The sequence below is a fragment of the Wenyingzhuangia aestuarii genome, assembly GCF_011927765.1.
Classification (GTDB): Bacteria; Bacteroidota; Bacteroidia; order Flavobacteriales; family Flavobacteriaceae; genus Wenyingzhuangia; species Wenyingzhuangia aestuarii.
Genome location: NZ_JAATJG010000002.1, coordinates 1 through 57,671, shown reverse-complemented (window position 1 = coordinate 57,671; position 57,671 = coordinate 1). Strand labels below are relative to the sequence as shown.

Sequence of the window (57,671 nt, the reverse complement as noted above, 5' to 3'; positions counted from 1 at the left end):
AAAACATTGATTAGAATTTGCGAACTTGTTACGTTTTCAGAAAAATAAATACTGTCAAAAAACAACACAAATACAAATAGCACAAAACGTCCTATTTCTCTATTAAAAACAGCAATAATCCTGTTTAAATCATTTTTTTCTACAGATAAAATACGGAGCATTTACTAATTATTTAAACGTTTTTAGAAGTTCTAAATGTAAGAAAAGATGTGCTTTTAATTAGGAATTAAATCACAATACCAAAAACCGGTATCCCAATTTACTTTTTTATCTTTTTGAAAACAGTTGTCATCATCATTTTTTGAAGGTTGATAGGTTTTATGGACTTTTTCTCCGATAGAGAATTCTATAGAGTTTTTAAAAATAGGTCCATCAAACACAAACGTATGAAACTCTCCATTTTCTCCACAAACATCTACATTCTCTGGTAAATCTTTTATAAACTGTTCATCTATCACTCTACCTACAAAGCTCTTATCTAAATACTGTGCGTTTACACAAACAGTAATCGCTTTAAACCCCAAGTCTAAAAATTCTTGCAACAAAGCTTTGGTGTCTTGTTTCCACAAAGGATACAATCCTTGAATACCAACCTCAGACAGTTTACTATCACGATACGTTTTTAAATCTTCTAAAAAAATATCACCAAAAAAACAATGTTGATACTTGTCTTTAAGAATAGATTCCATGGAAACTTTCATGGTTTCATCATATTCTTTCATGGTCACATTACCAGAAAACTCTATTTTACGTAAAGGAATTCCAATAGATGCTGCTTGAGCTTCTAACAATTCTTCACGCAATCCGTGCATAGAAACACGTTGTACATCTTTGTTTATATTGGTCAACAAAAAATCAACCTGGTAGTCAGATTGATTCAATGTTTTATACAAAGCTAAAGAAGAGTCTTTTCCAGAACTCCAATTAAAATAGGCTTTGATCATTTGTTTTATTTGTAGATTATTTGTTCTCGACTTCGCTCGAACACCTAATTATTTTACTTGTCTATAGATCCTAAAACACGTTTCATAAAACCGTTTAGAGCTTCTTTTTGAGGAACTCCTTTCTTAATTTCTTTATCAACTTCAATAGCTCCATAAAGATTAGAAATAATTTCTCCTATAACATCTAACTCTTCATCTTTTAAAGAACTTACTTCTGTAAGCGCTTCTAAAGTTTCTAAGGTTTCATGAATATAATCTACATCGTTCTCAGCAATAAACTGAGTCATGTGCTTAATTACTGGTAACTTCATCTATAAATGATTTTAAAACGTCTGTTTTGTTTGTTTGCACTTGTTTTACCAATTCTCCGTTTCTAAAAGCGGCAAAAGTTGGTAAGTTACTTACATCTGCTAATTTTCTAGATTCTGGATTTTTTTCTGCATCCACTACTAAAAATTCAGCTCCTTCTACTTCTGTAGAAAACTTTTTGAATTTAGGTTTCATAATTCTACAGTTTCCACACCATCCGGCAGAAAATTGTACAAAAACCAAATCATTATTACTTACTTCATCTTGAAGTGTATCTGTAGTTAATTCTCTCATAATTAATTAAAATTTTAAAAGTGATACGTTTAAATATTGGGTACTAAAAAACCGGATGATTGATAACATCAACTTTAAACACCCGGTTATTTTATGTAAACTACTTAGTAGTCTTAGTTTTTAGCTAAATAAGCTGCAGTTCCTTTTGCGTTAGCTTGCATAGCTTCTTTACCTTCTTCCCAGTTTGCAGGACAAACTTCTCCATGAGATTGTACGTGAGCATAAGCATCAATCAATCTTAAGAATTCGTTTACATTACGTCCAACTGGCATGTGGTTTACACCTTCGTGAAATACAGTTCCTTCTTCATCAATTAAGTAAGTAGCTCTGTAAGTTACATCATCTCCTTCTTTAGAAAAAGATTGAGACTCTTCGTCAAATACTTCTGTAGCATCTAAAATCCCTAAAGCTTCAGATAAGTTACGGTTAGTATCTGCTAATAATGGGTAAGTAATACCTTCAATACCTCCATTATCTTTAGCTGTACTTAACCATGCAAAGTGAACCTCAGCAGAATCTACAGATGCTCCAATAACTACTGTATTTCTTTTTTCAAATTCTGGTAAAGCTGCTTGAAAAGCGTGTAATTCTGTAGGACATACAAAAGTAAAATCTTTTGGGTACCAAAATAAAAGTACTTTTTTCTTATTGTTTACTGCTTCTTCTAAAACATTAATTTGGAAAGTATCTCCCATTTCATTCATTGCGTTTACTGCGATGTTTGGAAATTTTTTCCCTACTGCTGTTGCCATATTTATAATTTTATATTGATTAATTTCTACCACAAATTTAAGAGCAATGTTCAATAAAACAAGTGGAATTCTATCTAATGTATTTATTACTGTATTGATTTTATTGATAGCTTAAAAATAAACATCAAGTTTTCTTATTCTTATGCTATATACCTAGGTTTTACGATTGTTTTTGTAAATTTAAAAAAACGTTACGACCTATATACAAACCCTATTTATATGAGAATTTTACTTGCTTTGTTATTTACCACAAGCCTTTTTGCACAAACAACCAAAGCACCTACAGATGCTAATTTAAAAGTAGCCTATTTTGCTAGCGGATGTTTTTGGTGTGTAGAGGCTGTTTACGAAAGTGTACCCGGTGTGGTAGAGGCTATTTCTGGTTATGCTGGTAGTCCGGTTAAAAACCCAACTTACAGATCTATTCACAAAACGGGACATGCAGAAACCGTAGCTGTATATTACAATCCTGCAAAAATTTCTTATGCTAATTTGGTAGATGTATATTACGCATCACAAGACCCAACTACTTATGGTCAAAAACCTGATTTTGGAAAAAACTATCGTTCTATTATTTTTTACAGCAATGCTGAAGAAGAAAAAATAGCTACTGAAAAGTTTAAACAAATAGATAAAGAATATAAAGGAAAAGCGGTAACTGCTATTCAAGAATTAGATCACTTTTATTTTGCAGAAGATTATCATCAAGATTACGAAAAAAATCATCCTAATAATTCCTACATACAAGCTGTTTCTAAACACCGCTTGGCTAAGTTTAAAGCCAAGTATTTTAAAAATTAACTTGATAACAATCAACTTTTATGGCCTCTTATTTTTCAGTACATTCTATGTAACTATTAATTACAAAATTTTACATTATGAAAACAAGAGATTACGAAACATTATCACAAGCTTCAAACGATTTATCTGAAAAAGGATATACAGATAATTTTGTTGCTAATAGCAAAAACATTAAGGCACTTTACAGTAAAAAAGAATTTGATCCTAGCGATTTAAAAATTGACCATGTATTTAGATTTGATGGAATGACCAATCCATCGGATGAAACAGAGCTATTTGCTATTTCTGCAAACGATGGAACCAAAGGAACTCTAATTATGTCTTATAGTTCTGAAAGCAATCACAACAGAGAATTGATAAAACAAATTAAATAAATCTTTGTTTTATTCCTGAACCATACTACTTTTATACTCTATTAAAAACAGGGTTTGAAAAACAAGTTTCTAAATAACATCAACCATCAACTTATTTATAGAATTACGTTTCTACTAAGTTTGATGGGAATTTTTATACTAATTGCTGATTTTGGTTTTAATCAATCTAAAAGAATTCAGTTATTTGCCAACGAGGTTTATTTTATTATTCTAATCTCGGGAATATTTACCACCATTATTAGATATTTAAAACTCAGTAAAACTCTTACTAAAAGAGTTCTGTTATTTGATAGTGCTAGTATATTTGTGATACTTACTATTATTTATTTTCATTTTTTTTCAGAACAATCGCACAAACATCTTTCTATTTTTTATGATGATGTGTGGATTAAATTAGCAATTATTCTAACCTTTATTAGAGAGTTTGCCGAAAAAAAAATAGTCTATAAACGAACCTTTTTAAACCCTGCTCAGCTATTTATTGTTAGTTTTTTAATTCTAATATTTTTGGGAGCACTTTTGTTAATGTTACCCAATGCAACGCAAACTAACATTTCTTTTTTAGATGCCTTATTTACAGCTACCAGCGCTGTTTGTGTAACAGGTCTTGTGGTCGTAGATACGGGTACTTTTTTTACAGAATTTGGGCAGATTATTATTCTAATTCTTATTCAAATTGGAGGTTTGGGAATTTTAACTTTTGCCAGCTATTTTAGTTACTTTTTTAAAGGAGGAACTACTTATGAAAATCAACTCGTATTAGGAGATATGACCAATGCTCAGAAAATGAGCGAAGTATTTACCACCTTAAAAAGAATTTTATACATCACTTTTATTATAGAGTTTTTAGGAGCTATTTTAATTTATACTAGTTTAGATAGTTTGTTATTTGACTCTTTTATTCAAGAATTGTTTTTCTCTGTATTCCACTCCATATCGGCTTTTTGTAATGCTGGTTTTTCTACTTTACCTAATAGCTTGTATCAATCAGGATTTAAATACAATTACTTACTACAATTCATTATTATCACTATTTTTATGTTAGGAGGGTTAGGTTTTCCTATAGTAGCCAACCTTATTAAATATTCTAAATACTTTTTAATTAGTAGACTTTTAAGAAAAAAACATATTAGTTATAGACCTTGGGTATTAAACCTAAATAGTAGAATAGCCTTAATCACCACAATATCTTTAACCATTGTAGGAACTGTTCTGTTTTTTATAAATGAATACAACCATATTTTAACAGACCAAAAGGGTTTTGTAGGTAAATTTATTGCATCGCTTTTTGCAGCTACTACTCCCAGAACTTCAGGATTTAATACTATAGACATGGGAGCTCTGCAAAACTCATCGGTATTATTAATTATGTTATTAATGTGGATTGGTGCCTCCCCTGCATCTACAGGAGGGGGAATTAAAACCAATACTTTTGCCATTGCTACTTTAAACTTTTTTAGTCTGGCTAGGGGAAAATCTAGAATAGAAGTTTACCGTAGAGAAATTGCTGAAGTATCTATCCGTAGAGCCTTTGCAGTTATCTCTCTATCTTTAATTGTCATAGGATTTGGAATTTTTTCCATAGCTGCCTTTGACCCCCAAATAAATATTCTTAGTATAGCTTTTGAATGTTTTTCGGCCTACAGTACCGTAGGGTTAAGTTTAGGAATTACCGCTAGTCTAAGTGCTTACAGTAAATTTGTTCTTATTATTATAATGTTTATTGGTAGAGTAAGTATGCTGTCTATTTTAATCGCTTTTTTCAAAAAAGTAAAACACGTAAATTACCGTTATCCTACGGAAGAAATTACCATAAATTAACACCTCATGAAATACATAATTATAGGTCTTGGAAACTTTGGATCTTCTTTAGCCGAAAAGCTAACAGAGCAAGGAAATGAAGTCATTGGTATTGACACCGACATGAGCAAAGTAGATGCTTTTAAAGAAAAAATTAGTCATACTATTTGTATGGATGCTACGGATGAATTTACCGTTTCTGGTTTGCCTTTAAAGGACACAGACATTGTTGTAATTGCCATTGGAGAAAACCAGGGAGCCAACGTAATGGCTACGGCTTTGTTTAAAAGCTTAAAAGTAAAACGATTGATTAGTAAAGCAACCAATCACATTCATAAAAGAGTTTTACAAGCTATTGGGGTTGATGAAATTGTATTGCCAGAAGAAGAATCTGCAGAGCGTTGGGCTAAAAAATTGTGTTTAAAAGGAATTGTAAATTCTTTTGAATTGAACAACGATTACAGTATTGTACAAGTTAAAATGCCCAAAAAATACAATGGAAAAAGTATTTTGGAAATGCAAATTAAAGAAAAATACAATCTATTAGTTTTAACCACCATTTCTAATAGCGAGGTAGATACGGCTATTGGTAAAAAGAGAAGCGTAAGCAATGTAAAAGGTGTGGCTGATCCTCATGACATTTTATACAAAGAAGATGTTTTGGTGGTCTATGGAGCCAACAAAGACATTCAGCGTTTTTTAAAATAATTAGCTCTAAATTTATAAAAACACCATACTTAAAAAAGAATTGGAATAGACTTTGGAACAACTTCTAATAGTCGGGCTATTAGAAGTATTAAACCTATACAAACAAAGTGTCATCTAGAGTAGTCAAAAGCTATAAATACACAAGTCTTAAAAACGATCATCGAGCGGAGTCGAGATGCCCAAAACTTACTTACATAAAGTAAAACACATCAATAAGTCTACATCAATTTACAACTATTTTACTTCATTTCTATTTGCAACAACTTCGTTTTTTTTCGCTTCCCTATCAACACCTACTTCACTGATTAACAAGACACAAACATAGATTTTAAAAAACTAACAAACAAGCTCATGACACATAGTGACACATACAGACATATATAAACACTAAATGAATTGTTATGATGTTTGAGGAGCACTTCTGACTCTTTTGGACAACTAATGCACTACAACGACTTATGGTGACACAAAAACAGGATTTTTAGGGGGTTTTGTTCGGGTCTTGTTCGGGAATCCTTCGGGTCAGCTTTGGCTGTATTTTTAAAAAATAGACGTTTTTGGGAGCATATAGGAAGAATTATCCTATATGCTGTTTTACAGTCTTTAAAAAGCCTCTAACTACTAAGTTTACAGAGTGTTACTAAGCAGATTCTATAAATAGACCAACGGTCATCTAACGGAGGCAAAACTAAAGTCTATGAACATATAGTAAAGTTGAAATGTAAAATACTTAATTGCATAGGATAAAAAGTACAGTAGTACAATAACACCTTTTATAAGGGTTATCTAGCAATCTGTACGGAACCTATAGAAACAGAATAATGATGTAGTCTACTATTCTAAAACAAAAAAATTACACCATCGCTAAAAAATCATCTTCAGAAATAATAGTAACTCCTAAATCTGTTGCTTTTTGCAATTTAGCAGGTCCCATATTGTCACCCGCAACTATGTAGGTAGTTTTCTTAGAAATAGAACTACTGGCTTTTCCTCCGTTATCTTCTATCAGTTTTTTTAATTCGTTTCTAGATACTTTGTGGAATACTCCAGACACCACAAATGTTTTTCCGGCAAAAGTATCGGTCTGGTTTTTTAATACGTCTTCTGATAAAGACATTTGAACTCCCGCCTCTTTTAACTTGGCAACCAATACCTGATTTAAAGCTTGATTTCTAAAATCAATAATGCTTTCTGCAATTCGATCTCCAATTTCATCAACAGCAATTAGCGTATCAAAATCGGCAGCAAATAAAGCTTCTATATTTTTAAAGTGTTTGGCTAACTTTTTAGCTACAGTTTCTCCTACATAACGAATTCCCAAAGCATACAATACTTTTTCAAAAGGAATTTGTTTGGATGCTGCTATTCCTGCTATTATATTTTTAGCACCTACATCTCGTATTCCAACAGTTCTTCTATCAGATATTTTGTTGATGATTTCTTTAAATCCATCATATTGATTGATAAACTGTTCATAGTTGGTTAATTCATCAATATAATTTACTTGCGTTGCCGTTTGTAATAGTTCTCCAAAAACATCAGAAAACAAATCGCTACTAGTTTCTTTTCCGTAAAACTTTAAGTATAAAAATGTGCGTAAAGAAGTATAGCCTTCTAAACTATCATCACTTTTAATTAAGTTTTTTAAGCCTTTGTATCGGTGTTCTAAAATCAACAAAAACTTTTCAAAAACCTTAAGTTCTTTTTCTTCTACATCTAGTTTTAGCAAAAAAACATCTTCTAAACTAGTAATTTGTTCTGCTATTTTTTTAGATAAAGAGCGTGATATGTTTGCATAATTCAATCCAAAAATGGCACTTTCTAAGGTTACTTGTAATTCGTTTTTATAGGTAAGTCCAGACTCTTCATTGTCGTACGCTTTTTCTATGTCTATAATTTTATCGTAGGTTAAAGAGTATAAATCTGAATAATTGGAAATTAAATTTACATCGCAAAGTAAATCCACTGTTTCCGATCCTAACCCATCAATATCCATGGCTTTTCTACTAATAAAATGTTGAATTCTACCTGCTACTTGAGGTTTACAACCGTATTCATTAGGGCAATAATGTTTGGCATCTCCTTCTTTTCTTACCAATGGAGTATTACACTCTGGACAATGAGTTGCATACATGGTGGGTAAAGAATCTGCGGGTCTTTGGGTTAAATCTACCCCCACAATTTTAGGTATAATTTCTCCACCTTTTTCTACATAGACCTCATCTCCTACTCTAATATCGTGCAAGGCAATTTGATCGGCATTGTGCAACGAGGCTCTTTTAACCGTAGTTCCTGCCAATTGTACAGGTTCTAAATTTGCAACAGGTGTAATAGCCCCAGTTCTTCCTACTTGATAGGTAATTTGATGCAATTTGGTAGATACCTGAGCTGCTTTAAATTTATAGGCAATGGCCCAACGTGGGGCTTTTGCTGTGTAGCCTAATTCCTCTTGCTGACGAATATTATTCACCTTAATTACAATTCCATCGGTTTCATAAGGCAACTCAAAACGAGCTTTGTCCCAATGTTCTACAAAAGCCACCACCTCATCTATAGATTTGGCAATGGTAATGGTATTAGGAACTTTAAAACCAACTTCTCTAGCTTTATCTAAAGCTTGGGCATGACTTTTAAATTCGTTATTATACGTTAACACCTGATACAACAAACAATCCAACGGACGTTTGGCAACCTCTGCACTATCTTGTAGTTTTAAACTTCCACTAGCTGTATTTCTTGGATTTTTATAAATTTCTTCTCCTGCAGCTTCTCTTGCCAAATTCATTTGATTGAATCCGTCTAAAGGCAAAATAATTTCTCCTCTAATTTCAAAATTAGGAACAAAATCTCCTTGCAGTTTTAAAGGCAAAGATTTAATGGTTTTTACATTTGCAGTTACATCATCTCCTTGAACACCATCGCCACGGGTAACCGCTTTTACCAAAGCTCCGTTTTCGTAGGTTAAATTAATAGAAGCTCCATCGTATTTTAATTCACAAGTATAGCTAATTTCTCCTTCTATAATTTTAGAAATACGCTTTTCCCAGTCCAACAAATCTTCTTTGCTGTAAGAATTGTCTAAAGAGTACATTCTGTTTTTATGAACCACCGTTTGAAAGTTTTTGGTAACAGTTCCTCCTACTTTTTGCGTGGGAGAATTTTCATCAGCAAACTCAGGATGTGCTTCTTCTAATGCTTGAAGCTCTTTCAACAACATATCAAAATCATAATCAGAAATAGTAGCATTGTCTAACACATAATATTCATAATTGTGTTTGTGTAATACTTCTCTTAAATTTTCTATTTTTTGTTGAATAGAGTGATTCATTTTGTAAAAATTTTAAGCGTAAATTTATGACGATTATTTTAGATACCACAATAATAAAATTAGGAAGTGTTGGGAAATAATTATAAAACATTACACTTCTCGACTCCGCTCGAAGACCTAAAAAGAAACTAACTTGAATAATTACATAATCGTAAACTAAAAAAACTGGTGTTCGAGCGGAGTCGAGAACAAAAGCTTAAAACATTCAAACTAATGTGTAACAGAAGATTCTCTCACGTTTAAACGACCGTTTAACACAATGGTTTGAGGTACAAACATTCCTTTATTTTCTAACTGTTCTATCAACAAATTGGCTGCTGTTATTCCAATATCTTTGGTAGGTTGTTCTACTGTGGTAAGTGTCGGGTGTATATGTTCTGCCAATCTAGATTCTGTAAAACCAACAATGGCAACATCGTTAGGAATATTATATCCATATTCTTTAAACACACGCATAGCTCCTATAGCACAATGATCGTTAGCTGCAAAAATTGCGCGTGGTACATTATTGGTTTCTATCATTAATTTAGCGGCTGCTGCTCCATCTTCCATATAAAAGCCACATGGAATTATTTTACCAACCTCTCTTTTGTGTTTTCTATGCGCTTTTTCAAAGCCCATAATTCGGTTTAAAGACAGTTTCATGTGTTTAGGACCACTTAAATAAACAATATCCTCATACCCTTGTAATATTAAATGTTCGGTAGCAAAAAATGCCCATTTAAAATCGTCAAAAACTACTTTGCAAGCATCCAATTTATCAGCAACCCTGTTAAAAAATACAATTGGCATTTTAGCATCTACCAGTTCTTTGTATTTTTCAATGTTATCATCTTCCCTAATTAAAGACACAATTAAACCATCCACCATGTTATCTAAAAGAGTTTCTAAATTTTTTAACTCCGTTTCCGATGAATCGTGCGACTGCATAATTAATACCTGATATCCTTTATCTATCAGTACTTTTTGGGCTTCCATAATCACATCAGGAAAGTAACTATTTACAAACTCTGGAACAATAATTCCAATATTGTAAGACCGCTGCTGTATTAACTTTCTAGCAATAGGATTAGGTCTATAACCTAATGATTTTGCAGTGGCCAAAATCAAGTCCTTTGTTTCCTCTTTAATGTCATATTTGTCATTAAAAGCTCTAGAAACTGTAGATACAGAAACGTTTAGTTTTTTAGCTACGTCTTTTATGGTGATTCTCTTCATACATCAATATTAAACATTCGGAAATATAAAGTCAAGTTTCGGAAACGTTATCGGCAAAAAAACTACTTTCGGAAACGTTACCGATGCTGTTTTTTTTCAATTCCAACACATCAAACTAAAAAATATAGGAATTTAGGAGTACGTAAATACAAAACAAGCTTAGATAGCAAAGAAAAATCATTATATGTTAATTGAAAATTATACTGCTGAAACAAGGCCTAACAGAGAAAAAGTAATCACTACCGATTTTACCATTATTGGTGGAGGAATTGCAGGGGTTTGTGCAGCCATAACAGCAGCAAGAAAAGGAACTAAAACCGTTTTAATTCAGGACAGACCTGTTTTAGGAGGAAACGCTTCATCGGAAGTAAGATTATGGATTCTTGGAGCAACATCTCACATGGGAAACAACAACCGTTGGTCTAGAGAAGGTGGTGTGATGGATGAAATTTTGGTAGAAAACATGTACCGAAATAAAGAAGGAAATGCGGTTATTTTTGATACCATTCTTTTAGAAAAAATCTTAGAAGAAAAAAACATTACCCTTTTATTAAACACAGCCGTTTACGACATTACTAAAAAAAATGATACCTCTATAGAATCTGTAAAAGCATTTAATAGCCAAAACTCTATTAGCTACACCATTCAATCTCCATTATTTTGTGATGCTTCTGGTGATGGTATTGTTGCTTTTAAAGCAGGGGCTTCTTTTAGAATGGGAGCAGAAAAAAGAGAAGAATTTGGAGAATTATTTGCTCCTGATGATTCTTATGGAGAATTGTTAGGACACTCTATGTATTTCTATAGCAAAAGAGAAGATTTTCCGGTAAAATACACAGCTCCTTCTTTTGCCTTAAAAGATATTACCGAAATTCCTAGATACAAAGCTATTGGAAAAGATGACAAAGGTTGTCGTTTTTGGTGGTTTGAATACGGAGGTAGAAAAGATACCATTCACGATACCGAAGAAATTAAACAAGAACTTTGGAAAGTTATTTATGGAGTGTGGGATTATATTAAAAACTCAGGGGAATTTGAAGATGTAGACAATCATACCTTAGAATGGGTAGGAACCATTCCTGGAAAAAGAGAAAGTAGACGTTTTGAAGGTTTATACATGATTAAGCAACAAGATGTAATAGAACAACAAACTTTTGACGATGCCATTGCACATGGTGGTTGGGCCATAGATTTACATCCTGCTGATGGAGTGTATAGCAAATTATCTGGTTGTACACAATGGCATTCTAAAGGGGTTTACCAAATTCCTTACAGAACTTTGGTTAGTAAAGATATTGACAATTTATTTTTAGCAGGTAGAATTATTAGTGCTACTCACGTTGCTTTTGGATCTACAAGAGTTATGGCTACTAACGGATTAACGGCTCAAGCTGTGGGAATGGCTGCTGCCATTTGTCACGAAAAAACAGCTTTACCAAAAGATCTTTTAGAACCAAAAAACCTTAGGTATTTACAAAACGAGTTAAATATTACAGGGCAAAGTATTCCTAATTTTCCAATTTTAACAGAGAGTAACTTGGTAAATTCTGCCACAATATCTGCTTCTAGTAGCTTAGCTTTATCAGAAATTCCGTTTAACGGAGAATGGATGAGTTTAAAATTAGCAGCCGCTCAGCTATTACCTTTAAAAGCAAACACCAACTATAGTTTTAAAGTACTTGCCAATGTGACAGAAGACACAGAATTAACGGTAGAATTACGTAGCTCTAAAAAAACTAAGAATTACACTCCTGATGTTATTCTAGAAAGCCAAAAAATCAATCTTAAAAAAGGAGAACAAACTGTAGACATTTCTTTTACTACATCTGTATCAGAAGATCAATACGGTTTTGTGACTTTCTTGTCTAATGATAAAATCAGTCTTAAAAATAGTGAGTTTAGAAGTACCGGAGTTCTTTCTGTATTTAACGGAGTAAACAAAGCAGTATCTAACAACGGAAAACAAACTCCACCAGAAAACTTAGGAGTAGATACTTTTGAGTTTTGGACTCCACACCGTAGACCTGATGGAAGAAATATTGCCATGGAAATTTCTCCTGCAATTACTTCTTTTGATGCTACAAATATTGGAAACGGTTATGTAAGACCTTGGGGACAAGCCAATGCATGGACAGCTAGCTTAGCTGATACAAAACCTGAATTAAAAATAGAATGGGATTCTGAAAAAACAATCTCAGAAATTAAACTATTTTTAGATACAGATTACGATCATCCAATGGAATCTACATTATATGGACATCCAGAAGATATTGTTCCTTTTTGTGTACGCAACTATGTAATTAAAAACAACAATGGTGATGTGCTTTTTACACAAAAAGACAATCATCAAACTATTAATACCATTACCTTGGAAACTCCAATAAAAACGACAGGAATTCGTATAGAGCTAGAAAAACCTCTTGAAAATGTACCTGCCTCAATTTTTGAAGTTTTCTGTAAATAATCATTTAAAAAAATACCATGAGTAATATAGACATTGGAGTTATTATCCTTTTTTCAATACTAGTTTTTGTATGTGGATTGAGTTTTTCTAAATCGGGAAAAAACATGAAATCTTACTTTGCTGCTGGAGGTGGTTTGCCTTGGTGGATGAGTGGATTGTCTTTGTTTATGAGTTTCTTTTCGGCAGGTACTTTTGTTGTTTGGGGAGCTATTGCTTACAGTAGTGGTTGGGTAGCTGTTACCATACAATGGACTATGTGTATTGCTGGTATTATTATTGCTTTTTTTATTGCTCCAAAATGGCAAAAAACAAAAGCTTTAACCGCAGCAGAATACATTACAAGTCGTTTGGGATTTAAAACTCAAAAAGTATACACTTATTTGTTTTTAGTTATCTCTATTTTTACCACAGGAACTTACTTATATCCTGTTGCTAAAATTGTAGAAGTGTCTACCAACATTCCTATTTCTACAAGTATTATATTTTTAGGAGTTATTATTTTAATCTATACCGCTGTAGGTGGTTTATGGGCAGTTATTGTTACCGATATTTTACAATTTGTAGTCTTAACAGCTGCTGTATTAATTGTAGTGCCTTTAGCTTTAGACAAAGTAGGTGGTATTGATGGATTTATAAGTAAAGCCCCCGAAAATTATTTTAATTTGGTAAATGCCGAATATTCCTGGGAATTTATGGTTGCTTTTGGACTTTACAATCTATTCTTTATAGCAGGTCACTGGGGATATATACAAAGATACACCTCTGTTTCTTCTCCAAAAGAAGCTAAAAAAGTAGGACTTGTTTTTGCAAGTTTGTACACCATTAGCCCTATTATTTGGATGTTACCTCCTATGATTTACAAAGTCTTAAATCCTGAATTAGGTGCCTTGGCAGATGAAGGAGCTTACTTGTTAATTTGTAAAGAAGTATTACCTATTGGTATGTTAGGATTAATGTTAGGAGGAATGGTTTTTGCCACTTCTAGTTCTGTAAATACAACCTTAAATATTTCTGCAGGTGTATTTACCAACGATATATACAGACACTTAAAACCCAACACTAGCGATGCTAATTTGGTTAAAATAGGAAAATCAACAACTATTGTTTTAGGTATTATTACCATTATTATAGCCTTATTAGTTCCTATGATGGGAGGAATTGTATCTGTAGTATTAACATTAGCAGCCCTAACAGGAGGTGCTATGTTTTTACCACCATTATGGTCTCTGTTCTCTAAACAACAAACAGGAAACAGTGTTATTATGGTAACAATAACCTCTTTAATTATTAACTTATTTTTCAAATTTGCAGCACCCGAATTGTTTGAGATTTATTTAAGCAGAGCTAACGAAATGATTTTAGGTGTTGGAGGTCCAATTGTATTATTGGCCATCTACGAAGTTTATGCAAAAGTTAAAAAGTTAGAACCTACACAATACAATCAATACGTTGCAAAAATGAATGCAAAACCCGTATCTAATACTACAGATGATTCTAACTCTCAAAATTTAAAAGGAGTAAAAGTAATTGGAATTGGTATCTTTTGTACAGGACTTATTATTGTGGGCTTAACGTTTTTAAGCGAAACAAGTTCTGCCATTATCACAAGCATTGGTTCTTTAGTCTTATTAGGCGGAGGATACATTGTATTTAAATCTATAAAAAACAATAAATAAAATTATGAAATTAATTTATTCCGTTAAAAAAATCGCTTTAGCCCTTGTTGTTATGGGCTTAAGTGTTTCTTGTCAACAAAACACAACAGAAACTGCATCAAAGACTAAAGAGCATCAAGTATTTCCATATACCATGCCTACAGAAAAACCAGATTTTCCTTTGAGTGCTTCTGCAAATCGTATGTTTGATTATCCTGCTCCTAGAGCGCAAGACAACGAATTGTTTTCACAATTTAAATACACTCGCTTAAAAGGGTTTGATTACAACGGAGGTGATGGAACCATTACTAGAAGAGACCCTACCCGACCTATTAAAGTTGGTGACACCTACTATTTATGGTATACCAAACGTCATACAAAAGTTCGTCCTATTGGATGGAACAATGCTGCCAAAGCTACAGATGAAATTCCTTCTACAGATTGGGATTTAGCAGAAGTTTGGTACGCAAGTAGTAAAGATGGATTTACTTGGGAAGAAAAAGGAGTCGCTATTAAAAGACCCGAAAAACCAAAATCTGGATGGAGATCTGTTTGTACTCCTGAAATTTTAATTTGGAAAGGAAAGTATTATTTATACTACCAAGCTTTTGATGAACCTAGTGGATTAAAAGGAGACTTATGTCCTGTATCTATTTCTTACGCAGATTCTCCTGACGGACCTTGGACTCATGGTGGTGATGCCGTAATTCCTTTTGGAAAAGAAGGAGAATGGGATCACAAAGCAACACACGATCCTTTTCCTATAGTACACGATGGTAAAATTTATGTGTACTATAAATCAGCCTACAACAAATGGCCCGATAACAGAAAAAACTATGCTGTAGGTCACGGATTAGCTATTGCTGATGATCCTTTAGGACCCTATACAAAACACCCTTTAAACCCAGTAATGACTTCGGGACATGAAACAACTTACTTCCCATACAAAAAAGGAATTGCTGCAATTATTTATAAAGATGGAAACGAAAGAGAAACCGTGCAATATGCAGAAGACGGAGTAAACTTTAAAGTAATGTCTAAAATATCATTAGTACCTGTTGCAGCCGGACCTTATACTCCTGATGCTTTTACAGACACTAAAGATGGTAGAGGAATTACTTGGGGAATTTCACACTTTATTAATGCAGGTGAAAACGGAAACAGACATTCTATTATTGCAAGATTTGATTGTGATTTAAGTTTAGATTATGATGAACGTGGTTTTAAAGATACAGGAGTTTGGCACAAACCAGAAGTATACTTTAAACAAGGTTTAGGAAAGTTAAGACAGCACCCAGAAGGTAGATAAAACTGCTACTGTTAAACTAATTTCTATTTTTATGGAAAATTAAAAATTATGATGGAAAAAGTTAAAGTGAAAAAGACTTTCCTGTCACAGTATTACTATGCTTCTTTTTAGGAGGATTAGAAGTACATAGATTCTATGTAGTCAAATAAGAACAGGTATTTTACAACTCATCACTTTTGGTGGATTGGGTATTTGGACTTTGATAGATTTCATCATCATTTTAACAGGTAATTTTAAAGACAAAGAGGGAAATTATATTAAAAACTAAATTCCTTTTTTAACATAACTTAAAACGCTCTCATTTAAAGTACTTTTCTTTATCGAGAGCGTTTTTTTATGACCTTATAAAATGTATCTTTGCGTTCCGAATTTAATTCAACAAAATGGCATTTATAGACGAAATTAAACGTAGAAGAACCTTTGGTATTATCTCTCACCCCGATGCAGGTAAAACTACTTTAACAGAAAAATTATTACTTTTTGGTGGAGCTATTAGCGAAGCTGGAGCCGTAAAAAACAATAAAGTTAAAAAAGGAGCTACTTCCGATTTTATGGAAATAGAACGTCAGCGTGGTATTTCTGTCGCAACTTCTGTATTAGCGTTTAATTACAAAAATCGTAAAATAAACATTTTAGATACTCCAGGACACAAAGATTTTGCAGAAGACACCTTTAGAACCTTAACGGCTGTAGATAGTGTAATTGTGGTAATTGATGTTGCCAAAGGTGTGGAGCCTCAAACAGAGAAGTTGGTAGAGGTTTGTAGAATGCGTAAGATTCCTATTATTGTATTTATTAACAAATTAGACCGTGAAGGTAAAGATGCTTTTGATTTGTTAGATGAAGTAGAACAAAAACTAGGATTAACCACGACTCCACTTTCTTTCCCTATTGGAATGGGATACGATTTTCAGGGAATTTATAACATTTGGGAAAAGAAAATCAACCTATTTGCAGGAGACAAAAAACAACAAGTTACTACAGGAGTAGAATTCACAGATATTAATGTTCCTGAATTGGATGAATTAGTCGGTGAAAAAGCGGCTAATACTTTACGTGATGATATAGAAATGGTAGAAGGAGTTTACCCTCCTTTTGATCAAGAAGCGTATTTAAATGGAGACTTACAGCCTGTATTTTTTGGTTCTGCTTTAAATAATTTTGGAGTGAAAGAATTGCTAGATTGTTTTATAGAAATTGCTCCAACCCCTCAGCCCAAAAAAGCAGAAGAGCGTTTGGTAGATTCTAAAGAAAGTAACTTAACAGGTTTTGTGTTTAAAATTCATGCTAACATGGATCCTAAACACAGAGACCGTTTGGCTTTTATAAAAATTGTATCCGGTACTTTTAAGCGTAATGTTCCTTACTTGCACGTACGTAATGGTAAAAAGATGAAGTTTTCTAGTCCCAATGCTTTTTTTGCTGAGAAAAAAGAAATTGTAGACGAATCTTTTCCTGGTGATATTGTAGGATTACACGATACTGGAAACTTTAAAATTGGAGATACTTTAACCGAAGGTGAAATTATCAACTTTAAAGGAATTCCTAGTTTTTCTCCAGAACATTTCCGTTATGTAAACAATGCCGATCCTTTAAAATCTAAACAATTATACAAAGGATTAGATCAGTTAATGGATGAAGGGGTTGCCCAGTTATTTACTTTAGAACTTAACGGACGTAAAGTGATTGGAACTGTAGGAGCTTTACAGTACGAAGTAATTCAGTACCGTTTAGAGCACGAATACGGAGCCAAATGTACCTATGAAAATTTAAACATGCATAAAGTTTGTTGGGTAGAGCCTACAAATAACAAAGCTGAATTTGAAGATTTTAAACGTGTAAAACAACGTTATTTAGCCAAAGACAAACAAGGTCAGTTAGTATTTTTAGCAGATTCTGCTTTTACCATTCAAATGACTCAAGATAAATACCCATCGGTAAAGCTACACTTTACTAGTGAGTTTAAATAAAATATAACGATGTACAAACTGTTTTTCTGGCTCTTATGCTTTAATCACTTTCTGACATTTGCACAGGAAAACAGTTCGTCAACTTTATTAAACACCTCTTCTCTTAGCAACAAAGTTCGTTTTAATTACATGGTCCTTAATATGCCTGTGAATAAAAACACAGACAAAACCATGGCCTTAGGAGGTTTGCATTATCAAGTACCTATTACTAAAAACATTTATGGAGGAACCAATGTACATGCTGCTCTGTTTGGAGATCAAGGTGGATTGTTTGCTTTAGGACTAGAATTAGGAACCTTTCAAAAAATACATTCTAATCTTTATTTAGATGCCAACATCAATTTTGGTGGTGGTGGTGGTTATAGAAATTTAATCAATAAAGGAGCTTTTGTCAATCCCAACATTGGTATAGCTTATCATTTTCCTAAACTACACTTAGGAGTTCAATTTAGTCACTTTAACTTTTACACAGGAAGTATTAAAAGTAATGCTTTGTCTTTTTATGTAGAAGTTCCTACAAATTTAGTTGTTAGTACTTATAGTAGTAGAAATAAAATAGTTTCTGTTGCTAAAAACACAGCTCCTAAATCTAAAGTTAAAAGGAGTGCTTTTGTCATAAAACTAGATCAATATTTTCCTTTTGGAAAAACAAGAAAAGATGCAGAGCAACATAATGAGCTATTAAGAAACACCTTAAACTTGGTTGGTTTTGAATATCAGAAATATATTAACTACAATAGTTTTTTGTTTCTTCATACAGATGCTATGTATAAAGGGTTGGTGGCTGGTTTTATGGATGTGTTTGGTGGAATTGGATATGAACCTGTACAAAATAAGCACATCAGTATTTTTACCAAATTAGGAATTGGAGCGGCTGGTGGGAGAATTAGAGCCGAAGGTGGAGCAACCATATATCCTTCTTTTGGAATAGATTATCATTTAACTAAAAAAACATCTTTATTTGCTCATGCAGGTTACACTAGAGCATTGGATGGTTTTTTTGAAGCATATACCTTAGGTGGAGGAATAAAATTTAATAGTTTTTCTTCAGGTAGAATTAACAACTATACTGCTCAAAAGCCAACCAAAATAAAAACTACAGGAGTTAGAATAAGCCTACAACATCAAACTTATTTTAAGCTAAGTAGAATGATTCGTGAACCTTTGGATTTACATTTATTGGCTTTGCAAGTTAATTACGACATCAACACCTATTTGTATTTGGTAGGACAAGCCGCTTTTGCCTACGAGTCTACTTATAAAGGTACAGACAAACAAAGTGAATTAGGAGCTGGAGGATATGCAGACGGAATGGTTGGATTCGGATTCTATTCTCCTATATTTGCAAAAGAAAAAATTCAGCTATTTACAGAGCTTTTAACAGGAGCTGGTGGAGGTGCTGGAATTGATACTGGAGAAGGAATTATTATAAAAGCCAAGATAGGTGGTTATGTTCGTTTAAACGATCAGCTTTCCATTATAGCATCGGCAGGAAAAGTAGTATCGCCTTCTTTTAACATCAATTCAAACAATATAAACATCGGGTTAAGTGTAGATTTTTCATCACTTAGCTCCCTATTTAATAAATAATTAAGAGATGAATAACGGATTGTACGCAAAATTTAACACCTCTAAAGGTGAAATTTTAGTAAACTTAGAGTTTGAAAAAACTCCTGGAACAGTAGGAAACTTTGTTGCTTTGGCAGAAGGAAACATGGAAAACGAAGCTAAGCCACAAGGGAAACCTTATTACGATGGATTAAAATTCCACCGTGTGATTGCTGACTTTATGATTCAAGGAGGATGTCCTCAAGGAACGGGAACAGGAAACCCTGGTTATAGTTTTGATGATGAGATTGTAGCTGAATTAAAGCACGATGCTCCAGGAAAATTATCTATGGCAAACGCAGGACCTGGAACAAACGGTTCTCAATTCTTTATTACACATACCGCTACTCCATGGTTAGATGGTAAGCACACTGTTTTTGGAAGTGTTGTAAAAGGACAAGACATTGTTGATTTAATTGAACAAGGTGATGAAATTGAATCTTTAGAAATTGTTCGTGTAGGAGAAGCTGCTGAAAAATTTAACGCTATTGAATCTTTTAGAACTTTTGAAGGATCTAGAGAAGCAAATTTAAAAGCAGAAGCGGAAGCTCGTGAATTAGAGTTAGAAAAATTAGCTGCTGGGTACGAAAAAACAGCTAGCGGATTAAGATATAAAATTATTCAAGCAGGAAACTCTGGAGTAAAAGCTACTAAAGGACAACAAGTATCTGTACACTACAAAGGACAATTACCTGATGGAACTGTTTTTGATTCTTCTTACAAAAGAAATCAACCTATTGATTTTGCCATTGGTGTAGGTCAGGTAATTTCTGGATGGGACGAAGGAATTCAATTATTAGAAGTTGGAGACAAAGCTCGTTTGGTAATTCCTTCTGATTTAGGATATGGATCTAGAGGTGCTGGAGGAGTAATTCCACCAAATGCAACTTTAGTATTTGATGTAGAATTGGTAAAAGTAAAATAAGTACCTACTTATTTCTCAATATTTAAAAACCCTTTGTGAAAACAAAGGGTTTTCTTATTTTTAAATCTATCCTAAACTTATTTACAGTGAACCCTAAAGTTGACGAACATATTATCAAGGCTAAAAATTGGCAAGAAGAATTACAAGCTTTAAGAAATATACTTTTAGATTGTACATTAACAGAAACCTATAAATGGAAACATCCTTGTTATATGTATAAGCAGAATAACCTTGTTATTTTAGGAGGTTTTAAAGAGTATTGTAGTCTTAACTTTTTTAAAGGAGCTTTGCTTAAAGACTCTAACAATCTACTTGTAAAACCAGGAGAAAATTCACAATCTAGCCGTATTATTCAATTTACGAGTGTGCAACAAATACAAGAACTAAAGGCTGTTTTAAAAGCTTATATTTTTGAAGCTATAGAAGTAGAAAAAGCAGGATTAAAAGTAGCTTTAAAAACAGTAACAGATTATGAGGTTCCTGAAGAATTAGTACATGAATTTAACAACAACACTGCTTTAGAAAAAGCTTTTTATACCTTAACTCCTGGAAGACAAAAAGGATACCTCCTATTTTTTTCTGGAGCAAAACAAAGTAAAACTAGAACAAGTAGAATTCTAAAATACATTTCCAAAATTTTAGAAGGCAAAGGAATACATGATTGTACCTGTGGGCTTTCCAAAAAAATGCCCAATTGCGATGGATCACACAAACAACTAGCATAAAAAAAGGGCTTCATAAATTATGAAGCCCTTTTTTTATAGAATATAGTTTTTTTAAAACAATCTAAACCTACCTCCTATTAACAAAGTTCCTTGTAGAAAAGTAAAATCTTGTGAAGCAGAATCTGATTTACTTTGAGTTGTTCTAATATCAGACATATTAATATACCCCGCTCTTAAATCTGTTTGAATAAAAAAGTGTTTATAAATTACAAAGTTAAAACCTAATTGAGCATGCATTCCGTATCCTGATACATGGAAATCATCATGTCTTTCCTTACCTAACAAGGTTGAATTTGTTTTTGGCAACAAAAATCCAGCACCTAATCCTTCGGTTAAATTAATCACAAAATTTTCGGTTTGAATTCCAAAACTGCTGCTAATATCATCAAATCTATTTACTGATAGGTGAATGTAGTTTAATCCATCTGTATGTTCAAATTGTAAAAAATCTTCGGTTTGCTTAATTCCATTATTTACAAAAGGAGAAACAGCTCCATTTGCACCTACAACACCATAACTAGGATCTATTTCACCATCTATAGTTAACCACTGGTCTTGTACGGTTACGTATTTCATATGATCTAATCCTAATACAATACTATAATTTTCACTAAAGAAGTACCCTATTGCAGTATTTGTTTGTGGCAATGTAACATTTCCTGGGTTTAAATATTTGTTAGCCGAAAAAGGAATCTGTTTATCTGTAGCCACCACATCTTTTAAGGTAAAATTATAATCATCTCCTTTAAACGTAATATCCGAAGAAGAATACGCTGCTCTGTTCCATCCCCAATAAGCATAAAACTTTCCTTTGTTCTTTAATTTTGTTTCTTGTGCTTGTATAACAACCGTGAATAAAGCCATCAACAAAAAAAGTCTTGTATTTTTCATGAATTATATAAGTATATTTGATTTTTAAAAAGTTGGACAAATTTAGCAAATACAAATGAGTAATAGTTTTAAAAACATAGAAGATATTACAAAGCACAAACCTCTTATTTTGTTTGATGGAGTTTGTAATTTATGTAACAACTCTGTACAACTTGTAATTAAAAACGATTCCAAAAATATTTTTGTTTTTTCTACATTACAAAACCCAGCCGTAATTGCTTATTTGGCTAGTAAAGGTGATCAATACAATAATATTGATTCTGTTATGTTAGTAAGCAATTCTAAAATTTACACAAAATCTAGCGCTGCCTTAACCATTGCTAAACACTTAAAGGGATGGTACCCTGCACTGTATCTATTTTATGTGATTCCCAAACCTATTCGTGATTTTGTATATGATGTAATTGCTAGAAACAGATATAAATGGTTTGGTAAAAAAGACAACTGTATGATTCCAACTCCCGAATTAAAAAATAAATTTTTATAAGCCCGTTTTTATTGCATATCCTACTTTATCAACTATTTTTGTCGAAAATTAATTTTTGATGGATAAATTAAAACAACGTTGGGGCTTAACATCTAACTGGGAAATATTGGCTATTCTTGTTGCTTTTAGCATTAATGGTTCTTTTGCAGCTTTTATTGTTAGACCTGCATTAGCTTTGGTAGGTATAACTAAAGCCAACTTAAACATTGTTGTTTTTTATATTTTATACATAGTTCCTGTATTTTTAGTGTATCAGTTTACCTTGCCTTATGTAGGTTGGCTTGTAGGTCAATACAAATTCTTTAAAAACATGCAGGATAAAATGATGAAAAGAATGAAATTTAAATTTTAGTTTCTTTTTTATCAAAACACAAACTAAGTACATAAGTAATTGTAAACGTAGGGACTATATCTGTAAAAGGTAATATTTCTTCTACAAAACCAACTACAGCCATATATTTAGACACTTTGTTTTTATATAATTTCATCAATATAAAAGAAGACAAAGGAGCCCATACCACATCTATAAACTCTCCTAATTCTGGAACTAAATAAGATAGCATTCCTAGTGCATCTAACAGAATACTTAGCAGTAATTTTATATATTTAGATTTCATGAAGTTAAAGTATATAAAAGATGGAGTTTAACCAACTTATTGACAAAATTGATCTTCTTAAAAAGATTCCGCTCAAAGGTATAGAAGCTCATAGAGAATTAGCTCCTTTTAGTAGACCTACTTTTACAAAGTATCAAATTCCCGAAAACGCAAGAAAAGCAGGAGTACTTATGCTTTTATATCCTGATGAAAACAATAATACAAATATTTTGTTAACCAAAAGGGCTAGTTACAAAGGCACACACAGCAGTCAAATTAGTTTTCCTGGAGGTAAAAAAGAAATTACCGATATCAATTTACAAGAAACGGCACTTAGAGAAACCTTTGAAGAAGTGGGGATTGCTAAAAACCAAATTATGGTTTTAAAACAGCTTACCACAATTTACATTCCTCCTAGCAATTTTTCTGTAAATCCGTATTTAGGAATTCTTAAAAACACTCCCGAATTTATGATCAATCACGAGGTAGATGAAATCATTCATTTCCCAGTAAACAACCTACTAGATCCAAAAAAAATAGCTACCTTTAAATCCGCTACTTCTTATGCTAAAAACATAGAAATTCCCTGTTTTGTATTTAATCATCATAGAATTTGGGGAGCTACCGCTATGATTCTTAATGAAGCTAAAGAAGTACTAAAAACACTGTAATTAGGAACAAATTATTGTAAATTTGTTGCTCACAAAAAAAATAATAATTAAAATACAAATGAGCTTATTTAAAAAAAACCCTTTTGGGCAATACCTTTTTTTAAAAAGAATAATCATCAGTATCATTGGAATTGTTTCTTACAGAAGATATAACGGTTTTAATAAATTAAAAATTGAAGGTTCTGAAATACTAAAAGACCTTCCAGAAAGAAATGTGTTATTCATTTCTAACCACCAAACTTACTTTGCTGATGTTGCTGCTATGTATCATGTATTTTATGCTACACTAAATGGTAGAGATAATAGTTTAAAAAGATGGACATATTTACTACGACCAAAATTAAACCTGTATTATATTGCTGCATTAGAAACTATGAAAGCTGGTTTGCTTCCTAAAATTTTTGCTTATGTTGGTTCTATTTCTATTGAAAGAACATGGAGAGCTGCAGGTAAGGATGTAAAAAGACAAGTAAAAATGTCTGACATCACAAATATTAAAAAAGCTTTAGATGATGGTTGGGTAATTACATTTCCGCAAGGAACTACCAAACCATTTAACCCAGTGCGTAGAGGTACTGCTCATTTAATTAAAACCTATCAGCCTATTGTTGTACCTATTGTTATTGACGGTTTTAGACGTTCTTTTGACAAAAAAGGATTGTTGATTAAAAAACGTGGAATTTTACAATCTATGGTAATTAAACAACCTTTAGAAATTGATTATGAAAAAGAAGATGCTAACGATATTCTTAAAAAAATTGAATTTGCTATAGAGCAACACCCTTCTTTCTTAAAAGTGATTTCTGTAGAAGAATATGCCGAACAAGAAAGAAAGTTAAACAAACAAAGAGAGTTTTGGAGTTCTGACAAGGAAGATGAATAAGCTAATTAAATTAGCTGCATATACTTTCCTAATTCATATAACACTAAACTCTATCAGAAGATTATAAACAATAAAAAAAAGACAGCCAAATGGCTGTCTTTTTTATTGTCTGTAAATATATATACAGCGCTTAATTATATACCTCTGTTTCTTTTAAAGTAATTAAACTAACAGCTTTAGAAACTGTTGTTATTATAGTGGTTGTGGTATTGTTAACCTCATCTACAATAGTTTCTGTGGTAATTTCACCATCATTATCGGTAGCAGGAGTAATGCTTTCGGATACATTAACATCACCTATTTCTTTATCTGCAATTACAGTTACTTTTTTAGTATGGTTTATTGTTAAGCCTAAACTATTTTTAACACTTATTTTATTTCCATCAATATCTGTATTATTTGCTTCTACTACATAGGTTGTTGTTTCTTTAGTTTTAGTAACAGTACCTGTTTCCGCATTGGTAGTGTTTTCTTCTGAACCTATTACATAATTAATTTTGTATTTTCCTTCTACAGCTGGATTTGTTCCTGCAGGTACAAAAGCAGTAGATTCGTCTGTTGACGAAACATAATAATTTACAGGGTTATTTTCTTCTTGATAGTGAATAACTAAATCTGTTTCTCTATAAATATTAATAGTTGTTGGAACCGTAACACTTTTATAACCAGACAATGTATTATTTGCGTTAGAAGGTGCAGCCACATTGATTGTATAAACAGGCACCAACGACACTTGAGGCAATTCTTTTTCCTCTGTAGTACAACTAACTACAAGTAATATTAAAATTAGTTTTAATGTATTTAAAAAGTATTTCATTTTTCTGTTTTTTTAGAACACCTCTTTTAAATTTATCAATATAAAAGAGGTGTTTAATTAATTTGTTTAAGGTCTGTCGTTAACAATTAATAAATCAAAATTATCTAACCACAACTTTTGAACTTGTGTAGCACCTTGATCTACATTGGTAATATTAATATCAAGTCTACCATCTGCTATGGCAGGTAACTCTACAGCCGGTAAGTTTAATTGAACCCACTTTCCTTTTTCTACAGTGCTAATATCAAAATTAAAAGTAGCATCTACATTTGTTGTACAGTTGTATTGTATTGTAGACATTGTAGTTGCTGGATCTATATACACCCATACACTTGGAATAAATTTACCTGCCGGTATTGGACTTAATGTTTTAAATGCAGATCCTTGTAATCTTGCTAAATTAGGGATACCTGTACTTGGAGTTTCAAATTTTAAAGAACTATTTCCTTCATAAGCTAACTCTGTATCTCTCCAATAATACAATGGTCCCGCTTCTGAGTTACCATTGTGCTGAGCAAAATATACTCCTTTATTCATGTTAGCAAACTTATACTGATTTCCTGAACCTCCATATTCAGATTCATACCCTGTAAAATCAGTTATATTCATCACTCCTTCATATTCTGATGTTTTAATGGTAGTGGTTATAGGATCAAAACTCTCTAATGATCTTCCGTCTACCGAAATAATTCCATCAGTATCTTTTGCATTAGCATCTGTATACGAGATTGTAAACGTATCTGTATTGTATACTTGCTCCGCTAATGTTAACTCTATAATTGTTGCATCATCAGCATTTAAAGCCACAGAGGAAACAGCTATATTTTGATAAAATCCACTATCTGTATTCACAACATTAACTGTAAATTTATCTTCTTGCCCATCAAACAATTCTACTTCTCCTGTTACAGGAAAACTAATTATTCCTTCTTTTGATATTTTTAATCCTGCGTTATACGCAAATGGCTTAGTAGAGGGTAATACCTTTATTTTTAAAGGGATTAACTTAGCAATATCTTTAGTAGGCCCTACATCACTTGTTCTTCTTGATATAAAATGAGCTGTATAATATTCATCATCTGCTGTAAGTTTATTATATGCTACCTCTATTGTTTCTTTAGAACTAACTTCGGGTTTTCCTCCGTTGGTTGTCCATCTAGTTCCATCTACCTCTCCAATAGTTGACAAATCTTCGAACATTAATTTTTCTCCTGCTTCAATAGACACCTCAGCCCAAGTATCAATATTTTCTAGACTTGGTTGATCTTCTTCCTCAACAAATAAAATTTCAGTATATGGATTTGCTTCATCTACAATGGTAGGTCCCGTAGGATCTTCGGGGTTGGTTATAAAATTTTGTTTGTAAACTTTACAAGTTGGTACAGGGTCTGGAAAAACCTTTACTTTAAAAATAGTATCAACCACTGTGCTTGTTATAGATTTTGAGACCAACTCTCCTCCTACTTCAAAAGACCTAGTATACGTTACTGGTTCTTTAAACTCTGTTCTTAATTTCACTTCAAATTCTCCAGCTTCGGGAAAGTAAACGTTTACCAATTCATCTGCTGATTTGGTTCCTGAATTTGGAATAACAAAAGAGCTATAAATTGTATCGCTTTCAGTAAACTTTTGGTTTAAAAATTTAGCTGAACTAGGAATTGTCCATTCTCTATTTTTCTCACCTACTGATACATCAAATAAACCAACATATTGATTGATATTAATTTCTTTATTTGATTCTCTATAAGTTTCTCTATTTCCACCTGTGTACCATTGAAAACTAGAATAATCTCCGTTTAAATCTCCATATACAGATACGTCTTCGTCTGAACAGCTGGTTGTAAAAGCCAACAGCACACATAATAGTCCTGTAATTAATTTTATATTTTTCTTCATAATCTCTTAGTTTACTTGTTGGTTATACAACGTTTCTTCGTTAGGTAATGGCAAGTAGGCATGTACAGATTCTAAATAATTAGCTGCTGCATCATTAAACTCAATTTCAGGAGTGTTGTTGTTAGCAGTTGGTCCTACACCCGTCTGTATTTTGCTTCCTTTACCTGTAGTTCCATCTTCTTTTGTAAAAGAATAATCTACTACCTGGTAATCTCTTGATGCCAAATCTGTAAAACGTTGTTTGGTTATTCCCCATCTTCTTAAATCAATAGCTCTTTCTGCATACCCTTCTAAAGACAACTCTAAAGGCCTTTCTATATACATTAAGTGTTCCATTAATGTTGTTTTATCATAAGCTACATCATCATAAGAACTAGAACCATCATCGGCACCTAATAGCAATAATCCCCAACGGCTTCTAATCTCGTTAATGTATTTTAACGCTTCTGTAATATTATCTTGTTCAATATAACACTCTGCCAACATTAAGTAAGCATCTGCTAAACGATACACCACTAAGTTTTTACCAGACTGCCACGCTGTAGACAACATTTCATCTTCGTGACTAACCACATCATGATTGGTTAATTTTTTAAAATAGGCAAAAACATCCTTACTAAAACTAACGTCTTCATAAGCAGGAGTTTTTCCATAATAGCTAGACTCCTCATCGTTAACTACCTGAATCATTTGCGCACATCTTAGAGGCACACTTCTTAATTGATTTCCTTCTTTAAAGTTTCTAGAATCATTTAAATTCATAGGTTCGTTAGAATATTCAAAAGTTAACCAGGCTGTTGGGTTAAAGTATTTTGGACCTCCTATTGATCCTCCTTTATTTGCTGGTGTTGTATACCTTGCCCATCTTGTAGTATAAGCCTCTTCATCCCAACTATCCCCATTAGAGTTAATCAAACGTTGATGTACATCTGTATAATTTATTTCGAATAACGTTTCTTTGTTAAAATCTCCTGCATGTGTAAACAACGTTTTTACAGCTTCTCCTTTAAGTAATTCAAATCCGTAAGGTCCTTCTATTACATCTTTTAACAAAGGAACTGCCTTGTCGTATTCTTCTGTATATAAATAACTTTTGGCAAAAATCATGGCTGCCAATCCCTTACTAACTCTAGAAGGTTGATTTTGAGTTGCAGGTAAATTATCATAAGCATATTCAAAATCTTTTCTAAAAAACTCTAAAACTTTGGCAGATGATGATGTTGGTTTAGAATAATCCTCTAAACTCTCAGGTATTTCATCTCTAATGATTATTTCTCCTTGATTGTAGTTAGAGTGTAAGTAAAAATGCATTAACCCTCTTAAAAAACGAGCCTCTGCCATTTGTGTGGTCCATGCTTCTTGACTTTTAAAAGTTTCTGACATACCGTTTAACCCTGTTATAACTTGGTTTGCTCTCCAAATTACACGATACATTCCTGCCCAGCTTTTAAAATAATGATTATCTACCGTATTTGTAAATGCTTGTGCGTGCCATGCATAGGTTTCTGAGTTTTGTCTGCTTCGCAAGTTTGAAAATGCTATATCACCTCTAAGAGCCTCATTGTCAACAGACCAAATGTATTGATTTAACAATCCGTTATAAACAGATGTTAAGTTTTCATTAGAATCCTCTAAATCCTGCCAATATAGTTCTGATGAAACTTCATTTGGATTGATTTCTTCTAAGTAATCGTCACAAGATTGCAACGTCGTTGTTATCACCAAAAAAGGGATAATGTATTTTATATATCTTTTCATCTTGTTTCGTTTAAAATTTAACATTTAATCCAACAGTGTACAATGAAGCTAATGGATATCTAGATAAATCTAAACCTCTTCTTGCTACATTTCCTCCAACCTCTGGATCATAACCTGTATATTTTGTAATGGTCAATGGGTTTTGAGCTGTAAAAAATAATCTTAAGCTACTTAGACCTATATCTTCACAAGTTGTTTGTGAAAAATTATAACCTAATGTTGCCAGTTTTAAACGTATATAGTCTCCACTTTCAACCCAATAATCGTTATTTGGTAAATAGTTATTAGTACCAAAATCTCTTAAAATTGGAATATTAGATGTTGGATTATCTTTAGACCACATGTCTAATAAATCTTTGTGCCTACCTTTGGTATAAGCTTCAATTTTATTACCATTTATAATTTCTGACCCTACAGAAGCGTACCAGTTCATAGACAAATCAAAACCTTTATAGGTCCATTGCATATTCCAACCTAATTCAAAATCAGGCAATGCACTTCCTGCATAATGCCTATCATCATTATCGATTTTACCATTTTTATTATAATCAACAATTTCAATATCCCCCATTTTTGCATCAGGCTTAATTTCTTGATAAGCTGCCAAACGCTCTTCGCTATTAATAGCTCCGTTAGTTTTGTACAAGAAATAAGCTCCTGCTTCGTATCCTTCTGCAAAAACAGTAATTGGAGTAGAATTTATGTTAGATTGCGTGTTATAAATAGTTGATTGTCCTGCTGTACTAGTTACCTCATTTGTATTTCTAGTAAACACTAAACTTGTAGATAATTTACTTTTTTGAATATTTGTTCTATATTTTAAAGCTATTTCCAAACCTTGATTGGTCATGTTTCCTACATTTAAAATACTATTTAAATTATTTCCGTCATAAGCACCTGCAGAACTTGGAGTTCTTACAGGAAACAGCATATCTTCATTACTAGATTTATAAACATCTGCAGTAACAATCAATTTGTTTCTCCATAAACTCATATCAAAACCAATATTTGTTTCTGTTTTTGTCTCCCATTTTACCTGAGGGTTTGCATAGGTATATACAGCAGATCCAAATGTTAATTGATTGTCTGTAGGATCAAAAATATAATTCGCATTGGTACGTATGGTACTTTGATATTCATAATTTCCAAATCGGTTGTTTCCTACAGTACCTCTACCCGCTCTAATTTTAAAATTATTAATGGTTCCTTTTAAGTCTTTCCAAAAAGGTTCATCAGATACGTTCCACCCCATAGTAATTGATGGAAATATCCCCCATTGATTCTCTGGGCTAAATTTGGAAGAACCATCTCTTCTTACCACTCCTGATAACAAATATTTGTCTTTGTATCCGTAGGTTACTCTACCAACAAAACCAACTTGTGTACTATTATAATAAATTTCTGAATCGGCTACAGGATTGATACTTGCACCGTCTAACACACGAATATCATTATTTAGGACACCTTCTTTTCTTGCTGAAAAACCTCTATATCCTTCTTCTTTGATTGCAAAAATTGCTTGTGCTCCAAAATTATGATCCTCAATTTTTTTCTTATAGCTAAGTCCTATATCTCCTGATAATGTAGATCTTCTAGATGCAGATGTAGTTACATTACTTTTCGTTGGATCTGTTTCTGTAGGATCTCCGTTTAAATAAACAATTGAATATTGAGGTAAAAACTGATCTCTATAAGTATTGGTAATAGCTGTACCCAAAGTAGCAGACATACTTAAATCTTTTGTTAATTGTCTTGTAACTCCTATACTTGCATTAATTCTCTCACTAGTACTATTGTCTTTCTTTTTTAATGCCTGTGCCAACAATTCCAATGGAGTTCTTACTCCCCCATCACCACTTTCTGTAGAGTATACAACATCTGAACTAGGATCTACAATTGGATATAGTGGTGAATAACGTTGTGCATTTGTTATTAAGTTGTTTCCTACTCTATCTCTTTTTTCTGTAGTAAAAGCGATACTAGATCTTACCTTCCAATTCTTTTTATTATAGTTTGCAGAAATACGTCCATTTACTCTTTGAAAACCAGAATTTATCAACGTTCCTTCTTGATTAAAATAACCACCTACTGCGTTGTAAGAAAACTCTTTAGTTCCTCCAGAAACATTTAAAGTGTGTTGTTGCGTAGCTGCATGTTCTACCAATACATAATCATTAAAAGTATTATCATTATTTAACCACTCTGGAGTTCTAATAGGACCTGGAACAAAAGTAGAAGCACCATTATCTAACTGTGTTAAACCAAAAAATAGTTCATCTTTAGCATTCATTAAAGAAATTCCTTTCCCTAAATCTTGAATACCATATTTTGAGTTTAGGGTAATGCTCATTTTTCCTTCTTTTCCTTGCTTGGTAGTTACCAAAATAACTCCTCCTGCTCCTTCTGTACCATAAATAGCTGCAGAGGCTGCATCTTTTAAAATATCAATAGTTTCAATTTCATTTGGACTTAACCCTGGATTACCTTGTTGAGCTATTCCATCTACAACCCATAACGGCTCATTGGAACCAATTAATGAAGTTACCCCTCTTATTTGTATACTAGCGGTTTCTCCTGGCTCTCCACTTGCTGCAGTTACATTTACCCCTGTAACTTGACCTTGTAAAGCTGAAGACACATCTGTCGTTACAAATTGTTCTATTTCTTCAGATTTTACTTGTGCTACAGCTCCTGTTACTTCTTTTTTCTTTTGAGTTCCATATCCAACAACAACAACTTCATCTAATTGCTCTTGACTTGGATCTAAAATTACATTAAGCACATTACCTGTAATTGTTGTACTTTTAGGAGTCATTCCCAAATAAGTAAATTGCAAAACATCTCCTTTTTTTGCCTTGATTACATATTGACCATCAAAATCTGTTGTCGTTACCTCCTTAGTACCTAGTTTTTGTATTGTTGCTCCAATTAAAGGTAATCCATCACCAGAGCTAGTTACGACTCCTGATACGGTTCCTTGAGCGTATGCTTTTCCTTGAAAACACACTACAGATAAAAACAGAATAAGAAATACTTTTCTTAAGACTGTTCTTACATTTATAGTTCTATTTTTCTTCATTTAAATTAGTTTTAGTTTTTATAGTTTTAATTTGGTTAGTAAATGAAACTCCGCAAGAAGATTTCTTTTTTTGTTAGATTTTTGTTCATAGTTTTAATTAAATTCAGATTTACATATTTAGAGTTATTAACACAAAAGCGCTTATTTATTTAACAATTTAAAAATAAAAAAGCACTAAAAACGAAATAAACACTATATTAAACATAAAATATTATCATATTCACAATATTAAAAGCTATCTATGTTTATAACATACTCTTCTGTAAATAATTTGTATTCATCCGTACATAAAATCACTTTCATACTATAAAACAACAAATTACAAAGAACACATCTTACAAATATGATTATTTGGTATAAAAAAACAGGATATAGCACCTTGTGCTATATCCTGTTTTAACATTCTTTTTATAAAACAATATGTCCTTAAACTAAAAAGCTCTATTATAAATAATAGAGCTTTTAATTGTTTTATGTATTATGTTATTAATTATAAATTTCTTTTTCTACAAATAATAATTTATACTTAAATGTTTCATCTATCGTTTTTGTAATCGTTACAGTTGTTTTGTTTGTTTCTGTATCAATACTTGTTTCTGTTTTGGTTACTAGCGAAATAACATTAGGTGTTTCATATTTAGTTTCTACTACTACTCCTTCGGTATCAGAACTTGTTGTATTTCGAACAGTTGTTGTTGTAGTTACCTTTATTGTGTTTAACATCAATCCTTCTATAGCTACATCAGCCGTAACAGCATTTGACATTGCCGTTCTGTTAAAATAAAGAGAATAATTGTTTGTTATCATTTCTGTACCAGTAACTCCTCCTTTATTAATAGGATTGGTAACTTCTGTGGTCAATTTAATATCATATACATCAGCATCTGTAGTATCTTCAATGTAAGGTACTTCAAATTTACTTGCTGTTGAAGTTGTATTAAAAATAATTGTTAAATCTTTATTCTTAAACAACTGTAATTTATATGGTACAAACCTATTGTCGTATTCGTTTTTCAAGAATTTTTCTTCATCAGTAGCTATTGCGGGGTCTTGTTCTACATCAAAAGTTGGATTGATATCTAATTCTGAAGATATATCAAAAGCACTATAAACAGGTACTAATTCTAAATTTTCTTTTTCCCATCCTGTTTCTTTTTCACAACTAAGTGTTAAAAACACTAAAGCTATTAAATTTATATATTTGATTGCTTGTTTCATTTTATATTTTTTAGAACCTCTAAACCATATTAAATAGTTTAGAGGTTTTGTTTAATTTTATCTTTGTTCTACAGGTACCATAGATATATCATCTACATACATAGTTGCAGATGTACTAATAACATCTACCTTATTAATTTGAAAAACTAATTTATCATTATTTGTATTATCGTAATCAGCTAAAGTAACTTCTTGGTTTAACTTAACCCATTCTCCCTTTTTTACTCCTGTTAAATCCCATTTAACAGATTTAAAAGTAGTTCCTTGAAAATTTGTTAGCAGCGTATTCAAATCAGAATCAACATCAATCCATACATTTATAGAAAAATTATAGGTACCTGCTACAATTTTAAGTTCTGTAGCACTTGTTCCTTGTACTTTAATTTTATTATCCATTGAAGAAACATCAGCTTCACTAAATTTTAAACTATTCGTGCCTGTATTTGCAAAAGAAGAACTGTAAGACCATTGATCTGGGTGTTGTATAAACCACTCCGATCCTCCTAATTCAAAACCATAATAATCTGAATCCAAAAGTTCATCTGTAAAACGTACAGTTTGATCTGTAAAAGCAAGTAAATCTCTTTCATCTGCAGATACAATGGTTGTAGCACCTACAATATAAGAAACTTTAATATCGTCCGTATTATAAATATCCGAAGCTAAAGTTAATTCTATAGTTGCTTTATTTGTAGAGCTTACTTGAGCTTTAGTAACTGTAATATCACTATCAAAACTAGCTGCAGTATTTGTTACGTGTACATTAAAGTTAGCTTCTTGATCTGTAAAAGCCTTTAATTCTCCACTAACATCAAAACTAATTTTATTAGACTCCAATCTAACAACACTTTCTTCTATTATATTAAAAGGCTTAGATGATTTGTTTACTATAATTTTTAAGGGAATATCTAATACTTGTGACTCTGCTTTAGGAACTGTTTTATCATCTCCATCTCTACTTACAGATAGAGATCCAGCTTCAAATTCTCCTAATTTTAAATAATCAAAAACAACATTTTTTGTACCAGAAGCTGTCTTTTGATTTGATCCTGGCGATTTCCAACTATTTGCATTTGGACGTCCAATAGTAGTAATATCTTCATAAATTAAAGATTCACCAGCTTCTATATTAATAACTCCATCTGCAGGTATCAGCTCTTTTGCAGAGTTGTACAACTCCGTTTTAACTCCTAAGTCATCTTCTTTAGAAATTTTGACTGCAGGTTTTAAACTATCATAAACATCTACTTTCCAAATATTCTTAAGTTCATACACATCTCCTTTTTTAACAGATTCAATTTTTACTTTTCCATTAAACGTTACAGGACTATCAAAAGTATTTACCATTTTAACCTCATTAATTCCTGGTTTTAAAAACAATATATGTGCAGGTTTAGATGTTGACACAGTGCCTAAATCATTATTGATAAAAGGAATTAAATTCTTATCACTTGTTTTAAAATTTGGATTTAAAAATTTGTCCTCTTTTTCGATAATCCATTCGTGAGATATTGCATTTTGAGACAAATCTATAAATGAAATATAATCTCCTTTATTTATTCCAAAATTTATATCTGAAGTTGTATTTGCATAATTATATTCGGAGGTTGACCAAGTAGCATCATTAAATTTTGCTAAAGAATTTACTTCATCATTATTACAACCTACAAGAAATGCTACGATTGAAATAATTTGTATTATTTTTTTAATATTTTTCATCTTGCTTCAATTATTAGTTTAATAATGGATTTCTTAAAATCTCATTTAAAGGAATAGGGTAATAATTATTTAATGCTGGAGTATAATTATCTGCTGCAACATCATATTCATAATCTATGATATTTAACTCTGTAGCAGTTCCAGGGTTTACATTTAAAATTTCTCCGTTTTTAATAGTTCCTGTTTTACCTGTTTTTTCTCCAGTATCAGCATCTCGTTTATCATAATCATAATTTTGAGCGTAATACGTTGCATTTGATAACCTGTTAAAGTTTTCCTTTATAATCCCCCATCTTCTTAAATCTATCCAACGTATTGCATGACCTTCTACAGATAATTCTAATGGTTTTTCAACATACATTAACCTATTCATTAGTGTTTCTTGAGTATAATCAACATAGTCCACATCAATAACCCCATCATTATCTTTGTCAGATTCAAAAGTTGCATCAGGCCAATCAGTATCTGGCATTCCTATTAGTTGAAGAGCCCATCTATGTCTTATTTTATTGATTAATTTTAAAGCTCCATTTAAATCTCCAGTTTGAATTAAACATTCAGCCTGCATTAAATACACTTCTGCCAATCTGTTTACAACAACATTAGAACCCGCACTTCTTGTTCCTCTAGGATCGGTGTTATTAAATTCAATATATTTTTTATAGTAACCAAATCCAAAACCTCCATTTTGAATTTTAATACCTTCTGTTGTTTTTTTACCTCCAAAATCTGTTAATTCATCATTTACAATAGCTGCCATAGAAGATGCTCTTAAAGATACTGGTCTTATAATGGTACCTCCTGTTCCTGGTTCTGTATATACGTTTCTAGAATCTGCTAAATCTAATTCTTCTGATTTGTAAGCGTATATCATCCAAACGGGCATAAAGAAACCTGACGATCCTGTTGAATTAAAAGATAATTGATTAGACATTTTTCCTGCATCAAAAACTTTTAAACTCTGTCTATGCTCTGTATTGTAGGCTAATTCAAATATAGATTCCTTATTAAACTCTCCTGCTGGAGTAAAAATTAAAGAAGGATCCGTTACTAATTCAAAAGGGCCATTATCTATAACATCTTCAAAATACGTCATAGCCTGTGAGTAGTCTCCAGTTGCACTTGGACCATCTGTAGCCTCATATAAGTATGATGTTCCTAAAGCTGTAGCTGCTGCCCATTTTGTTGCACTTCCTAAATAATCTTTATCATATTCTTCAGGTAAATTCTCATAAGCATATAATAAGTCTTCTCTAAAAAAGTCTCTTACCTCTGCAGATGATGATAGCTCTTTACCAAAACCAGTTGTAACATTAGGAATTTCTTTTCTAATAATTACATTACCGTTATTGTATGTAGAGTGTAAATAGAAATGCATTAATCCTCTAAAGAATCTAGCTTGTGCCACTTGTGCTGTCCAAGACTCTAATGAATCTTCTGTTAAAGTAGCTTCTAATCCTTCTAGACCTTCTAGTACTTGATTTGCATAATAAATAGTTGCATAACATGCATCCCATTTAGCAGATATAAATTCATTGTTATTTGTATATGTTTGATAATAGTAAGGTAAATTCCCTTGGTTTGTAGGGGTTGGCCTACCAAATCCTGGATATCCCATATCCGATCTCCAAGCTTCTTGCATAACTCCTAGTAAATTTTCATCTAATAAAGAATTATAAACTGAGTTTAAACCTTTTTGCGTATCCGATAAATTATCCCAACGTACCTGTGGTTGGTTTGGGTTTATTTCTGTTAATGATTCGTCTGAACATGACAATAAACCAAATAACATAAAAACCACTATAATGTTTTTAAAAGTCAAATATTTCATGATAATTGTTTTTATTTATTAAAAGTTTAGATTTAATCCTAACATATAAGTAGCTGTAATAGGATATGTTCCTTTATCTAATCCTCTACTTTGAATTCTACCTCCTACTGCAGGATTATAACCTGTATACTTAGTAAATGTTAACGGATTTTGAGCTGTAGCATAAATCCTAAATCTAGAAATCCCTCCTAATTTTTCTAAAATAGATTTAGATAGACTATACCCTACAGTAACTGCTTTTAATCTTAAGTAACTACCATCTTCTAACCATAAATCTGTATTTCCATTATAATTGTAATGGTTTTTGATTTGATTTTTAAAAGAAGGAATTGAACTAGTAGGGTTAACCTCTGACCACTGATTGATTAAATCTGCATGTCTTCCATATCCAAACGCTGTAGCCTTAGAACCATTCATTATTTCCTGTCCTAATGCAGCATACCAGTTCATAGAAAAATCAAAACTTTTATAGCTTGCATTTAAATTATACCCTAATTCATACTTAGGCAATCCGCTACCTCTATAAGTTCTATCGTCATTAGTAATTTGTCCATCGTTATTGGTGTCAACTATAACAAGGTCTCCCATACTCGCTTGAGGATTAATTTTTTGATAATCTGCTAATTCTTCACTTGTATTTATAACACCATCTGTAGTATAAATAAAGAAAGCTCCAGCTTCATAACCTTTAGCAATAGCAGTTACTTGAGACTGATCTCTAGCTCCTGAAATTAAACCTGAGTCATCCATTAAAGTAAATCTTCCAAACCCATCTAACTTGGTAATTACATTCTTATTAGTTGTAAAAGTACCACTCATGTTTAACTTCACATTTCCTATGTTTGTTTTGTATTTAGTTGCTAGTTCAAGTCCTTTGTTAGTCATGTTACCAACGTTTAATATAATTCCTGAATTATTAATAGCTCCTGTAGATCCAGACAATGTTATAGGAAACAACATATCACTATTGGTTTTGTGATAATATTCTGCTGTAAAAGTTACTTTATTTTTAAAGAAACTAAGATCTACACCTAAATTTGATTGTATAGATGTTTCCCATTTTAAATCTTTATTAGCATAACCGTTTTGAATATTTCCATTGGTTAGATTATCACTTCCAGAACGTCCATATGCATATTGGTATTCTGTTAAAAATGTTTGCTGATAAATGTAATCTCCCACTCTTTGGTTCCCTACTTTACCATAAGAAGCTCTAATTCTAAAGTTATTTACAACCGATTTGTAATCATCCCAAAAACCTTCATCAGATACATTCCAAGCAAAAGATGCTGAAGGGAATAAAGCAGATCTTGAATCTACATTAAATCGAGAAGAAGCATCACGTCTTATACTTGAGCTAAATATATATTTCCCTTGATAATTGTATTGTAAACGGTATAATAAACCAAAAGTTTTACTTATATAATCATTTCCAGACTCTACCGTATAATTTAAAGTTGTACCATTTAAAACTTTAATATCGTTGTTAGTTACACCAGACCCACCAGCAGAAAATCTTTCTGTTGTGTACTTTTCATAAGTAGCTCCTAAAGTCATAGCAATTCTATGATCTTTATTGATATTAAACTTGTAGTTAGAAAAAATACTAAATGTATTGTTTATCTTTTTCTGAGCATTATTTCCGACACCACTACTTCTTGATTGACTAATTTCTTCTCCTGTAACAGCATTTATTACTTGTTGATAAGGTCTGAAACTATGTCCATAATCATAATCTGAAGACATTCCATATCTAGACGTAAGTGATAAGTTATCTGTAAATTTATAAACCGCACTAAATGTAGTATTTGCATTTAATGAATTAATCGTGTTTTCATTTCTAAAACTATTAATTGCAGATTGTAAATTATTTCCATTACTACCACCTGTAGTAAAAATAACATCGTTTAAACTTACATCTTCAACATCAATATTTAAAGGAGAGTATTTAATAATTTGAGAAGTTAACCCCCCTGGAGATTTATGATTCTCTTCATTTGTAATAGCTACAATTGCTTTAATATCCCATTTTCCTTTTTGATATCCTGTGTTTGCTCTAATATTAAAACGTTGGAAATCTGAACCTACAATAGTTCCTTTTTGTCTATAAAAACCTGCCGTAACATTGTAATTAATTTCTTTACCTCCTCCTGAAATAGTTAATGAGTGATTTTGTGTAGGACGGCTATTTAAAATAACATTTCCAAATAAATCTGAATCATTTAAGTATGCAGATTTAAACATGTTAAACCCAAGATTTAATTGATCATCAGCCAAACCTAATCCATCAGAATTACGTTTTTGTAACATAATAGAATACAATTGCTCGTTTGCATTCATTAAACGAGTAGGTGTTCCATTAATTACCTGAATACCATAACTAGAATTTAAAGTAACTTTTAAAGCTCCTTCTTTACCTTGTTTGGTTGTTATTAAAATAACCCCTCCGGCTCCTCTTGTACCGTAAATAGCTGTAGAGGCAGCATCTTTTAAAATATCTAGACTTTCAATTACATTAGGCGGAATTCTAGGGTTTCCCTCTTGCATTACTCCATCTACAACATACAAAGGTTCGTTGCTCCCAGTTAATGAAGTAATTCCACGAATTAAAATATCTGAATCTCCCCCAGGTTCTCCACTATCAACAACATTTACTCCAGACACTTGTCCTTGTATAGCACTTCCTAAATCGGATGTAACAATGTTTTCTATATCTTCCGCTTTTACTCTAGCTACAGCTCCTGTTATTTCTTTTTTCTTTACAGTTCCATAACCTACAACAATAACTTCATCTAACTGTTCTTGACTTGGATCTAGTATTACATTTAACACATTCCCTTTAATTGTTAACGTTTTAGAAGTCATTCCTAAATAAGTAAACTGTAAAATATCTCCTTGGGTTGCTTTTATTACATATTGTCCATCAAAATCAGTAGTTGTTACAGCCTTAGTTCCTAGTTTTTGTACAGTAGCACCAATTAAAGGCAATCCATCAGCTGAACTTGTAATTACACCTGTTACAGTTTCTTGAGCGTATGCTTTTCCTTTAAAACACACTACGGATAAAAATAGAATAAGAAATACTCTTCTTAATACTGTTCTTACTTTTATAGTTCTATTTTTCTTCATTTAAATTAGTTTTAGTTTTTATGATTTCATCTTGGTTACATTATCATAGCTCCGTAATAATACTTGTTGATTGTTTAAAAAGAATAGCTTCTTCATTGTTTCATTTTTTAATTTGGTAAGTTTTTATTTTGTTTTTTTACTATAAGCTGGTTAATTATAGTGTTCCTAAAGCCTTAATATCTATTTCTTAATAGAGTAATAAATACTTTGCTTGTTGTTTTATTATCAAAATCAAAATTCAATTATATATACATTAGCGGTATGCCACTCTGTAAATAATTTGTACGCTCACGTAAAAACAAATACATTATTTACCTCAAAAAAAAACTAACAACCTGAAAGACAAAACAATAGATTAAACACGAAAAAATCCCTCAGTCTTGTAATAAGACTGAGGGATTAAAAAAACGTATATTATATACTTTGTTTACTCTGAGTTTTTCGATAAATCTTCAATTCCTTTTTTCACAAATTGACCTGGAGTAACCTTGTATTTATCTTTAAAAACCTTACTAAAATGTGATCTGCTCTTGAATCCTGTAGCTACAAAAACTTCGTTGACTGTCATTTTTTCTCTCACTAAAAATTCTGCAGCTTTTTTTAATCTAAAGTCTTTTAACAATTCAAATGGAGTTTGATTTGTGATTTCTTTTACTTTTTGATAAAAATGAGTTCTGTTTAAATAAAGATGTTTAGCCAAGTTATCTATATCTAAATCTTTATTATCTAAATTCTCTAAAATTAAATCGTACAATTTTTCTATAAAAACAATATTCTTTTTAGAGTCTGTTGATTTTTGCAATTCAAGCGGAAAATCAATTTTAAAACGCTCTCTTAATTGCTGTCTGTTTCTTAATAAAGATTCTATAGTAGAAACTAATTGCTGTGTATTAAAAGGTTTTTTAATATAAGCATCTGCTCCTTCTTCTATTCCCTGAATTTGTTCATCTGTAGAAATACAGGCTGTTAATAACACTACCGGAATGTGACTTGTTTTAATGTTGTTCTTAATAGATTTACACAATTCAAAACCATTTAACTCTGGCATTAATACATCACTCAAAACAATATCTGGCCATTCACTTTCTAAGGCTTCCAAACATTCTGCACCATTGCTAAATTGTTTTACTTCAAAAAAGTTAGACAACATTTCCGAAACAAAGGTTCGCATGTCTAAATTATCTTCTGCGTAAAATATTTTTGCTTGCGCAAAAGTCTCGTCAGATTTAATACTGTTAAAATCAACCTCATCATAGGTAGGTACTAACGTTTCTTCAAATTGTTCTTCTTGTAATAAAACTTCTTCAATTTGCGTTCCATCGTCAACAGCTTCTACAATAATTGGAAGTTTTAAATGAATTTCGGTTCCTTTGCCTAATTCACTTTCGGCATTAATATATCCATAATGCATTTCTACCAAACGTTTAGAAAAAGCCAAACCTATACCAGAACCACCAATATATTCTTTGGTCATTCTTTGTGATTGGTAAAAACGATCAAAAATATTTGGTAAATCTTCTGCAGAAATTCCCTTTCCGGTATCTTTAAAAGAAACCATTAAATTAGAATCATCTGTATAATAATTAATTTCAATTGTATCTCCAGACTTGGTATACTTAAAGGAATTGCTAAATAAGTTATTAAATACTTTTTCTATTTTATCTTTATCGGCAGAAACAAATACGGTTTTACTATTCCCACTATTAATTAATAACTCTTTACCTTCTTTTTTGGCTAAAAAACTAAAATCTGTAGATAGATTTCCTAAAAACGTATCAAAACAAAATGTTTCGTAGTTCATTTTTAATTGTCGCTCATCCGATTTTTGAAATTGATTTACCTGATCTATCAACTGTGAAATTCGTTTAGACTGTCTTTGTACAATTTCTAATTTATCAACAACATCTACTTTTTCTCCTGTTTTTAATTTGCTTAATAAAAAGTCTACAGGTCCAGAAATTAAAGCAATTGGTGTTTTAATTTCGTGAGTAATGTTAGAAAAGAACCTTAGTTTAGATTCGTTTAAATCTTTTAAATTATCTATTTCCAACTGCTCTATTTCTAAATTGTGATTTAGTTTTTGAATTTTAAAGAAAATCTGAAAAACAATATAAATGGCTAAAAACCCAAAAAGAACATATAAGGTATATGCTACATTAGATTTCCAAAATTGAGGTTTAATAACAATATTTAATTCCTTTGGTATAGTCCATTCTTGTAAAGAATTAGATGCTTTTACCTTTAAATTATATGTTCCCGATTGTAACCCATTAAACTCAATAATGTTTTGACCACTTTTTAACTCTACCCAATTTTTATTTAATGGGCTTAACTTGTATTTTATAGAACGATTTTTATAGCTTGAGTAATGCAATGGCACTACCTCTACTGAAAACACATTTTGATTATAACTTAATTGAATGTTGGTATGATTTGCTAAATGCTTTTTTAAGACCACTTTACCATTAATAGTATCTGTAGGCTTTACAACTTGATTGTAAATTCTAAAATCTCCAAATTCTAGTCTTGGTAAAGGTTCTGCTTCTACAATGTCATTAGGATTAAAATAACAGAACCCATGGTTTCCTACAAAAACAAATTGAGCGTTTGATAGTTTTTTAGAATTGTAATGAAAATCTTCAAAAGGCAACCCATCTTCTAAAGTAAAACTTCTAAAAGTCTGCTTTTTAACATCAAACTTATTTAACCCCATATTGGTAGATATCCATAAATTTTGATCTTTATCTACTAAAATGCTTTTTACAACATTATTAGACAAACCTTCTTCTTCTGTAAACGGAATAAACTTAGGAGTTCCATTGCTGTTTTCTACTTTACAAATTCCCCCACCTTCAGTACCTATCCATAATTGATTATTTTTTAATCTAATTATAGAGGTTACAAAATTGCTGCTTATAGCATTTTCTTGTTGATGGTTAACCGTAAAGTTTTTAATTTCTAAGTCTTTAAGAGGCTTATTTTCTTCTAATTTAATTCTTATTAAACCACTTACTTTATCGCCTATCCACAAATAATTATACAACGGATCTATATATAAACTTTTATAAGTTGATGAACTTATTTTTTGAAACACCAAATTATCCGTTAAGCTTTCATTACCTACAACATTTCCTTTAGCATCTAAATTAATTTTACAAACATTGTTGGTATAGGCTATCCATATATTACCCGCTTTATCTTCTACAACATCTTTTATTCCACCTTCAAACTTTGGAGACACCAAAATTTTCTCAACTTTAGATTTTCCTTTTTTAACTCTTCCTACATATTCTTTTTTACCTCCAGAAAAACTTAACCAAACATTACCTTTAGAGTCTGACAACATTACACTTGCTCTACGAACCTCTACTTTTGATAATTTTACAGCTAAATTTCCATACGTATTAGTGGTGGTATTAAAGGTTCTAAAACCATCTCCTGTAGCACCTAAAGAAAACTCATGAGCCGATAAAGGAACTATATCTAAAAAGTTGTTAAGTTTTACAACTTTGTTATGAAAAGGATTTTCTTTTAAATCTATAACATATACACCATTATCAAAAGACCCCACCCAACAATACCTATTATTAAATATTTTAATGGTACTCATCCTTGTTTTTTCTAATAATGTTGTGTGCTCCAATTTTGCTAATGCTTCTGTTTTTTCAAAAACAGAAGCATCTTTATATTTTATAATTCCATTTCTAGCATCACCCAACCATAGTTGATTTTTTGTATCAACATTGGCACAAAAAATTCGATGTTCTTTTAATTTTTTAGACTGAACTTTAAATTCGTATTTGTTGTTGATGAATTTGTAGTCTATAAAAACAACTCCTCCTGAATTGCTACCTACATAAAAAGTATCATTATCTAATCTATTAATAAACCCTGTATTAAAAGCACCATCAACAGGTACAAAATCTAGTTTTTTGGTTTTAATATTAAACTTTAACAAATGATAAGTAGTTGCATATAGGTAGGTATCATCATCCAAAGCAATACCTCCGTAGATAATATTTTTATTAACCAGTCCATCGGAAATAAATAGGGTATACCTACCCTGAAAACTAAAATCTTTATTAAAAACAAACAGTCCTTGTCCCTCGGTAGCACATATAATTTCTTGTGTTTCCGGATGAATAATAACACTCCTAATAATAGGTTCTATCAACACATTTTTAGATGCAGTACTATAAACTTTAGAAAACTTTTCTGTTTCCAAATTATAAATAGACAATCCTTTGTCTGTACCTATTAATAAATTCCCAGACTCATCTTCGTTAATACATCTAACTCTGTTACTTGTTAGAATTTCCTTTTTATAGGTGTTTTTATACTGCTTAATTTTAAATCCATCGTACTTGTTTAATCCATCATAAGTACCAATCCAAACAAAGCCTCTAGAATCTTCAAAAATAGAAGTAACTCCGTTGTGAGTTAATCCGTTTGAAATATTAAGAGATTTGAATTTATTTAGTTTAGATTCTTGAGAAAACGCAAGACAGGTAAATAGAAGAAACAACAGGATTAGTGTATTCTTTTTATTCATTATTTTTGGTTTGAAAACAAATATATTATAAAAATACAATTAAAATTGTACTGATTTCACAATTATAAAACCATTCTGCATAAAAAAAGCAACCCTACTGGTTGCTTTTTTATTTTACTCTTTTAAATATTTTAATCTAACGAAAAAGTTTCATCAAACCTAGGCATATTGTATTTCTTCCACAACTCTCCTTCTTCTAAAGAATGAAACCATTTGGGTTCCTCATTTGTTTTACTCCATTTTTCAGCTTCTGTAACCAAACTTTTTAAAATTTCTGGATGCTGATTACTTAAATCATTTTGTTCACGAATGTCTTTTTCTATATTAAACAATTGCCATTTTTTAGTACCAACTTTAACAGCTTTCCATTCATTTTTTCTAGCAGCTACATCACTTAATCCTGTTCTGTGTCTTAAAATATATAGCATATCATCTTTATGTGGATTTTTATTTGCCTTTACATCGCACCATACATCTTTTCCTGCTAGCTTGTTATTTTTAGAAACATTTACTTTTGCCAAACCAGCAAAAGTTGGATAAAAATCTATAGCCGAAACCGGATGTTTAAACACATGTCCTGCTTTTACTTTATTGGGCCAATGAAAAAACATTGGAACTCTAAAACCACCTTCATAAGCACTTCCTTTTCCTTCTCTTAAAGGATCGTTATTAGCCGCACCAACTACTAACTTTCCTCCATTATCACTTAAAAAGACAATTAATGTATTCTCAAATTCGTTAGTTGCTTTTAAGGTTTCTACCAATTTACCCACTCCTCTATCTACAGCATAAACCATAGCTGCATAAGTTCTACGTTTTACATCTTTAATAGTACTAAACACTTTTAAATCATCTTCCTTAGCTTCTAAAGGAACGTGTGGAGCGTTGTATGCTAAATACAAAAAGAAAGGCTGTTCTTTTTTAGTTGCTTTGTTTACAAACGTTACAGCTTCTCTAGAAAAAGCATCGGTAATATATGCAGTTTCTTTTACTTGTTTTCCGTTGTATTCTAATGGAGTTAAATAATCAAAAATATTTTTATTTCCTGCTGCTTTTTGCTTTTCGTATATAGGTCTGTACTGCTCCGGAAAATATCTGTGTCCTCCTCCTAAAAAACCAAAAAACTCATCGTATCCACGGTTGTTAGGATGAAACTGTTCATTAGATCCTAAATGCCATTTTCCAATAGCTCCTGTGTAATATCCAGCATCTTGTAGTTCTTTACTGATGAACTTTTCTGTAAGAGGAATTCCTAAATTATATTTTTCACTATTTCTAATTAAATTAAATTGTGCTCCCATGGCATGAGAGTATTGCCCTGTCATAATACTAGTTCTACTTGGTCCACAGAAAGGATGTGCTACATATGCCGATGAAAATATGGTTCCTGCATGTGCCAACTTATCAATATTTGGAGTAATAATATCCTTAGATCCATTAAAGCCAACATCTGCATAACCTAAATCATCACACAACACAACTACAATGTTAGGTCTTTTGTCTTTAGCAAATACACTTGTAAAAGCCATTAACACCGTTAAAGAACTCAACAATCCTTTTTTAAACTTATTTTTCATTTTATTACTTATTAAATTTATCTAATTCGTATTCTTTATTATTTTCATCAATCAACACTAGTTTTAATGTTTTAAACAATTTTGTATAGTTTACATGCACATTAAAAGGTTGTAATGGATTTACTTTTTCTATAAATATTCTATCAATTTCTACTCCCTTATCATCTTCTGAAACTAAGTAAGCCGATGATGCTACAAACACTCCATAACTACCCAAAACCTGTCCGTTTTTACAACTTAATTTTTGAGTGGTAATTCCCGCCATAGTAACCCCCAACACAGGTGTATTCTGAATTTTTGCGGCTCCGTGTATTTCTTTATAATCAAAACTTTCTAAAGGTTGTAAAGTATACAATGGAGTTTTTACTTCTGTTTCTAAATAACCTGTTTCTAATCCGCTACAAAAAATAGCCATATTTAAACCATGATCGTACTCTAAAGAGCTATCATAAGGTTCCATAATTTTAGCAAAAGCAGTATTGTTCGTTTTGTTTACATAACAGATCCAAGATTCTGAAGAAACAATATGAAAACCTGCCATTAAATTATAATCATACTCCACCTCATAAATTCCTGGAGCAACTTCTCCTTTCCAATTGGTTCCGTGGTTGTAATATTTTGCAACATCTTCTGGGTTGTTTTTATCTAACTTAAACCTATTTCTGTTAATGTATCTCCATCTAGCTTCTGGGCTTGACATTACTTGATATTGCTTTCCGTTAGGTAATAAATATTCTTTACTAAAAGGAACATAAGCTACATAATTTTCGCCATCCGTTAAATTGGGATTACTTCTAGAAACATGTTGACTAGAAATCATAATTCCACGTTTTACTTTTTTGTTTCCTACATTTTTTAAGTGATGATTGATATGTACCAAACTAGAATTAGGCTCTATATACAAACTTCTACTATATTCTAACTTTTCTTCTATTTTATTAGGATATACAAAACGTTTTAATTTTCCATTGTATGATGGAACTGGTAATTCTTGTATTCCAGAAGTGACTTCAATGGTTTCATTTCCTTTTCTATCAACTCCCTTTTTTGCTTTGTAAGGACTGTCTCCAATAATGGCAGGTGGTGGCCAACGTTGGGCTTTACTTCCATCTTTATCTACCGAACAATTTTCTATAGGCAAAGGAACTAATCTATAACCTCCAAAATTTCTCCACTCCTGCATTTTAACCTCATCGGTAGGTGCAAAACTTTTTCCCATTAACTTAGAATTGATCCATAACGAAGGAACATCACCCAAATTATATTCTAAAATTCTACCTGCTGCTTTAGGAACTACTGCCACACTTATGTATGGATTTTTAGCCACATATACTTCTTCCCAATTCCAATTTTTATAATTCTTTACAACCTTAATACTTGCCTTGTTTTGAGATGATAAACTCATTACAAACAAGAAAGAAACTAAGAAAAATACCTTTATCGTTTTCATATATTTTAGCTATTAAATTAGAGTTGAAAATTAGCACAATAACCTATTATTCTATGGGTGTATATGCACTACAAACAACACTTTCTTAACATATTAACATTAAAAAAACAGGCAGTTACTTTTCTTACAAAGAAATACCTGTTTTTTTTACAATAACTAAAATGTATTTATTATTACTTATTCCAAAGAACGGGTAACCAAACAGACATTTCACTTACTCCTCTGTTTGCCCAAGAAAAATAAGGAACTAACTGTACATTTTTGGTTTCCCATGTAGGTTTAGACACTTCGTTATACATAGCTTCATTTTTATCTTTACGAATAGCCAATGCTCCAGAAATAGTAGTAACTCCTCCTAAGAAATCTGGTTTGTAATTTGCTGTTAATTTAGAATCAAAAGGCAAATACACATCTAAAACCTCTGTATTGTTAGGTAAATCTGGACTTTCTACACAGTATACCACAGGCCCTCTTTTAACTGCTGCTTGATTTCTTACTTCTTCTATTAATGGATTTCCTTCTAACAATTTAATTTCCATTGGCATGTCTAAAGTAATCACATCACCTTTTCTCCATTTTTTATTCATAGTAAGGTATTGACCTGGTATAACTTTATACCCAGCATCTTTACCGTTTACTTTTACAGTAGTTCCTTTAGCCCATTCTGGTATTCTAACCAAAATATCAAAAGCATCTCTTTTACATTTATCTACGGTTAAAGTTACATTTCCTTGCCAAGGGTATTGAGACTCTTGCGTTAATTTAAGTTTAGAACCATCTAACATTTTTGTAGACAATTCATTTCCTCCAAATAAGTTTACAGCAACACCGTTACTAGTTAAGCTATATGCCCATCCTGATAATTTTGCAATGGTACGCACCAAGTTTGGTGGACAACAAAAACATGGAATATAAGGCTGACGAACATCAAATTCTGTATCGTTTCCAGGATCATATCCTTTATGACTTACACGTAATGGATTTGCATAAAAATAATCTTTCCCCTCAATACTAATTCCAGACAAAGCACTGTTAAATAATACTAATTCCATAATATCTGCATACTTAGCTTCTCCATGCAACCCTAACATACGGTAACTAAACATAGAGTTACAAATATTAGCACAAGTTTCATTATAAGCCGTTAAGTTAGGCATCATGTATTCATTAATAAAACCTTCGTGAACCATATCTACATGTGATGATACTCCGTGATGTGTTTGCCCTACAGCTCCTGTTACATACATTTTTTTATTGACCACATTACTCCACAATCTATCCAAAGCATCAATTAATGCTTGCTCTCCTGTTTCTGCATATACATCAGCAGCTCCTGCATAAAAATACAAAGCCAATACAGCGTGTCCTTCTGCTGTTTTTGCTTTTCTTAATGGGGTACGTTCTTGTACCATATCTCCAATAAACTTGTAACCTGCAACAGAACTTGGCTCTACACCTGACTTTCCTCTTAAGTTGATAAACAATTCAGCCAATTTTAAATAACGATCATCTTGAGTAGTTCTATACAACTCTACCAATCCCATTATTTGAGTTTGATTAAATCCAAAACGCTTTAAATCTCCTTTAGGTTCTGGCATAAAGGTTTTGTACAAAAAATCTGCTTGTTTGATGGCAATATCTAAAAAATTGGTTTTACCTGTAATTCTATTATGAATACAAGCAGCCGTAAATAAATGACCTGCATTGTACATTTCATGATATTGTCTATTTCCAAATCTTTCTCTATCTGTAAAAGCTTGTACTTGTGTTTGAATATATCCATCAGGAGCTTGTGCTTTTCCTATAATATCAATATACTCATCTAACTCTTTTAAAATTTTAGGGTCTTTGTTTTGTGCGTATATGTACATAGAAGCTTCCATCCATTTATAAAAATCTCCATCATGCCATTTCATTCCCTTATGCTTTCCTTCTTTAAGTCCTGCAACAATTTTAAAATTATTTAATGCATGACCTACATCTCCCGTTAGAACTTCTCCCATATAAGGTACCATTACCTCTTCTGCTTTTTTAAACTTATCAGCCCAAAAACCAGAAGTCCAATGACAATCTCCAATGTCTATACTTTTAAATTTTACACTAGGACTTTTAGTGTTATTCATAATTCCTTTTTCCTGTGCATTGGCAACTCCCAAAGTCAACATACCTAAAACCCCTAAAAAAACTTTTCTCATAGTATAATAATTCATTAATAATTATGCTTTTGTTAAAAAAAGACGGTTAAAACAAATAATACAAAATATTTACTATTTGTTTCTTAACATAAACTTAAACAAAAGCTTATGTGTATGATAATTTAATCTCTAGATAGTTTAAATAACATCAAAATTGTACTGTTAATTGTTTATGGATGTAAATCTAATACCTTCTAGTATTTCCTGAAAGAGTGGTTTTAGGCTAAAAAATCAAAATAGTACTACTATTGGCTAAACCACGTAACAAATCAATAGATAAAAAGCTATTATTTTGCTATATAACACTATTATTTAATATTTAATTATCAATAATCCAATACAAATACCGAATTTTTAAACACTTTTTAAAACTAAAAAACTGACATTTTAAAAAAATACACATCAATAAAGTGTCATTAATTCAAAACCAAAAACCCGCTTATCAAACTAGATAAGCAATTCTAATTTTAACTAACTAATTATGATAAATTTTATTTTTTCAAGATTAACCATAACTAAAAGTATTTCCATACTTATTGTTATGCTCTCATTAGTCTGTTTACCATCAAATGCACAAACATTTACCAAGGTAACAGGTACTATTGTTGATGATAACGGAGAACCTTTAATAGGTGCCAATGTATACAAACTTGGTACTAAAGTAGTTGTTACCTCAGACTTTGATGGTCAATACGTAATAAAAGCTAAATCTGGCGATATTTTAAAGTTCGCTTACTTAGGTTTTGAAGATAAAACCATAACCATTACCTCTGCAACACAAAACATAACTTTAAATAGTAATGTAGAAAATTTAAATGATGTTGTTTTAATTGGATATGGTTCTGTAAAAAAGAAAGAATTAACCGGTGCTGTTGCCAGAGTTGAAGCTGAAGAACTAGAAAGAATTACTACTTCAGATTTAGGTACGGCATTACAAGGACAGGTATCTGGTGTAAACGTTGTAGCCCCATCTACCCCTGGAGGAGAATCAGAAATTTTAATTCGTGGAATTACTTCTATTAACGGAGACAATACTCCTTTATATGTTGTTGATGGAATTATTCAAGATGGAGATCCTAGAATTCCGCCAAGTGAAGTAGAAAGTTTAGACATTTTAAAAGATGCTGCTTCTACAGCTATTTACGGTGCTCGTGGTGCTGCCGGAGTTATATTAATTACGACTAAAAAAGGAGAAGAAGGAACTTTAAAAGTTCGTGTTAACGGTAGTTCTGCCATTCAGTTAAGAAGACCAGCTGTTCCTTTATTAAATGCTACTGAGCAATTATTTGTAAACACAGTAAGTTTTAGAAATACAACAGGAGATGTAGATGCTAATTTAAGACTTCCAACTTTACAAAATCCTTATGCGTTACAAAATGATACAGATTTAAACAAACTATTATTTAACGACCAAGCATACATACACAATTACAACACTAGTGTTTCTGGAGGTAATAAAGAACTTACCTACAATGTAACTATGGGTATTTTTAATCAAAAAGGATTACAATTAAACTCTAATTACGAAAGATTTAATACCAGATCTAATACTACCTACAAAAAAGGAAAATTATCTGTAGGTACAAGCGTTGGTTTGTCTATTGATAAAAGAGATATTCCTAGAAACAATTTACTATCACAAGCCATTGTATATAGTCCAAACCAAAACGGATTGGTTTTAGATGATTTTAATGATTTGGTAGATAACGGAGACCAAGCTAACCGTTTAACATGGGTAATTCAGAGTTTAAAAACTAAAGAATACCTTAAAACATTAAGATCCAATGCTTCTATCAACCTAAATTACGATGTAAACAAAAACATTAGCTTAAGAGCTAATTCTGGAGTTACATACAATATAGGAAGAGGAAAAATAAAAGTTCCTTACCAAGAAGTTATTAACCGTACTACGGGTCAACCTATTACTCAACCTACTAATAGTTATATAGAAGACAGAAGTAACGAGAGAATTAATTTTTACGCAGAAATTGGAGGTAATATTAAAAAACAATTTGACGATCATAAACTTGACTTAGGAATTTTTATTACTGCAGAAAAAACAAGTTTTGAACAATTTAATGCAAGAAGACTAGAAGCTATTAATAATGATTTAGATGTTTTAAACAGCGCTACAGGAGAACAAATTGTAAACTCTGGTAACGATTACACAAGCACCATGTTTAGTCAACTAGCCCGTTTACAATATAATTACAAAGGAAAATACAACTTAAGTTCTAGTGTTCGTTTTGATAGAACTTCTAAATACGCATACAATAACAATTTTGGAATGTTTCCTTCTTTAGCGTTTGCATGGAATGTATCTGATGAAGAATTTTGGAATAATTTTAAAGACACTGTAAATAACTTTAAATTTAGAATTACACACGGTACCGTAGGTAACAATAGAATTCAAGATTACCAATACATAGCTACTATTACTCAAAACATAGATTATGTAGGAGCTACAGGAACTAGCGAAGTACTAAACAATGGTGCTACTCAAACAGATTTTAAAAACCCAAACTTAAAGTGGGAAACTTCTGTACAAACAAACGTAGGTGTTGATTTAGCTTTCTTAAAAAACAAAATAACGTTTGGAGCAAATTATTACTCAACTCACAAAAGAGATATGTTATTCCCTGTTTTCTTACCAACATCTGCTGGTGGTGGAAACAATGCTACTGTAATTTTAAATGCAGGAAACATGACTAACAAAGGGATTGAGTTATCTACTAGATATAGAAATAGAATTGGAAAAGTTTGGTATCAAATGACAGGAACTTTTACAACCAATCAAAACAAAATCACCAAAATAAACGGAGATAATGATTTCTTATTCACCAATGATAATGGTTTGGTAAGTAGAGCACAAACACAATCTAGAGTTACAGCACATCAAGTAGGTAGAGAAGCTGGAGCTTTCTATTTATGGAGAACTAACGGAATTATTAATACTGAGGAAAAATTAGCAGAATATCAAACTATTGACTCTAATGCTAAAATGGGAGATGTAATGTTTATCGATCAAAATAATGACAAGCAATTAGATGATAACGACAGAGTATACAGCGGAAGCGGACTTCCTAAATACGAAATTGGTTACAATGTAAATGCTACTTACAAAGACTTTGATTTTTCTATGAACTGGTATGCATCACTAGGTCATGAAATTATGAATGGTTTTAATGCATGGGCATATGGTTTTGGAAGACACAAAGATTTAATATATCAATGGTCAGAAGCAAACCCTGTAACCAATGTACCTGCTTTCCGTGATGATATTAGAAACCACAGAAACTTTATTGGTTATAGTGATTTATGGCTAGAAGATGGTTCTTACTTACGCTTAAGACAAGTAACCTTAGGTTATAGTTTACCTAAAAAAACAACAAAAAAACTAGGAATTGAAAGACTAAGATTTTACATCAGTTCTCAAAACCCTTTAACTTTTACCAACTACAAAGGATACAATCCTGAAGTAGGTGGTGGTGTAACGGCAAAAGGACTAGATAAAGGAACAGGACCTATATCTGTACAATATTTAGCAGGAATTAATTTCAACTTTTAATACCGTACAATCATGAAAAATATCATATTTAAAATTACCATATTCACGCTTGCTCTTGGTTTTATGACCTCGTGTACAGATGAAATGAAAAGAGATTTCTTAGAACAAGAAAACCCTAACGAAGCTACAACAGACAACTTTTGGAGAGATTTAGGAGAAACACAAAAAGGATTGTATTCTGTATACAAAACTTTATACGACCCTTCTACATTTAACATTCCAGAAGAAATGTTAAGATCAGATATGGGATACCCGTCTTTAAACAGACCTACTCCTGCATCTCCTTCTCCTTTTTACATTCATACCTATTCAGAAACTTCTGATGAAGTAAATGAAAAATGGCAGTCTAACTATTTAGGAATTTTTAGAGCAAATCAAGTAATAGAAGCTTTAGAAAGAATTCAAACCAATACAGATATTAACCAAGAAGAGTGGACATCTCAAATGGCTCAAGCTCGTTTTTTTAGAGGACTGTTCCACTATTACCTATACACTACTTATAACAATGGTAGTATTATTATAAGAAATAAAGTTCCTACCAATAGAGAGGAGTATGAACTACCATTATCATCGGCTGCTGATGTTTTAACTTTTATTAGAGAAGATTTAGAATATGCCTATGCTAACCTTTATAAAAAAGGAGAATATCCAGATAATGATATTTCTAAAGTTACTGCAGGTGCTGCTGCTATGGTTTTAGGAAACTCTTACCTAAACGAACTAAAGTATACAGAAGCTAGTGCTTATTACGAAGACGTAATTAATAACCATGGATACGAGCTTGTAACAGACTTAGATTTAATGTTTACAACCGCTGGAGAATTTAATGATGAATCTATTTTTGAAGTAAATTTTACAGCAGATAATATCAATTTAAATTTTGCTCCTTGGGATGGAGGAACAGGTACCAGTATATTGGCATTATACACTCGTGGTAACACCTCTACAACTGCAGCAGGACCAGCATGGATTGCATACGAATTTAAAAACGAACCTAAAGATCCTTTAGATGACAGGAATTATTATATAGATCCTGCAGACAACACAAAAAAGTTAAGAAATGTACCACTTAGAGCATCATCAATGATGGCTATTGTAGAAGATTATCAAACTTTATATTACCAAGCACCTACTACAGAAGTTACAGGACCTGCTTTTAATGGTAGAGCCTGGGGAGGATTTGCTTACTGGAAAAAATACACCAATCATGATATTGTAGCTGCTGAAAGAGACATACCAAACGGAGTCGCTTATTCTGCAAAAAACTTAACAGTAATTAGATTAGCAGAAGCCATTTTAAACCTAGCAGAATGCAAAATTAAAACCAATAAAATTGATGAAGCTCTAGGTTTAATTAACCAAATTAGAAAAAGATGGGGATTGGTTTTATTAGGTCCATCAAATGGAGATACTAGTAGAACTTATGATGAAGAAGTATACACACAAACTAGCCTTATGGATCGTTTTATGAAAATAGAAAAACCATTAGAATTAGGTGCAGAAGGACATGCTATGCGTTGGATTGATTTTATTAGATGGAAAAAATCTGATAACTACGGATTTAAAGAACGTTTGCAAGAACTATCAGACTTAACACTTTATGGAGTTAATTATAGTTATACAGATAACGAAGGAGTAGCTAAAACAAAACAAAACTTCCCTTCTTTAACAGACACGGCTCCTGCAGATATAAATCAAGCAGAAGTAGTAGATTATGAATATGATTTGGCAAACAGTAATTATACAGATGCCTTAAATAGCTACTACCCTATTCCATCAAGAGAAAAGAACGCAAACGGTAACATAGACTAATTGTTATTATAACGAACTTAAAACACAACCAGATGAAAAATAAATTCATACAACAAATAATACTAGGTACATTACTACTTTGTACAGTAGTAAGTTGTACTCAAGAATACGCTGATTATACAGCACCTGATACAATTAACGACACCTCTTGGATTATTGGTTTTAATCCCAATGTAAATGGTGATGATCGATTTTCTATAAACATTGACACCCATATTAGTTTTTTAGACTTATCTCAAGGTCAAAAAGAACACAGATGGATTATTGAAAAAGGAAATTACTTTTTAAAAGAAAGATTTACAGCTTCTGATTCTCTTCCATTATTTATTATTAACAATGATACTGTTACTAAAAACACTAAAGCTCATGTCTTTTTTAGAAAAAAGGGCTACAGTAAAATAAGATTGTTTAACACTTACGATGCTCCTGTTAGTAACAAAACAAGTTTAGGAACTTTTACTTCTAAACAAGTAGGAAATTTACATGTAATAGATACTACATTTACTTTTGATGTATATGGACACATAAAGCCTGATTTTAAAATTTTACAAGACGGTGTAGAAAAAATAGCGATTACTGCTGATGAACTTACAAGTACTAAAAACAAAGATTCATGGCCTACTGTTGAGGTAGAAGCAGGTAGCTCTTTAACCTATTTTGATCAAACTACTGAAGGTAGACCTACTAGCAGAAGATGGGAAATTCCAAACGGAAGTCCTATAACCAATAATGCTAAAGAAGCAACTATTAAATTTTTTAAATTAGGAACGTTTGATGCCGGAACCATAACCGCCAATAGAGGAGTCTCTAACGGTGTAAATTATCCTAGTGCTTCTGCTACTAAAATTATTCCTTTAAAAGTTAAGGTTATTAAATCATCACAACCTTTTGCTATTAATGGACAAATTAAAGAAACCAAAGACGAAGTCTTGCGTTTTCAAGTTTCTGGAGAATTAACTCCTTTTACAAGTCAAGAAAGTTTCTTTACCGTAAATGTAACCAACGGAGCTTTTAACCAAAACATTTCTGTTAGCAATGCAAAAGTTAGCGAAGCAGATGCCACTTATATTGAATTAACTCTTAGCGAGCCTATTTATAATTCGGATGTAATTACTGTAAACTATGCAGGAGGAACAATTACCTCATCTGATGAAAGACCCTTAGAAGATTTTACAACTCCTATAACGGTAACTCCATATTTTGAACCTAATGTTTTACCTGGAAACGGTTGGGCTAGTTTTGAAACCTCACATCCGGCTATTAACAATGCTTTTGCTCTAGATTATTTTATTGGAAACGGAAATAAAGTAGATGGTAGTAACACAGATGGTTATTACGAAAGAACAACAAGTAAATCATTTCTAGGAGAAGCTTCTATGCATTTTAAATCTACAGATGCAAATCCACTTCCTGGAATTAACTTGTGGGGGTTTGCTTTTGCAAAACCAGATCCTATACCTGCAGGAACTTATAAAGCATCTTACAGAGTCTTCTTAGAACCTGGAAACACACTAAAAGCAATAAGAACAGAAATTAACAAACCTGTATTTTTACAACAAGTTTGGGACATAGAAAATGTAGAAAGAGGTAGCTGGCAATTAATAGAAAAAGAAATTACATTCCCAGAAGACATTACCGAATCTAACTCTAGATGGGCATTTAGAATTCATCCTCCATTAAACGCAGGAGTTACAGGTGCTCAAGAAATGTACATTGATGATTTCTCTTTAATTAAAATAGAAACAAGACCTTAATAAAAAACTCATCGCTCTTGTTACTTAAAAACTACAAGAGCGATTAAAAAAGAATACAAAATGAAAAATATACTAAAAACAATCACTCTTTTTTGCTTTGCCATTTTACTAGGTAGTTGCTCTAAAGAATCTATTTTTGAAGGAACTCCTGATATTGATTTGGTAAAAGTGTACACCTTAAGTAATATAACTGGTAGTGGTTTAGAAAAAATAAACGTTTATCAATCTAAAACTCTGCTTATAGAGTACCAAACAACTACCCGATTAAACAAATACAACACCACTAACTACACAGACAGTTCTGACGATACAACATATACTATTGTAGTTACCAAAACAGATGGAGATGAAAGTAGCATCTATACTATAACTGGAGATAAAACCACAGGTACTGGATCTTTAAATATAGACAATAACGGTACTATTACTAATTATACTAATATTAGTATTGTAGAAGAACAAGTTTATAATTAAGACATTTAAAAAATAAAAAAAGGGGTTGGCAATTGTGGACAGCCCCCAAAAAGTTGGACGGTTAAAAAATTAATTATTGATATGAGCTCGATATTTTATCGGGCTCATTCCATTTAAAGCTAATGATATT

41 protein-coding genes and 1 pseudogene (1 of these 42 running past the window's edge) are annotated in these 57,671 nt (G+C 31.8%); 21 read left to right on the top strand and 21 right to left on the bottom strand.

The genetic code is table 11. The features are described 5' to 3' along the window. From GGR97_RS02200 to GGR97_RS02180, 5 genes are all read right to left on the bottom strand, one after another. A protein-coding gene (locus GGR97_RS02200) for a hypothetical protein (RefSeq protein WP_167896792.1) crosses the window boundary here: on the bottom strand, nt 1-161 show its beginning. Its footprint begins 601 nt before the window's first position; the window shows 161 of its 762 coding nt (coding positions 1-161); it begins with the start codon at nt 159-161; the stop codon falls past the left edge of the window. Between the two features lie 54 nt (nt 162-215). After that, nucleotides 216-944, bottom strand: coding sequence for a Dph6-related ATP pyrophosphatase (locus GGR97_RS02195; protein WP_167896791.1), 729 nt, complete (start codon nt 942-944; stop codon nt 216-218). Between the two features lie 53 nt (nt 945-997). After that, entirely contained in the window at nt 998-1,255 is a 258-nt protein-coding gene (locus GGR97_RS02190) for a DUF6952 family protein (protein WP_167896790.1), read from the bottom strand. Then, entirely contained in the window at nt 1,236-1,547 is a 312-nt protein-coding gene (locus GGR97_RS02185; protein WP_167896789.1) for a thioredoxin family protein, read from the bottom strand. Before GGR97_RS02185 ends, GGR97_RS02190 begins: the two co-directional genes overlap by 20 nt. A 113-nt stretch (nt 1,548-1,660) precedes the next feature. Next, on the bottom strand, nt 1,661-2,299 hold the full coding sequence (locus tag GGR97_RS02180) for a peroxiredoxin (RefSeq protein ID WP_167896788.1): 639 nt from the start codon (nt 2,297-2,299) through the stop codon (nt 1,661-1,663). A 219-nt stretch (nt 2,300-2,518) separates the two neighbouring features. Between GGR97_RS02180 and msrA the strand changes: the two genes are divergently transcribed. From msrA to GGR97_RS02160, 4 genes are all read left to right on the top strand, one after another. Next, the gene (msrA, locus tag GGR97_RS02175; RefSeq protein ID WP_167896787.1) at nt 2,519-3,100 is read left to right on the top strand and encodes a peptide-methionine (S)-S-oxide reductase MsrA; all 582 of its coding nucleotides are present in this window, start codon (nt 2,519-2,521) and stop codon (nt 3,098-3,100) included. A gap of 77 nt (nt 3,101-3,177) precedes the next feature. Further along, nucleotides 3,178-3,474 (top strand): phosphoribosylpyrophosphate synthetase, encoded by a 297-nt coding sequence (locus GGR97_RS02170; RefSeq protein WP_167896786.1) that lies wholly within the window; start codon nt 3,178-3,180, stop codon nt 3,472-3,474. 123 nt (nt 3,475-3,597) lie between these two features. Further along, nucleotides 3,598-5,295, top strand: a complete 1,698-nt coding sequence (locus GGR97_RS02165; RefSeq protein WP_167897028.1) for a TrkH family potassium uptake protein — start codon at nt 3,598-3,600, stop codon at nt 5,293-5,295. A 6-nt stretch (nt 5,296-5,301) separates the two neighbouring features. Then, nucleotides 5,302-5,982 (top strand): potassium channel family protein, encoded by a 681-nt coding sequence (locus GGR97_RS02160; protein ID WP_167896785.1) that lies wholly within the window; start codon nt 5,302-5,304, stop codon nt 5,980-5,982. Between the two features lie 853 nt (nt 5,983-6,835). Here GGR97_RS02160 and ligA read toward each other — a convergent pair. Together ligA and GGR97_RS02150 are read right to left on the bottom strand one after the other, a co-directional pair. Next, nucleotides 6,836-9,310 (bottom strand): NAD-dependent DNA ligase LigA, encoded by a 2,475-nt coding sequence (gene ligA, locus GGR97_RS15470; RefSeq protein ID WP_167896784.1) that lies wholly within the window; start codon nt 9,308-9,310, stop codon nt 6,836-6,838. A 210-nt stretch (nt 9,311-9,520) separates the two neighbouring features. Continuing rightward, on the bottom strand, nt 9,521-10,528 hold the full coding sequence (locus GGR97_RS02150; protein ID WP_167896783.1) for a LacI family DNA-binding transcriptional regulator: 1,008 nt from the start codon (nt 10,526-10,528) through the stop codon (nt 9,521-9,523). 184 nt (nt 10,529-10,712) lie between these two features. On the opposite strand from GGR97_RS02150, the gene GGR97_RS02145 reads away from it, so the two are divergent. From GGR97_RS02145 to GGR97_RS02110, 9 genes and pseudogenes are all read left to right on the top strand, one after another. Further along, complete coding sequence (locus GGR97_RS02145) at nt 10,713-12,992, top strand: FAD-dependent oxidoreductase (protein WP_167896782.1); 2,280 nt, start codon at nt 10,713-10,715, stop codon at nt 12,990-12,992. Nucleotides 12,993-13,009: 17 nt separating this feature from the next. Continuing rightward, the gene (locus tag GGR97_RS02140; RefSeq protein ID WP_167896781.1) at nt 13,010-14,668 is read left to right on the top strand and encodes a sodium:solute symporter family protein; all 1,659 of its coding nucleotides are present in this window, start codon (nt 13,010-13,012) and stop codon (nt 14,666-14,668) included. Between the two features lie 4 nt (nt 14,669-14,672). Next, nucleotides 14,673-15,956, top strand: a complete 1,284-nt coding sequence (locus GGR97_RS02135; RefSeq protein ID WP_167896780.1) for a glycoside hydrolase family 117 protein — start codon at nt 14,673-14,675, stop codon at nt 15,954-15,956. 77 nt (nt 15,957-16,033) lie between these two features. Continuing rightward, nucleotides 16,034-16,105: pseudogene (locus GGR97_RS15425) on the top strand (NINE protein); the annotation flags it as partial. After that, on the top strand, nt 16,087-16,224 hold the full coding sequence (locus GGR97_RS15420) for an NINE protein (protein WP_394352673.1): 138 nt from the start codon (nt 16,087-16,089) through the stop codon (nt 16,222-16,224). The pseudogene GGR97_RS15425 and the gene GGR97_RS15420, both read left to right, overlap by 19 nt. A gap of 115 nt (nt 16,225-16,339) precedes the next feature. Then, the gene (locus tag GGR97_RS02125) at nt 16,340-17,926 is read left to right on the top strand and encodes a peptide chain release factor 3 (protein WP_167896779.1); all 1,587 of its coding nucleotides are present in this window, start codon (nt 16,340-16,342) and stop codon (nt 17,924-17,926) included. Nucleotides 17,927-18,067: 141 nt separating this feature from the next. Continuing rightward, nucleotides 18,068-19,516 (top strand): hypothetical protein, encoded by a 1,449-nt coding sequence (locus GGR97_RS02120; RefSeq protein ID WP_167896778.1) that lies wholly within the window; start codon nt 18,068-18,070, stop codon nt 19,514-19,516. 7 nt (nt 19,517-19,523) lie between these two features. Continuing rightward, on the top strand, nt 19,524-20,459 hold the full coding sequence (locus GGR97_RS02115) for a peptidylprolyl isomerase (protein WP_167896777.1): 936 nt from the start codon (nt 19,524-19,526) through the stop codon (nt 20,457-20,459). Between the two features lie 86 nt (nt 20,460-20,545). After that, complete coding sequence (locus GGR97_RS02110; RefSeq protein ID WP_167896776.1) at nt 20,546-21,184, top strand: DUF1801 domain-containing protein; 639 nt, start codon at nt 20,546-20,548, stop codon at nt 21,182-21,184. Between the two features lie 51 nt (nt 21,185-21,235). Here GGR97_RS02110 and GGR97_RS02105 read toward each other — a convergent pair whose 3' ends face one another. Further along, nucleotides 21,236-22,075: a hypothetical protein gene (locus GGR97_RS02105; protein WP_209272306.1), complete on the bottom strand. Its 840-nt coding sequence runs from the start codon at nt 22,073-22,075 to the stop codon at nt 21,236-21,238. Between the two features lie 55 nt (nt 22,076-22,130). On the opposite strand from GGR97_RS02105, the gene GGR97_RS02100 reads away from it, so the two are divergent. Beyond that, complete coding sequence (locus GGR97_RS02100; protein WP_167896775.1) at nt 22,131-22,562, top strand: thiol-disulfide oxidoreductase DCC family protein; 432 nt, start codon at nt 22,131-22,133, stop codon at nt 22,560-22,562. 58 nt (nt 22,563-22,620) lie between these two features. Continuing rightward, a complete protein-coding gene (locus GGR97_RS02095; RefSeq protein ID WP_167896774.1) occupies nt 22,621-22,914 on the top strand; it encodes a DUF6787 family protein in 294 nt (97 codons plus the stop codon). Here the strand turns inward: GGR97_RS02095 and GGR97_RS02090 are convergent. Next, the gene (locus GGR97_RS02090) at nt 22,904-23,179 is read right to left on the bottom strand and encodes a hypothetical protein (RefSeq protein ID WP_167896773.1); all 276 of its coding nucleotides are present in this window, start codon (nt 23,177-23,179) and stop codon (nt 22,904-22,906) included. The two genes, GGR97_RS02095 and GGR97_RS02090, sit on opposite strands and share 11 nt — an antisense overlap. 20 nt (nt 23,180-23,199) lie before the next feature. On the opposite strand from GGR97_RS02090, the gene GGR97_RS02085 reads away from it, so the two are divergent. Next, nucleotides 23,200-23,829: an NUDIX hydrolase gene (locus tag GGR97_RS02085; protein WP_167896772.1), complete on the top strand. Its 630-nt coding sequence runs from the start codon at nt 23,200-23,202 to the stop codon at nt 23,827-23,829. A gap of 58 nt (nt 23,830-23,887) precedes the next feature. Further along, nucleotides 23,888-24,712, top strand: coding sequence for a lysophospholipid acyltransferase family protein (locus tag GGR97_RS02080; protein WP_167896771.1), 825 nt, complete (start codon nt 23,888-23,890; stop codon nt 24,710-24,712). Nucleotides 24,713-24,842: 130 nt separating this feature from the next. Here the strand turns inward: GGR97_RS02080 and GGR97_RS02075 are convergent, their stop codons facing one another. From GGR97_RS02075 to GGR97_RS02020, 12 genes are all read right to left on the bottom strand, one after another. Then, nucleotides 24,843-25,529, bottom strand: a complete 687-nt coding sequence (locus GGR97_RS02075) for a hypothetical protein (RefSeq protein WP_167896770.1) — start codon at nt 25,527-25,529, stop codon at nt 24,843-24,845. Between the two features lie 66 nt (nt 25,530-25,595). Continuing rightward, complete coding sequence (locus GGR97_RS02070; protein WP_167896769.1) at nt 25,596-27,425, bottom strand: SwmB domain-containing protein; 1,830 nt, start codon at nt 27,423-27,425, stop codon at nt 25,596-25,598. A gap of 6 nt (nt 27,426-27,431) precedes the next feature. After that, complete coding sequence (locus GGR97_RS02065) at nt 27,432-29,183, bottom strand: RagB/SusD family nutrient uptake outer membrane protein (protein WP_245229436.1); 1,752 nt, start codon at nt 29,181-29,183, stop codon at nt 27,432-27,434. 10 nt (nt 29,184-29,193) lie between these two features. Next, nucleotides 29,194-32,262 carry a SusC/RagA family TonB-linked outer membrane protein gene (locus GGR97_RS02060; RefSeq protein WP_167896767.1) on the bottom strand — a complete coding sequence of 1,023 codons (3,069 nt, stop codon included), beginning with the start codon at nt 32,260-32,262 and terminating at the stop codon, nt 29,194-29,196. Between the two features lie 486 nt (nt 32,263-32,748). Further along, nucleotides 32,749-33,480, bottom strand: coding sequence for a hypothetical protein (locus GGR97_RS02055; RefSeq protein ID WP_167896766.1), 732 nt, complete (start codon nt 33,478-33,480; stop codon nt 32,749-32,751). 57 nt (nt 33,481-33,537) lie between these two features. Continuing rightward, the gene (locus GGR97_RS02050) at nt 33,538-35,199 is read right to left on the bottom strand and encodes a hypothetical protein (RefSeq protein WP_167896765.1); all 1,662 of its coding nucleotides are present in this window, start codon (nt 35,197-35,199) and stop codon (nt 33,538-33,540) included. A gap of 13 nt (nt 35,200-35,212) precedes the next feature. Continuing rightward, nucleotides 35,213-37,030 (bottom strand): RagB/SusD family nutrient uptake outer membrane protein, encoded by a 1,818-nt coding sequence (locus GGR97_RS02045; RefSeq protein ID WP_167896764.1) that lies wholly within the window; start codon nt 37,028-37,030, stop codon nt 35,213-35,215. A gap of 18 nt (nt 37,031-37,048) precedes the next feature. Beyond that, entirely contained in the window at nt 37,049-40,159 is a 3,111-nt protein-coding gene (locus GGR97_RS02040; RefSeq protein WP_167896763.1) for a SusC/RagA family TonB-linked outer membrane protein, read from the bottom strand. A gap of 427 nt (nt 40,160-40,586) precedes the next feature. Continuing rightward, nucleotides 40,587-44,711, bottom strand: coding sequence for a hybrid sensor histidine kinase/response regulator transcription factor (locus GGR97_RS02035; protein WP_167896762.1), 4,125 nt, complete (start codon nt 44,709-44,711; stop codon nt 40,587-40,589). A 131-nt stretch (nt 44,712-44,842) separates the two neighbouring features. Continuing rightward, nucleotides 44,843-46,288, bottom strand: a complete 1,446-nt coding sequence (locus GGR97_RS02030) for a sulfatase family protein (RefSeq protein ID WP_167896761.1) — start codon at nt 46,286-46,288, stop codon at nt 44,843-44,845. A 4-nt stretch (nt 46,289-46,292) separates the two neighbouring features. Further along, a complete protein-coding gene (locus tag GGR97_RS02025; protein ID WP_167896760.1) occupies nt 46,293-47,738 on the bottom strand; it encodes a hypothetical protein in 1,446 nt (481 codons plus the stop codon). A gap of 173 nt (nt 47,739-47,911) precedes the next feature. Beyond that, nucleotides 47,912-49,933, bottom strand: coding sequence for a glycoside hydrolase family 127 protein (locus GGR97_RS02020; protein WP_167896759.1), 2,022 nt, complete (start codon nt 49,931-49,933; stop codon nt 47,912-47,914). 481 nt (nt 49,934-50,414) lie between these two features. Here GGR97_RS02020 and GGR97_RS02015 point away from each other — a divergent pair, with 481 nt between their 5' ends. Genes GGR97_RS02015 through GGR97_RS02000 form a run of 4 tightly spaced genes read left to right on the top strand, consistent with a single transcriptional unit; the run spans nt 50,415 to nt 57,541 of the window. Continuing rightward, nucleotides 50,415-53,501: a SusC/RagA family TonB-linked outer membrane protein gene (locus GGR97_RS02015; RefSeq protein WP_245229435.1), complete on the top strand. Its 3,087-nt coding sequence runs from the start codon at nt 50,415-50,417 to the stop codon at nt 53,499-53,501. 12 nt (nt 53,502-53,513) lie between these two features. Continuing rightward, nucleotides 53,514-55,313, top strand: coding sequence for a RagB/SusD family nutrient uptake outer membrane protein (locus tag GGR97_RS02010; RefSeq protein ID WP_167896758.1), 1,800 nt, complete (start codon nt 53,514-53,516; stop codon nt 55,311-55,313). 32 nt (nt 55,314-55,345) lie between these two features. Continuing rightward, entirely contained in the window at nt 55,346-57,067 is a 1,722-nt protein-coding gene (locus tag GGR97_RS02005) for a SwmB domain-containing protein (RefSeq protein ID WP_167896757.1), read from the top strand. A gap of 60 nt (nt 57,068-57,127) precedes the next feature. Continuing rightward, nucleotides 57,128-57,541, top strand: coding sequence for a hypothetical protein (locus GGR97_RS02000; RefSeq protein WP_167896756.1), 414 nt, complete (start codon nt 57,128-57,130; stop codon nt 57,539-57,541). Nucleotides 57,542-57,671 lie beyond the last annotated feature (130 nt).

Bases quoted from the DNA above. Each gene is read 5' to 3' on its own strand.
- GGR97_RS02195 (WP_167896791.1), bottom strand. From the start codon at position 944: ATGATCAAAGCCTATTTTAATTGGAGTTCTGGAAAAGACTCTTCTTTA.
- GGR97_RS02190 (WP_167896790.1), bottom strand. From the start codon at position 1,255: ATGAAGTTACCAGTAATTAAGCACATGACTCAGTTTATTGCTGAGAAC.
- GGR97_RS02185 (WP_167896789.1), bottom strand. From the start codon at position 1,547: ATGAGAGAATTAACTACAGATACACTTCAAGATGAAGTAAGTAATAAT.
- GGR97_RS02180 (WP_167896788.1), bottom strand. From the start codon at position 2,299: ATGGCAACAGCAGTAGGGAAAAAATTTCCAAACATCGCAGTAAACGCA.
- msrA (WP_167896787.1), top strand. From the start codon at position 2,519: ATGAGAATTTTACTTGCTTTGTTATTTACCACAAGCCTTTTTGCACAA.
- GGR97_RS02170 (WP_167896786.1), top strand. From the start codon at position 3,178: ATGAAAACAAGAGATTACGAAACATTATCACAAGCTTCAAACGATTTA.
- GGR97_RS02165 (WP_167897028.1), top strand. From the start codon at position 3,598: ATGGGAATTTTTATACTAATTGCTGATTTTGGTTTTAATCAATCTAAA.
- GGR97_RS02160 (WP_167896785.1), top strand. From the start codon at position 5,302: ATGAAATACATAATTATAGGTCTTGGAAACTTTGGATCTTCTTTAGCC.
- ligA (WP_167896784.1), bottom strand. From the start codon at position 9,310: ATGAATCACTCTATTCAACAAAAAATAGAAAATTTAAGAGAAGTATTA.
- GGR97_RS02150 (WP_167896783.1), bottom strand. From the start codon at position 10,528: ATGAAGAGAATCACCATAAAAGACGTAGCTAAAAAACTAAACGTTTCT.
- GGR97_RS02145 (WP_167896782.1), top strand. From the start codon at position 10,713: ATGTTAATTGAAAATTATACTGCTGAAACAAGGCCTAACAGAGAAAAA.
- GGR97_RS02140 (WP_167896781.1), top strand. From the start codon at position 13,010: ATGAGTAATATAGACATTGGAGTTATTATCCTTTTTTCAATACTAGTT.
- GGR97_RS02135 (WP_167896780.1), top strand. From the start codon at position 14,673: ATGAAATTAATTTATTCCGTTAAAAAAATCGCTTTAGCCCTTGTTGTT.
- GGR97_RS02125 (WP_167896779.1), top strand. From the start codon at position 16,340: ATGGCATTTATAGACGAAATTAAACGTAGAAGAACCTTTGGTATTATC.
- GGR97_RS02120 (WP_167896778.1), top strand. From the start codon at position 18,068: ATGCCTGTGAATAAAAACACAGACAAAACCATGGCCTTAGGAGGTTTG.
- GGR97_RS02115 (WP_167896777.1), top strand. From the start codon at position 19,524: ATGAATAACGGATTGTACGCAAAATTTAACACCTCTAAAGGTGAAATT.
- GGR97_RS02105 (WP_209272306.1), bottom strand. From the start codon at position 22,075: ATGAAAAATACAAGACTTTTTTTGTTGATGGCTTTATTCACGGTTGTT.
- GGR97_RS02100 (WP_167896775.1), top strand. From the start codon at position 22,131: ATGAGTAATAGTTTTAAAAACATAGAAGATATTACAAAGCACAAACCT.
- GGR97_RS02095 (WP_167896774.1), top strand. From the start codon at position 22,621: ATGGATAAATTAAAACAACGTTGGGGCTTAACATCTAACTGGGAAATA.
- GGR97_RS02090 (WP_167896773.1), bottom strand. From the start codon at position 23,179: ATGAAATCTAAATATATAAAATTACTGCTAAGTATTCTGTTAGATGCA.
- GGR97_RS02085 (WP_167896772.1), top strand. From the start codon at position 23,200: ATGGAGTTTAACCAACTTATTGACAAAATTGATCTTCTTAAAAAGATT.
- GGR97_RS02080 (WP_167896771.1), top strand. From the start codon at position 23,888: ATGAGCTTATTTAAAAAAAACCCTTTTGGGCAATACCTTTTTTTAAAA.
- GGR97_RS02075 (WP_167896770.1), bottom strand. From the start codon at position 25,529: ATGAAATACTTTTTAAATACATTAAAACTAATTTTAATATTACTTGTA.
- GGR97_RS02070 (WP_167896769.1), bottom strand. From the start codon at position 27,425: ATGAAGAAAAATATAAAATTAATTACAGGACTATTATGTGTGCTGTTG.
- GGR97_RS02065 (WP_245229436.1), bottom strand. From the start codon at position 29,183: ATGAAAAGATATATAAAATACATTATCCCTTTTTTGGTGATAACAACG.
- GGR97_RS02060 (WP_167896767.1), bottom strand. From the start codon at position 32,262: ATGAAGAAAAATAGAACTATAAATGTAAGAACAGTCTTAAGAAAAGTA.
- GGR97_RS02055 (WP_167896766.1), bottom strand. From the start codon at position 33,480: ATGAAACAAGCAATCAAATATATAAATTTAATAGCTTTAGTGTTTTTA.
- GGR97_RS02050 (WP_167896765.1), bottom strand. From the start codon at position 35,199: ATGAAAAATATTAAAAAAATAATACAAATTATTTCAATCGTAGCATTT.
- GGR97_RS02045 (WP_167896764.1), bottom strand. From the start codon at position 37,030: ATGAAATATTTGACTTTTAAAAACATTATAGTGGTTTTTATGTTATTT.
- GGR97_RS02040 (WP_167896763.1), bottom strand. From the start codon at position 40,159: ATGAAGAAAAATAGAACTATAAAAGTAAGAACAGTATTAAGAAGAGTA.
- GGR97_RS02035 (WP_167896762.1), bottom strand. From the start codon at position 44,711: ATGAATAAAAAGAATACACTAATCCTGTTGTTTCTTCTATTTACCTGT.
- GGR97_RS02030 (WP_167896761.1), bottom strand. From the start codon at position 46,288: ATGAAAAATAAGTTTAAAAAAGGATTGTTGAGTTCTTTAACGGTGTTA.
- GGR97_RS02025 (WP_167896760.1), bottom strand. From the start codon at position 47,738: ATGAAAACGATAAAGGTATTTTTCTTAGTTTCTTTCTTGTTTGTAATG.
- GGR97_RS02020 (WP_167896759.1), bottom strand. From the start codon at position 49,933: ATGAGAAAAGTTTTTTTAGGGGTTTTAGGTATGTTGACTTTGGGAGTT.
- GGR97_RS02015 (WP_245229435.1), top strand. From the start codon at position 50,415: ATGATAAATTTTATTTTTTCAAGATTAACCATAACTAAAAGTATTTCC.
- GGR97_RS02010 (WP_167896758.1), top strand. From the start codon at position 53,514: ATGAAAAATATCATATTTAAAATTACCATATTCACGCTTGCTCTTGGT.
- GGR97_RS02005 (WP_167896757.1), top strand. From the start codon at position 55,346: ATGAAAAATAAATTCATACAACAAATAATACTAGGTACATTACTACTT.
- GGR97_RS02000 (WP_167896756.1), top strand. From the start codon at position 57,128: ATGAAAAATATACTAAAAACAATCACTCTTTTTTGCTTTGCCATTTTA.